Genomic DNA, 57671 nt, shown 5'->3' with positions numbered 1-57671 from the left:
GACGGTCCCGCCGTGCATCTCCACCAGCTTTTGAACCAGGGTGAGACCGATGCCGAGACCTCCCTGCGCACGGTCGATTTCCGTGTCCACCTGCACGAACATGTCGAATATTTTGGACAGCTTGTCACCAGGAATGCCTCTACCCGTATCCTTCATCCGCAGAACGCCCCATGACTCGCCCCCTACTGGTTCGTTGGACACGACGATGTCGACCTTGCCGCCGGTTTCAGTGTACTTGGCGGCATTGGTCAGCAAGTTGCTCAGCACCTGCTCCAGCCGGGTCGCGTCGCCCGTCATCCGGTAGCTGCCGGGATTGATGCTGGTGCTCACCGCCAATCCACGCTCGTCCAGAAAGCCGCGCACCGCGTGCAGGGCGCTGTCCAGGACGTCTCGCAGATCCAGAGGTTCCTTGCGCAAGGATACGGCGCCGCGGCTGACGCGCGATACATCCAGCAAATCATCGACCAGGCGAGTCAGGTTGTCGAGCTGTCGATAGCACACCTCGCGCAGCTCCTTGGCTTTCGACGAGTCGTTCGCGGCGATTCCAAGCAGTTCCAGGGCGGTCGAGATGCCGGCAAGAGGATTGCGCAGTTCGTGCGCGAGCATCGCGAGAAACTCATCCTTCATGCGTGCCTCTTCGCGTGCCGCCTGTGCATACTGCAGCAAGGTTTCATTGACCTGCCGCAGTTCCCTGTTCTTCGCGTCCAGGTCCAGACCACGTTGCAGGATCTCGGCTTCCATCTTCTCGTTCTGCGCGCTCAACTCGGCGCTTTTCTTCCGCCGGGCCTCGCTCTCCTCGCGAAGCCTCACGTAATCGGTGACGTTTTCGACGCGATGGATGATGTAGAGCAGCTCCCCGCTTTCTGACAGCACCGGAGTATTAACCGGGCTCCAATACCTTAGCTCGAAGCCCGTGCCATCGCGCCGGGGCACATCATAGCGCTGGATCGGCATGGTATCGCTGGCCTTTGTCGCGACCACCCGCCGCAGCGACGTGCCCAGGTTCTCCGTCGAATTCGCTTCGGGACTATTGGGATTGTCGGGGAAGGCATCGAATACGGCCTTTCCAAGAATATCTTCCCGCTGCGTGATGGTGTCACGCAGATAATCGTTTGTAACCCCGACGATCCTGAACTCTTCGTCGGGCAGCAGGACGAGAAACGAACCTGGAGATGTCTCGAACAGGAATTCGAAATGCTCGACTGGTATGTTTCTCGTGTGACGCATGGATGAACTTGAATCCGGAGGTGTGCAGACAGCAGGTTAACTGAAGAATTTCAGTTATGACATTAAGCGATGCAAGCCGTTCCGGACCGAGGAAAGAGATCGCCCCCCTGGTGCCGATCGACATCCGCTCAAGCCGACCTCGTGCGTAGCAGGATTACCTGGACGCCAGTTTCCATTCCTTCTTCCACGCCGCCATCTGATCGATTTCTTGCTTCTGTGTATCGATGACGTTCCGCGCCAGGTTTTTCAGTTCATCATGCTTCAGCTTGCCCATTGCATCCTGGGCCATCTTTACGGCACCGCGGTGATGGCGCGTCATCATGTCAATGAACATTGCATCAAAAGCCTTGCCATTCGCCGCTGAAAGCTTGTCCATCGACATATTCTTCATCGACTCGGCCATGCCCGGCATTTTCATGTTGACGGCGTCGCCCCTGCCGGCATACCACTGCTGCTTCCATTCCCGCAGCTGCTTGATTTCCGTTTGCTGGTCGTCGATGACCTTCTTTGCCATCTGCTTGAGTTCGGCGCGCCCGGAGCGCTTTTCTACCAATTGGGCCATCTCGACAGCGCTCTGATGATGTATTGCCATGGTGTCGATGAACTGGTGATCGAATTCCGCCTTGGCCGCCTCCGGCGAACTCTTCATCGAGCCGTGTTGCATGCCATGCATCTGGCCCTGACCTTGATCATGTGCCCCCGAGTGGGAAGCGTGCTGGCCCAGGGCGGGCGTCGTTAGCGCCAGGCAGCAGAGCAGGGCTGCAGCAGGTCGTGCTATTTGCATAAGTCCTCCTTCAAACATTATTCATGGATGGCAATACTACCAATAATGAATATTGGAAATTCGTTGGTCAAGCACGGACGGGAATCGCGCGGGTACTTCATCAAAAATGCCCGCAAAATACATGTAACAGCATGGCCTTACCGCGCTTTTCGCCTTGTCACTGCAAGAGTTCGCGAGATTTTCTTTCAAGATATCCAACTCATTTCAGTAGGAGTGCCGATGGCCCCATTTGTTTCGCGAACAAAAATGCCGCTGTATAATCGGCGCCAACTTAATCAGCGCCGACTCCTTCAGCCTATTTCCCGTGCGTCGCCTCGTCTGCCTCTTTCTGCTGGTACTGCTGCCGCTGCATAGCTTCGCCATGCAGGGCGGATGGTACTCGTCCGGAAAGGCGGCGTTCAGCATCGCGCATGAGCTAGACCACCTGGCAGGCACAAGCCATCACCACGACGACGAGCACGGCGGTATCCACTACGACGATTCGCAGGCGTCGGCCGAGCATCTGTCCGATCATTCGACCGCGCATGGCTGCGCAGCCATTCCGCCCAGCGCTGTGCCGCTGGCAGCCGCTCGTGCTGTCCGTACGACGGAAACGCAGCCTCAGCACTACCTGCCCGATCCCTATCCGCAACGCCTGCAGCGTCCGCCTTCAACCCTCGGCTAGTTCGCCGAGGGCTTATCCGCACTTGTTCCAGTTCTGACGTCTGATAGTGACGTGTGACGCGCTTTTGGCGTCCGCGCACCGTCTTGTCCCGTGCAATTGCCTTCGGCCAGCTTCTACTGGTTATCGAATGGAGATTGCATGCGTGCTTATATTTTGATTCACACTATTTTTGCGGCGGCGGCATTGTTTTTCCTGCGCTTGCCGGTTGCGCATGCCGGGGATTTTCCCGACAGCCTCAAAGCTGCCGTGGAGGCTGCGTGGCAACGATCGCCGCAAGCCCGCACCCTCGAAGCAAAGCGCGACGAGATACTGGCCGGCCATGAAGCCGCGCGCTCCTGGATCGCAGGGTCGCCGTCCATCGGCGTGTCCGAGCGCAGCGATCGCTGGAACAACCGCGCCGGCTCTCGCGAAAGAGAAATATCGCTGTCGGCCCCGGTGTGGATGCCCGGCCAGGTTTCCGCCCGCCGGATGCAGGCCGACGCTGAGGCCGCCGAACTCGAGGCACGGATTGCCAGCCTGCGCCTTACCTTGGCGGGCGAAGTGCGGGAGCGCATATGGGCCGTGGCGGCCGCCAAGGAAAGCCTGGCCGAGGCTACGCTTCGCCAAAATACTATCGAGGCTACCGCCGGCGATGTGATGCGGCGCGTCAAGGCCGGCGACCTGGCGCGTACGGACGGCATGCTTGCACAGCAGGAAGCGCTGGCGGCAAAGGCTGGCGTGGTCGACACCCAGCTCAAGCTACGCGAAGCACTGCTGCGTTTCACGACGCTGACCGGTATCACGGACATTCCGCCCATGGAGCCCGAACCGTTGGCCGCCGTTGCAGTGGAATCGCATCCCCGCCTGTACGCTTCGAAGGCCGCCGTTCGAAATGCGCAAGCCTTGCTGGATGTGGCCAGCAAGACCAGGAGCGAACCGCCGACCGTCGGCGTGGCCTTGCGCCGGGAGCGTGAAGCATTTGGCGGCGAAACCGCAAGCAGTGTCACGCTCGGCATCGAGATCCCCATCGGGACTGTCGCGCGCAGCCGCCCGCTGGAAACCGCGGCCCGGACCCGGCTGGCGACGGCGTCCGCCGAAGCGAGTCAATCCGAGGCAATGCTGCAAGCCGATATCGCGCTGGCCAGAGAACAAATGTCGGCCTCGGAACAAGCCTTGGATGTATCGGCATCACGCGTGGCCCTGGCCCGCGAGCATGCTCAGCTTATCGAAAAGGCATTCCGCATGGGCGAACGCGGTCTGGCCGACATGCTTCGCGCCCAAAGCCTTCTGCACGAGGCGGAAGCGGCCGAACGCCAGCAACGCGTCGCCCTGGGGCTCGCCCGAGCCCGCCTCAATCAAGCATTTGGAGTGTCCCCATGAAAGCAATCCGACTCTTGCTGTTATCCCTGATGGTCCCGGTGCTGGCGTTTGCGCACGGCGGAGAAGACCATAGCCATGACGAAGTCCCATCCGCTCAAACCGCGATTGCAGGCGAGCCGCGCATCGAAACAGCGACGGAAACATTTGAAATTGTCGGCCGGCTGCAGCACGGTGAACTGTCTCTTATGATCGATCGCTACGAGACCAACGAGCCTGTCTTGGACGGGCAAGTCGAAGTCGAAGTCAATGGCCAGAAAGCCAATGCCAGGTTTCATTCCGACCACGGCAACTACGCGGTCGACGACCAGGCTTTCCTCAAGGCGCTGGCAAAGCCCGGCATGCATGCGCTTGTCTTCACGGTCGCCGCCGGCAACGACACCGACCTCCTCGAAGCGACGCTGACTGTTGGCGATGAAGGGCATGCGGCGACTGCACCCGCCGCGCGGCGCTTTCCGCTTTCGACCGCCGCCGTTGGCGGTGTCGGCCTGGTCCTGGCTCTTCTCCTGTCTGCGATAGCGATTGCGCTCGCACGCCGCAAACCCTCCATCGGAAACTGAACATGAACAAGTTCTCCCATTTTGCTTTCGGTCTGATTGCGGCCGGGCTGATGTCGGCTGCCCTGGCCGGTCCCGGCGCGCATGGCCCGAACGGCGAGCACCTGGACGCTCCCGCTGCCGTCAACGCCACGGGCCTCGCGCGACTGCCCGACGGCAGCATCAACGTGCCCAAGCTGGCGCAGCGCCGGATGGGGCTGCGCACGGTGGTCGTTCATGCAGCCGAGCATCCGATGACCGCTGAATTGAACGGCCGGGTGGGCATCGATCCCAATGCCGGCGGCCGCGTGCAGGCGTCTTTCGCCGGCCGCGTCGAGCCGGGGCCAAAGGGACTGCCGGTCGCGGGCCAGCGTGTGGAAAAGGGCCAAGTGCTATTGCATGTCCGGCCGGTGGCGGCCGCCATCGAACGTGGCAATCAGCAGGCGCAGTTGGTGGAAATTCAGGTCAGCCGCCGTCTTGCCGAGCAAAAGGTCAAGCGCCTGGAATCGCTGGAAGGAAGCGTGCCCCGCAAGGAAATCGAGGCGGCACGCGCAGAGCTCGCCAGCCTTGCCGGCCGTGAAAAAGCCGTTGCAGGCACCATCGTCGGCAATGAAGCCATCACTGCCCCTGCGTCGGGAATCATTGCCGCGGCCAATGTGTTGAACGGGCAGATCGTCGACGCTCGGGATGTGCTGTTCGACATCGTCGATCCGAACCGGATGATGGTCGAGGCCGTGGCCAACGAACCATCGCTGGCGGTTCGGGTGGAGTCGGCCACCCTTGCGGACATTCCAGGCGTTGAACTGACTTTCATCGGCGGCGGCCGCAGCCTGCGCGACGGAGCGGTGCCCCTGAACTTCCGTGCGAGCGCCAAGGACGCTGCATTGGCGGTCGGCCAGCCGGTCACCGTCGTGGCGAAGCTCAAGGATACGGTCAAAGGGTTTGCCGTGCCTGCCCAGGCGGTCGTGCGCAATCCGTCCAACGAACACGTCGTCTGGATCAAGGCCGGGGCGGAACGCTTCATTGCCCAGCCGGTCGAGACGCGACCGCTGGATGCGGAGCGCGTCGTCGTGGTCAAGGGACTGGCCCCGGACAATCGCGTGGTGGTCTCGGGCGCGGCCCTCATCAACCAGATTCGATAGGACGTCTATGTTCAACTGGATAGTCCGTTCGAGTCTGTCAAACAGGCTGCTGGTGCTGGCGGCCGCTGCGATTCTCGTCGTGTACGGCTTATTCATGGCCGGGCGCACTCCGGTCGACGTCTTCCCGGATCTGAACAAGCCGCTGGTGACCGTGATGACCGAAGCCGGGGGCATGGCTCCGGAAGAAGTCGAGCAGCTTGTCTCCTTTCCTTTGGAGACCGCGCTGAACGGCATGCCCGGAGTTACGCGGGTCCGTTCGGTGTCCGGAGTCGGCTTGTCGATTGTGTACGCCGAGTTCGACTGGAATACGGACATTTACCGCAACCGCCAGCTGGTCGCGGAGCGGTTGACGCTGGTCAGGGAGCAGCTGCCGGCGAGCATTACCCCCGTCATGGGCCCGGTGTCGTCGATCATGGGCGAGATCATGCTCATCGCCCTGCCTATCGACGTATCGAAGGCAAGTCCGATGCAGGCACGCGAGTACGCCGACTTCGTGCTTCGTCCCCGGCTGCTGTCGATCCCGGGGGTATCTCAAGTCATTCCGATCGGTGGAGAGGTTCGCCAGCTTCGGGTCGAACCCGATACTGCCCGCATGGCGCAGTTCGACGTAACGCTGGACCAGATTTCGAATGCATTGCAAGGCTTCGCTGCCAATACCAGCGGCGGCTTCATCGACCTCAATGCCCGCGAGTACCTGATTCGCAACCTGGGGCGCACCACGCGCCTGGAAGATGTGAAGGGCATGGCGGTGGCCTTTCGCAATGGAACGCCGGTACTGCTGGAACAGGTCGCCTCGGTTCGCTATGCGCCGGCATTCAAGCGGGGTGACGCCGGCATGAATGGCAAGCCGGCCGTCATCGTCAGCGTGCAGAAACAGCCTGCCGCCGATACGGTCGAGCTTACCGGGGAAATCGGGAGGGCACTCGGCGAACTCAAGCAGGGCCTGCCCGCCGGTCTGTCCGCGCCGGAAATCCTGTTCCGCCAGGCCGACTTCATCGAGGCGTCCATTGGCAATGTGATCGAGGCGCTGCGCGATGGCGCCATCATGGTCGCCATCGTCCTGTTTGCCTTCCTGCTGAACTTCCGCACCACGGCCATTTCACTGCTGGCGATTCCACTCTCGCTGGCCGTTACCGCAGTGGTATTCCACCTGCTGGGCCAGTCGATCAATGTGATGACCCTCGGCGGCCTGGCCATTGCCATCGGCGAGCTGGTGGACGACGCCGTGGTGGACGTGGAAAACATCTTGCGCCGGCTGAAGCAGCGCCAGGGCGACGCGAACCCGGCCTCCCTGCTGCATACCATCTGGCATGCATCGGTGGAGGTCCGCTCGGGCATCGTCTATGCCACCATCATCGTGGTACTGGTGTTTGTCCCCTTGTTTGCCCTGCCCGGTATCGAGGGACGCCTGTTTGCGCCTCTTGGCGTTGCTTATATCGTTTCCATACTGGCATCGATGCTGGTCTCCATGACGGTCACCCCCGTACTGTCGTATTTCCTGTTGCCGAACATGAAGCAGCTGGGCCACGGCGACAGTCCGCTTGTCCGCAAGCTCAAGGCTTGGGACAGCAAGGCGCTGGAGTGGTCTTTCCCGCGCGCGAAACCCATCCTCGCGGCTGCCGCGCTGGGAGTTGCCGTCGCTGCGGCGACCGTGCCGTTCTTCCCGCGCGCCTTTCTGCCGTCGTTCAACGAAGGCTCGCTGGTAATGGGCATGACCTTCACCCCGGGCACTTCGCTTGCGGAGGCCAACCGCATGGGAGCGCTCGCCGAGACGCTCATCCGGGAAGTGCCGGAAGTGTCCCGGGTCGGGCGCCGCGCAGGCCGGGCCGAGCTGGATGAACATGCGGAAGGTGTCCATTCATCGGAGATCGACATCGACCTCAAGCGCTCCGGGCGCGATAGGGAACAAGTGATGGCCGACCTGCGCGCAAGGATGGCGGTCATCCCTGCCTCGGTCGCTATCGGCCAGCCGATTTCGCACCGTCTCGACCATCTGCTATCCGGCGTACGCGCGCAGATCGCCGTGAAAATCTATGGCGATGATCTCGACACCCTGCGTGGACTAGCCGAGGGACTGCGGGGCAAACTTGCAGGCGTTCCGGGACTCGTCGATCTCTCGGTGGAACGCCAGGTGCTCATTCCTCAGATCAAGGTGCGCATCGATTACCGCAAGGCGGCACAGGTTGGCCTTCCGCCGGGGCAGGTTCTCAAGACACTCGAGACCCTCTCCGAAGGAGAGCGCGTAGCGCAGGTCGTGGATGGACCGCGGCGGTTCGACCTGATGGTGCGCCTGCCGGACCAGGGCCGCTCGCCGCGGGACCTGTCACGCGTCATGCTCGACAGTCCGGCCGGCCGGATACCTCTCTCCGCCATCGCAACGGTCGAGGAAAGCGACGGCCCGAACCAGATTGGCCGGGAGAACGGCCGGCGGCGCATCATCGTCTATGCCAATACCGATGGTTCCGACATGTCCCGCGTCGTCGCCGACATCCGCGAGGCGGTCGCCGCGACCCGGCTGCCGGGGAGCTATTTCGTCAGCATCGAAGGCCAGTTCCAGGCGCAGGAGCAGGCGACCCGGCTGATGACCGGATTGTCGCTGGTCTCGCTGGCGATGATTTTCCTGGTGCTTTACTCGCGCTACAAGTCCTCTGTGCTTGCACTGGTCATCATGGGCAACATTCCGTTCGCCCTGATCGGCAGCGTGATCGCGATGTGGATTGCCGGCGTCTCGCTGTCGGTGGCGTCCATGGTCGGCTTCATCACCCTGACCGGCATTGCGACCCGTAACGGCATCCTGAAGATCAGCCACTACATCAACCTGTGCAAGTTCGAGGGCGAAGCCTTCGGCACGCAGATGATCATCCGCGGATCGCTCGAACGGCTCACGCCCGTGCTGATGACCGCCCTCGTTGCAGCCTTCGCGCTGGTGCCGCTCCTTCTCGCCGCCGATGCGCCGGGCAAGGAAATCCTGCACCCGGTGGCCGTCGTGATCTTTGGCGGCCTGATCAGCTCGACGCTGCTCGACACCTTGCTCACTCCGCTGATCTTCTGGCTGGTCGGCCGCGGGCCGCTCGAACGCATCGTCGCGGGCAAGACGCAGGAAGCGTATTGAAATTGAAGATGGGCTGATGCAGCGGCGCCCGATACACAGCCGCTGCCAAATATTGAATGGAGCAAGCAATGAAAAATTTGTTGGCCTTTTTCGCAATGCCGGTTGCCGTTGCAATGTCCGGCCAGGCATTGGCGCATGGCGAAGCAGCCAGGCATGGCGGTATCGTGCGGGAATCGAGCAACGGCGTCAGCCTCGAGCTGGTGAACAAGGATGGAACAGCGACGATATATGTGGATGACCACGGCAAGCCGGTGCCGACCGAAGGTGCGTCGGGCAAGCTGACCGTACTCAATGGCGCACAAAAGACGGAGCTTCCGCTCGAGTCGGCCGGTGACAATAAGCTCGTGGCCAGGGGCGATGCAAAGCTGGGTGCCGGTGCCAAGGCCATTGCTGCGGTAACGCTGGCTGACAAAAAGACGGTCTCCGTCCGGTTCGCAATCAAGTGAGCCGGGAGGAAGATGGCGAGCGGCGAGCTGAGCAAATGAAGGGCGTAAATGCAATGGGCCACGCCATGACTATTACGAAGCGGCCCCGGTGTATGTTCCTGTTTATCCGCCTGCAGGCAGGACTCCGGAATCACCATCAACGTAATGTTAAGAATTCCTTGAGCCGCTGGCCGCTCCCTCGATAATCGCTACCGGCTTCCACTTCCCGCTTCATCATTCCTTCCATGCACTGACTGCCGACGGGGATTAGGTAGTCGCTCTATTAACGGTTAATCCTATAACCGCGGGTCGGTTAAGCCCGCAAACCGGGAGTCGCGCCGGATGGCCCGGCATGCACCTGCATATGAAAATCGCGCCGCTTGGCGCGATTTTCATATACGCATCCTTATAGTGGATATCACGCAACATTGCAGATATCAAACTGAGCGCACGGTATACCTACAGCAATTGCTTGGGCAAGATATGTAAAGATTTCTTTACGCAAAATGTTGCTTGTCTGCTGACGGTTCTTTTTCAAATTGACCAAGTCAATCAAGTTCGCCAAGTCAATCAAGTCCACCAAGGGGTCCCTCGTGCGCTTCATAAGCCGTCTCTCGATCAAGCAGAAACTTTTGTTCAGCATGGCCCTGTGCCTGATGCTGTTTGCCCTGGTATCTTCCGTCCTGAGCATTACGCTGACCGGTAGCAATGCCAAGGACCGCGTCGTAAGCCAGGAGCTGCCAGCCGTGGTTGGCGAAATCCGCAACGACATCCTGCGCCATATCGCGCAACCCCTGGCGACTTCGCAAGCGATCGCCAACAACAGCTTTCTGCAGCAATGGGAACAGCAGGGCCTGGATGAAACAGGCCTGGAAGGCTGGAAGCGCTATGCCGCCCAGATGAAGGAAAAGAACAAGGCGGCTTCCATTTTCTGGGTATCGGGCGCGACCGGCAAATACTTCACCGACGCCGGCCTCAACCGCACGCTCGACAAGGCCGCCGCCGGCGACCAGTGGCTCTACGGTTTTCTGGCGAGCGGAAAAGCGTACACGCTCGATATCGACAAGGATGCCGGCGCGGACAAATACATGTTGTTCATCAATGTCCGCGCCGATGCCGCTCCGGACAAGCAGGTCGTGGCCGGGCTGGGCCTGTCGGTCGATGCGCTGGCCGATGCCATCCGCGCCTATCGCGTCGGGGAATCCGGATTCGTCTACCTGGTGCGCGCCGATGGCAGCTATCTCATCCATCGCGATTCCGCACTCGCCGACGGCAAGCACTTTCTCAAGGACAGCCCGGGCTTCACGGCCGAGCTGAGCCAGCAGCTCCTCGGCGGCAAGCAGTTCGCCCATGCCACCTATGAAGCCGACGGTACCCGTTTCGTCGCGTCGTCCTTTGTCCCCGAATTGAACCTCTATGTCGTTGCCGAAGTACCGGAAGCCGAAGTGCTCGGACATGTCGCCCGTTCGGCTACGATCTCGGCGGTAGTGGCAGCGGTGGTCGGCGGCGGACTTGGTTTGCTGATGATTTTCTTCATCAGCCGCGCCATCGCCGCGCCGGTCAGCCGCGCCGCCAGGATGCTCGGCGAAATCGCGGACGGCAACGGCGATCTCAGCCGCCGCATGGTCGTGGAATCAGAAGACGAGATCGGCGAGCTGGCAGGCGGATTCAACCGCTTCGTCTCGTCGCTCAACAGGACCGTGGGAGAAATACGCAGCAGCTCACAGACCATTGCGGCCGCGACGACCCAGATCGCGGCGGGCAACATGGACCTGTCATCGCGTACCGAAGCCCAGGCATCGAGCCTGGAGGAAACCGCGTCGGCGATGGAAGAATTGACCGCGACGGTGAAGCAGAATGCGGAAAGCGCGATACAGGCCAACCGGCTGGCGCTGGAAGCGTCCAGCCAGGCGACCAAGGGCGGACAGGTCGTCGGCCAGGTGGTGCAGACCATGGGGTCGATCAAGGACAGCTCGCGCAAGATCGTCGACATCATCGGCGTGATCGATGGCATCGCCTTCCAGACCAACATCCTCGCGCTCAATGCGGCGGTGGAGGCGGCGCGTGCCGGCGAGCAGGGCCGGGGTTTCGCGGTCGTGGCTTCCGAGGTGCGGACCCTTGCGCAGCGTTCGGCGCAGGCGGCCAGGGAAATCAAGGGCTTGATCGACGATTCGGTGGTAAAGGTGGAAGCCGGCAGCACGCTGGTCGATGAAGCCGGCCTGACCATGGAACAGATCGTCGCCTCCGTCAGGAACGTGACCGACATCATGAGCGAGATCAGCACGGCCAGCCATGAGCAAAGCGATGGCATCGGCCAGGTCAACCTGGCGATCACGCAGATGGACAGCGCGACGCAGAAAAATGCGGCGCTCGTGGAAGAGGCGGCCGCCGCAGCCCAGTCGCTGCAGGACCAGGCCGCCAATCTGGCCCGCGTGGTCAGCGTCTTCAAGCTGGATGAATCCCAGGCGGGCGCTGTACAGCGGTTGCGCTAGATAACGGTCCAGACCACCCGGCAAAACAATCAGCAAAAAAGTTAGCAACGCATGCTGCACCGGCTCCGTGGCCGGAGCAGCATGCGTTTTCGTTTCAGGCCCTGCAGTGAAGATGGCCTGGCGGCACGCTGGTGTCGCAAGCGGAGTTGGGGCGTCGGAAAAAGCGTACACAACCCCTTGACAGGATTCGGAAAGCAGGAGTTGTGCACATGGAAAAATGTCATGAACGATGCACGGATAATTTGCGCCTGCTCTAATGCCTGCTTCGGGAAGCGGTTTCTAAGTCATTGATTTTTATCACTTCCTTGTTTTGCTCAAGAAATAGGCAATCTATTCGGAACCGCATGAATGCGAGGTTTTTTCGCCGCTTTTCGGACTTACCCACAAAGTTTTCCACAGGGAATGTGGATTAAAGGAAAAACGCTTTTGCAACAAAGGTTTACAGGAAACCTTTACCCCCGTTCGGGTTTTTCCTACAGTCAATTCAGTACCCGCATGACACCCGTCCGGCGGTCGTTTTCAACCGGACTCCGCCACCCTGGCAAGTGGAGTCTGCACCCCGAGTTGCAGTGAACCCGGTAACGGCATCGGCAGGTCGAGATACGTCCGCATGTTCCCGGCATAGGCAAGATAGGAAAAGCGGTGCGGCGTCTTCTTCCGGCTGAACAGCGCATCCTCGGCATCGTTCCAGACGAGCAGCATGCCGTGCGGATGGTGGCGGCCGGAATGGTGGTCGTCCACCGCCACGGCGCCCATCCCCAGTTCGCGCAGGCCGAGCCGGCTAGATCCCACATTAAGCAGGTCGGGCATGTCGCCGACGGCCAGGGTCAGGGTGAGCGTGTTCCCCCGGGCATCGATGCGCGAATCGGCGAGCGCCGGATTGTCGCCGATGAAGCGCCTGATCCTGGCGGCAGCCGACTCCAGCGCGGCAGCATCGCCGAAGGCATAGCTGTATTGCGGCACCATCGCGGTCTTGCACTCGGCCGCCGCCGTCCCGGCAACCGCGGCGAGAAACCGCATCGGATTGTCGATGCGGTAGAAGCAGCGCTCGCTGCTCACCTGGCGCTGCTCGAGTTGTTCGTTCGCGCACTGTCCCATCGAGGAGACCAGAACGAGTATGCGATTCGTCCTTGCGCAAAACGCGCTGAGCCGGTTCAGGTACCGGTCCATCAGGGCGACTGCATCGAGGATCTCGTTGCGGTAACGCCGGCACCAGGCCTCATCGTAGAGGCGTTCGGCATAGTCGTTGGGGAACAGCGCATACCAGTAGCGGTGCTGCGCCGCCGCGATGTGATTGGTGAAAAATATTCCGATGTCTGGGTCGTGCGTGCGCATCAGCCGCAGGAACATGCTTGCCAGCGGCGGAAACTGCATGTTGCGCATGCGTTCCCGGGAGCGCATGAGCGCAGGCAGGGCGCGAAGAGATTCGCCCAGGCTGAATGCATCGACGCCATAGCGTCCCGGCATGGCCGCCGCGCGGGCCGCCATGTGCAGCAGGTCGGCTGCGCGCAGGCTGGCGACACGTCCGCTGCCGCGCGTTAACCGGAGGTTCGTCTCCTGGAAATGGCGGTAACCGGCAGGAAGGGTATCGCTGTCGGAGGCAAAGCAGTCGGGCACCAGGAATGCGTAGCGGGCTTCGGCGGCGAGCTCGGACAGCGGCGAGGAGTGCAGCACGTTGACCAGCCCGACGCGCTTGCCCCGGCATGCGGCCTGGTGCCACCAGAATTGCTGCCGGTCCGGTTTCGGATCGTTGTACCAGTGGATGCCATGCCGCTCGTACGGCAGGCCGGTGTTCAGCGAGGCCCAGGTCTGGGATGGATAAAGCTCGTCCTCGCCGACGTCGTCCGCCACCGTTTGAAAGAGTTTTCCCTGCATGAGAAGGCGGGCGATGGTCGATTCCGGATGCCGGTCCGCATAGGTTCGCCAGACCTTGAGCGGCACTTCGTTGGTCTCGATGACGCACAGCTTTCTAGTCGCGCGGCGTATCACGGTTCCACCTCCTGCACGAGTAGGGACGTGCCTGACGGTTGATCGGGTCTCGGACGGCTTGGTGTGAATGCGGATGCTGGTGTCCCGCCATCCGGCAACGGATGCGGCTGAGCGGCATGTCTATTCTTTTTCGTCGTTGCCGCTAGCTTCTTTTACCGTTTGCAATCGCAGGCGATTTGATTTCGATCAGCCTTGCCGCGACATCTTCGGAAATGAAGGGCTTTGGCCGACGACAAGCATGGCGGGACTGCACCATAAGTGCTCACAGATCGAGGCTGTCGATTAAATGCATCGGCATTAATCGACATGCCAGATATGTGAAATGCATGTATTTAGATACATCAAATAATGGTTGAAATTATCTTCGATTCCTTGTGCGATAGCCGTATAAACAGTGAGCCGCCCCCCACTCGCCGACTCACCGACTCACCGAAGGATCGCCATGGAAACCCAACACATCAGCAGAAGACGTTTCGTCAAGGGAGCCTTTTCCGCCATCGCCATCGCCGCGCTGCCCGCGCGTTCGGCGCTCGCCCAGAGTACGATCTGGACTCGCCTCGAATGGCAGCAGTTCAGGTCAAGTCCGCAGTACGCTTCCTTCCTCGATGCGATCAGGCTCATGCGAGCCAATAACAATGCCGCCGATCCGTCGAGCTGGCGTTACTGGACCGACCTCCACATGAATGCCGGCCTGCACGGCGTGCCGTATTTTCTCAGCTGGCACCGTGCCTACATTCACCACTTCGAGCAGCGCTTGCGCACCGTATCGGGCAACAGCCAGCTCACGCTGCCTTACTGGGATTATTACAAGAACCCCAATGTGCCCGCCGAATTCACCGATCCTTCCTCGAACAACCCGCTATACGTCAACCGCGTCAACACCAATGTCTACGATTCGCTGACGCTTGCGCCCTTCCAGGCCAGCATCGTTAACTTCCAGCGCGGCACCAGCAATGCATTCGAGGTGCTGCTCGAATGGGGTCCGCATAATCCGGTGCACAACATCATCGGCGGCTACATGGCCGGCATGGATGCATCGATGGATCCGATTTTCTGGCTGCATCATTGCAACATCGACCGGCTCTGGCATGCCTGGGCCCTGCCCGATGGCAAGAACATGCCCTGGTACACCGACCCCTACTGGAGCGGGTCGTTCAACTTCGGGTCCGGCATGTCCACGCAGCGCGACCGCACCTATCACATCAACTGGATGAATTATCACTATGACGATCTGACGCGGCCTTCGACCTTTCCGCCGCGGGCGGAGGCGGCACGCATGGTGCGCGTGCAGATGCAGACCGGGCGGGGCTCCCGCCGGCCGGCGGCAGGCGCCTTCACGCCGGCCGGACCGAGGGACCTGGGCGGCGGCCGGCGTTCGCTCGGTGGAGCGCGAAACATCTCGCTGGCCGACGTATCGACCACCGTGCAGGTGCCGATCGAAGCCGCGGGCCGGCAGCAGCTGCAGTCCGCCCTTGCGCGCGGCGCCGGTGCGGCGGCGTCCGGCGGCAACGGGCAATACAGGTCGGTGCGGGTTGCGCTCGAGAGCGTGAGAATGAACGGCCAGGCGCGCAACGGCGGCTTCTATTACAACGTCTATGCCAATCTGCCCGAAGACTATGATGCCGAGTCGGCTCAGCTTCGCAACCTGCTGGGCGTGATCGGGCCGTTCGAGATCGCGGCCGCGGAACACCACGGCGGCGGCAACATGAGCTTCCCGGCAACCGGCGTGCTCGCCGGTCCGGCGGCATCGGATGCGCGCGAGGTCAGCATTTCGCTGGTACGGGTGGGCGGCCGCGCGGTACAGCGCGGGCAATCGATTTCCATCGGCGAAATTCGTGTCGAGTTGTCCACGGAAGAGCCGAACCAGGACGGCAACTTCATCCGCAAGCCGGCGTCGGCCTGCTATTGCTGAGGCTTTCGCAGGACGGGCCGGAGCGCGAATGCATCCGGCCCGGCAGGAATCAGCGCATCTTCCAGGACAGGCAAAGCTATTGCCTTGGCCTCTTAGCGTCTTAGCCTCTCATCCGGCGTGTACTACGCATAAGCAACACCCGCGGCTTGGTGCCGGCATCCTTCCCCGTAATCCGTTTTCATCTTGGTCCTGCAAGCATGCCCGGTGTGCAAGCTGAGCCGCGCACTTGCCATCATGCCGCCTGCCGCCTGTCTCAATCTCTTCCATAGAGCAATAATCGCTGCACTGCAATGCATGCGGGCACGCGAATTGTTTTTCGCCGCGGGTGTCTACTCTGTTAATTCCGATTAATTTGTAGAGGAGAATGCATGTTCATCGAGATTGGCAACGGCTGGCATATCAACCTGGCTCACGTGGCGAAAGTCCACGTGGTGGACCAGGGCGGGATCGGCACCACGCTGAAACTGTATTCCCTGACCAACGACCACCTCGGCGATTTCAATCCGAGCAGCCCGGAAGAACTGATGCGGGTGCTGAATCTCATTCATTCCTATGGCAAGACCCCGACACCGGAAATCGGCACGCTCACCATTCTCGGTTAACGATGTTCCTGAAAGCATACGCAGCCATTGCATGACGCAGGTACCGGCTTCCGGCGAGATGACGCAGGGCGCCCCGGGCGGTAGCGGGCTTTATCATTTCAGATCGCCGGTCACGTTCTCGCTGACCGCCGCCGTCTTCTTCCTCGCGGTCTTCAACATGCGGTTCTGGCAGGAGATGGTCGCCGTCTTCTGGCAGGGCCGGATTGCAGATGCGCTCTTCCTGCTGTTGCTGGCGCTCGTGCTTGTCTTCGGCTATGCCGCCGCGCTGCTGCTGCTGCCCGGCCGCAGCCTGCTCAAGGGGACGGTCATTTTCCTGTTTCCTGTCTGCGCGATGGCTTCCTTCTGCGCCGACAGCTTCGGGTTGGCCATCGACCAGGAAATGATACGCAGCCTGATGGAGACCAATCGCAGGGAAGCGGTCGGTCTCGTCAGTCCGAGCCTGCTGCTCTATGCGGTCGGCCTTGGCGTGTTGCCCCTGTTCCTGGTAGGGCGGGCAAGCATGGCGGCAATGAACCTGCGCCGCCACCTGCTGCACCGTGCGGTATTCCTGATGTGCGGACTGGCCTTGATCGCGCTGGCCTGGACCGCGTTTCCATCGCGCCTGGAAACCATGCATCGCCATGCCCATCTTCGCTATCTGTCCGTGCCCGGCGCTGCGGTTGATGGCGCCGCCCGTTTTGCCGCCGCGGCGGTTGCAGGCCCGCCGATCGAGCAGGTGGCGGAGCCGGGCGGCATGCCTCACCGGGTGCATCTGGAAGGGCAAGCGAACGGTGCCAAGCCGCTCCTGATGTTCCTTGTGGTCGGCGAAACCGCGCGGCATGGGAACTTCCAGCTCGGAGGATATGCCCGGCCCACCAATCCCCGCCTGAGCCGGCTCGATCACCTCTACTATTTCAGCGACGTCACATCCTGCGGAACGACGACGGCGATTTCGCTGCCCTGCATGTTTTCCCATCTTGGCCGTGACGCCTTCAGCCTGACACAGGCAAGGCGCCATGCAAATGTACTGGATACGCTGGCGAAGGCCGGCGTCAGAATCGAGTGGCGTGACAACAATGCCGGCAGCAAGGGCGTTAGCGCCCGCATCAAGACCGTCCAATTCCGCCAGCGCAATTCGGCTTCGCTTTGCGATGTCGAATCCTGCCTGGACGAGATCCTGCTGTCCGGGCTGGAACCGCGGCTCCGCGAGTCCGCAGGCGACACGCTGATCGCTTTCCATCAGATGGGCAGCCATGGCCCCGCCTACCACAAGCGTTATCCGCAGTCGGCCGAAACCTTCGCGCCGGTGTGCCGCACCAATGAACTGACTCGCTGCAGCCAGGAAGAAGTCCGCAATGCCTATGACAACACCATTGTCTATACCGACCGGCTGCTGGCTGAAAAGATCGCGCTCCTGAAGAGCCTTTCAGATCGCTTCGACACTCTCCTTCTGTATGTATCCGACCATGGCGAATCGCTGGGCGAGAACGGCATTCACCTGCATGGCGCGCCCTACGAGCTTGCACCGGAAGAACAGAAAAGGATTCCTTTCATCATCTGGTTGTCGGATGGTTACCGGGACCGCTTCGGCATGGACACCTCCTGCATGCGGCGGCAGTCATCGAAATCCTACAGCCATGACAATCTGTACCACACGCTGCAAGGCGCAATGGCAACCAGGAACGCGCTCTACCGTTCCGAGCTCGACATGCTCGCTGCTTGCCGTGGCAAAGCTCCGCCGGCGCCCGTGGAGCAGATGGCTTCCATGGGCGCGGAGCGTGCCGGGCAAGGTCAGCCGCCTGAAGCTTCCGTGGCCGCAGGACGTGAGTGAACGCGCCGGCATGCATGCTCGGCCAGGTCGAACAGCCACTGCGTGAGCAGCGCAAGCACCGCGGCCGGAATGGCGCCGGCGAGCAGCATGGTGTTGTCGTTCAGGGCCAGGCCGGTGGCAATTCTTTCGCCGTAGCCGCCGGCGCCGATGAAGGCGGCGATGGTGGCCGTACCCACGTTGACCACCGCAGCCGTCTTCACGCCGGCGAGGATGACGGGCATGCACAGCGGCAGGTCGATATGCAGCAGGCGCTGGCGGCGCGACAGCCCCAGCGCCAGCGCCGCCTGCCGCAGACCGGCGGGGACCTGCTGCAGGCCGATGCAGGTGTTGCGCACGATGGGCAGCAGTGCATACAGGAAGAGTGCGATCAGCGCGGGCAGCATGCCGATCGTACCGAGCACCGGGATCAGCATGGCGAGCAGGGCTAGCGAGGGAATGGTCTGCAATACGCCGACGACGGCCATGATTGCATGCCGCAGCACAGGCACCGATGCGGCAGCGATGCCGAGCGGGATGCCGATCAGGACCGCCACGCCTACCGACGCGGCCACCAGGAACACGTGCTGGCGGGTCAGGCGCCAGAGATTGCCGTCGAACAGCCGGCCGTGCAGGCCGATGGAGGTTTCGGCTTTTATCCCGGCAGACATCGGCGCATCCGGGCTTGCATTCGCCGCTGCCTGTCCGCCGGCGAGAAAGTCGCCCGCAATGGCTGCGAAGCTCTTGCCCTGGAGTTCCGCGGCCGCGTTCATCCGTATCATGTCCTCGGCCCGGATGCGGTTTTGCAGCGCCTGAATCGCCCGCCACGCTTCGGGAAAGCGCCGCTCGACGTCGAGCCGGTAGAGGAGCACCGCATCGTAGCGGGGAAAATAGTCGAGGTCGTCGTCCAGCACCCGCAGGCCAAGCTGTTCGATCTTTGCATCCGTCGCATAGATGTCGATCACATCCACGTGGCCTTGCGACAGGGCATCGTAGGCGATTCCGTGATCCATGCCGCGCGTGGAATGGCCGAGCGCGTAGCGCCGCGACAAGCCTGGCCAGCCATCGGCGCGGCCAAGGAATTCATGCGACAGGCCCAGCCGCAGCTGCGGATGCTTTCCCAGATCGCTCAAGGCGCGGATGCCCAGCCGCTTCGCATCGTCGGCGCGCATGGCGAGCGCATAGCTGTTGTTGAAGCCGAGCGGCACGCCGATGCCGATGCCGAGTTCGGCCAGCCGCCCGCGGGCTTCCTCGGCGGGCACGGATGCATCCTGCTTCAGGATTTCGCGCTCGATGGTGCCTGTGTATTCGGGATAGATATCGATGCTCCCTGTACGCAATGCCTCGAACACGATGGCCGTGTTGCCCAGGCCTTGCCTGTGCTCGACGGGCGCATGGGATGCAGCGGCCCGCGCCACGATTTCACCAAGGATGTAGGATTCGGTAAAGCGCTTCGAACCTGATTTCAGCGTGTCGGCCGACCAGGCGCTGCAGCAGAGGAAAACAAGCGGCATGCCGGTGATGAGGAAGAGACGGAAAGCATGAAGGCAACGAGACCAGTGCGCACGGAACATGCTTGACTGGCTCGCGAAGGAAAGGCGTGAAGGGTTTTTTCCGGTTTGCATGCGGCGGTATCCTGCGACAGGGAAAGCTTCTTCATTATGGCGGAGATCGCGGGCATCGCCTTGTGCAATGCCCGTCCCCGGCGGACGGAGCAATGAAAACGGAAACAAGGAGCGGAAGAGCATGACGCTGCATGGCGTATATCCGGACTGGCTGGCCACAAGCGCGACGCTGGCAGAAAGCTTGCGGGCTGATGACATGGTGCGCTTCCGCGCCGTTCCCCGCACCGTGATGATCAACGCCTGGCCGGAAGACCTGGAATGGCTGCTGGTCGACCGCACCTATCCGGAGCAGATCCGATACCGATATCAGCTGCTGCGGAGCCGGCCGGAGCATGTCGTGGACCGCCTCGCCGGCGAGGCGGTGCGGCAGGCCGAACTGGAACTGCGCGATGACGTGGCGGCCTATCTGCTGCAGACCTATCCCGCATACTTCCAGCGCGACGGCGATCTCATCCTGTCGCCGCTGACCGGACTGGCCATCGATGTCGGCCCGCGCGGCGCCGACCCGATGACGGCCGTGGCGCTGCTGGCCAGCGAAGACATGCTGTTGCTGCTGCCGGCGCCGCGGGAAGGCGGTGCGGCATACGTCCTGCAGTCGGGTGCGCTGCTGTTTCCGAACGGATGGTCATTGCGCAGCCGGTTCGACGATGCGGTGCCGCCAGGCGATCTGGAGGCATGGCATGAGAAGCGGCGGCGCAGCGAGCGGGCGGCCCGGCTCGGCAAGACGCCCTATGAAATCCACGACGGCCACGTGCGGCATTACATCGAGCAATTCGCGGGCCGCGTCGACAGATTCTTCACGCAAATGCAGCCCGGCATGCGGACCTGGCGGCGTAACTGGGGCATGAAACCGGATGGCGAGCTATTCCTGCATCCGGACGTCATCCAGGAACCGCCCGCTGCATTCAGTGCGGATGACTGGGGGGAACACGGTTACCTGCGGTCCGAGCATGAAACCTTTGCGAAGCTGCCGCGTTCGGGCGCCGTCGTATTCGGCATCAAGACTTATCTGTGGAAGCTGAGCGAACTGGTAGGCAATCCCATGGCGCTGGAGGCCCTGCTCGCCGCAAGCGACAACCTGGCGCCGGCGATGGTCGAATACAGGGCGGAAAGCCTGCCTGCCTTCAGGGAATTCCTTGAACGTCATCGGCCGCAGCCGCCAACCTGAAATCCGGAATTCCGAACCGCGATTACGTGATGGCGCGATGCCTCTTCAGCGCGTGAAATGATCCCAGGCCTGCTTCAGCATCATGCCTCCGCCTGCGATCAACAGCGCGAAATACACAATGGACAGCACGTTGGCAGCATGTCCGAGCAGGATGCACAGTCCGTCGCGCTGCAGCAGGCCGACGGCCAGGCACAGCAGCGCCAGCGCCGGCAGGGTATTGCTGAACGGAATCATGCCGAACGGCGCCATCAGCAGGACCGCGCCGAGGATCAGTGCGGCATTGTTCAAGAGCTGCCATGACTTGCCCGAAGCCAGCCAGACCATGCGCTGCGAGCGGCTGACATGCTCCAGGCGATGCAGCCATTTCAACGCCCGCTGCAGCACCGGCCGCAGTTTTTCCGTGGAAATCTCGCGCTCGCGAAAGGATTGCGGCAGCCAGAGATTGCGTCCGAACAGGCGGCTGACGGCAATCAGCAGGATGGCGGCGCCGAATACGGTGCTGACGCCGGGAATCGAAACGGGAATGATGAAGACCAGCGACAGCAATGCGATCAGTATCATCAACCCGTCCTGGCCGACCAGATCCAGCAGATGACTCAAGGTCACCCCGGTTGGCGGCAGCTTTTCGATAATGGCACCCAGCCTCTGGCTGAGAGGTTCTCCCTGTTCTGACATACTGGCTCCTGAAACCATGAAAGGCAAGCCGCCTGCAACTGGAAATCCGTGTGGGATGCAGGCGGCTTGCGACCGGGCATATTGTATCCATCGCAGCCCCCGGGCCAAAGCCGTTGCATCAAATAAAATGCTGGTTGCTCATGCAGGACATTGCCAATTCCAGTCGACGACAGCTTCGTAAGGGGGTGGGACGTATCTGCAAAAAGCATCCCGCATCTCGCTAAACCGATTCAATATCCAGCAAGCATGAAAAGAAAGCTCATCGTTTCCGGCATCGCGATCCTGTCCATCTTCGCCGCAGCCAGCCTTTTTCTGCTTCCGGGTGGAAAGGCTCAAGCCTTTATTGATCCGTCGGATGCCTCGCTGGTCGCACGCGGGAGGAGCGTCTACGCCTCGCACTGCGCCGCCTGCCACGGCGCCAGGCTTGAAGGCCAGCCCGACTGGCGCACTCGCCTGTCCAACGGGCGGCTGCCGGCCCCGCCTCATGATGCATCGGGCCATACCTGGCACCATCCGGACAACGTGCTGGTCGACATCACCAGGAACGGCCTGGTGCCGGGGAAGACCGCGCCGGAAGGCTACCAGAGCGACATGCCGGCGTATGCGGGCCTGCTTTCGGACGAAGAGATCACGGCGGTGTTGGCCTATATCAAGAGCCACTGGCCTCCGGAATTGCTAGAGCTGCAAAGGAAGGTCACGCTCGAACCGGGTGGCGGATAACCGGATCGGCTGCATCTCGCGCCAACTTTTTCCGTGCCCGGCGTTCCAACTGGCGTATGGGTTTCAGATTGAAAAAGCAGGCAAGAGCGTAAGCGATTCCATAGGCAATGCCATGAACGAACCCCGGGGCGACCCCTACAAGCTGCAGCGCTTCGTCCAAGCGCAGGAAGATGTGTATGCCGATGTCCTCGAGGAACTGCGGCAGGGACGCAAGCGTACGCACTGGATGTGGTTCATCTTTCCGCAGATCGCGGGCCTCGGACACAGCGCCATGGCGCAAAAGTATGCGATCGGTTCGCTCGACGAAGCGCGCGCCTATCTGTCACATCCGCTGCTGGGCGCGCGGCTACGGGAGTGCTGCCGGCTGACGCTGGGCATCAAGGGCAGGTCGATCGAAGAGATTTTCGGCTACCCCGATCATTTGAAATTCCATTCCTCAGTCACCCTGTTCGCACATGCTGCGGGAGAGAACGATGTGTTCGATGCTTGCCTCTCTGAATTCTTCGGCGCTGCCGCTGACAGCAGCACGCTGGCCCTGTTTCCGCCTGGGTGAATGCAAGGCATTCGTCCTAAGCTGCATCATCGCCTGCCTGGCGCCAGGCGCCGCTGCCTCGTCTTCAAAAGCGGCGGAGATGGAAGTCGCCTGGCGGGATAGCGTAGCTGTGGCGGAAGGCGGCGGCGAGAAGGGCCCCTGGCAGCAGAACGATTCCCGATACAGCTATGTCGACGATGCGACGGTCAGTCTGGACCCGCAGGGCAATGCCGCGGTGGCCTGGGTCGACCAGGCACGCAAGGATGTGTTCTTCCGGCTCATCCCGGCCGCCGGTACAAAGGCGGAGGAGGGGGCTTCCGTGAACGTCTCGCGCAGCGCCTCGACCTTTTCCTGGCTGCCCCGCATCGAGCGCGCGCCGGATGCGCCGCACAGGATTTACGTGCTGTGGCAGGAAATCATCTTTTCCGGCGGCTCGCACGGCGGCGACATGCTGATCGCGCGCTCCGAAGACAACGGCGTTTCGTTCTCGCCGCCGCTCAACGTCTCGGAATCCATCGGCGGCGACGGCAAGGGGAGGATCAATTCCAAGGTCTGGCACAACGGCAGCCAGGACCTGGTGGCGGGGCCCGGCGGCCTGCTCTACTTCGCCTGGACCGAATACGACGGCATGCTCTGGTTCAGCCGCTCGAACGATGGGGGCCGCAGTTTCACCCGGCCGCAGCGCATCGCAGGCGGCGGCCAGGCGCGGCCGGTGCGCGCGCCGTCGCTGGCGCTTGCCGAAGATGGCGCAGTCTACTTGGCATGGACCACCGGCGAGGATGATGGCGCCGACATCCATGTCGCGAAGTCGGTCGACGGCGGCGAGTCGTTCGGCGCGCCGGTGATCGTTGCGCCGACCGATCGCTACGCCGACGCGCCGAAGCTGGCGGCGGGGCCCGGCGGCGTGCTGCATCTGGCCTATGCGCAGAGCGAGGGCGGTCCTTTCGCCCGACATGCGATCCGCTATACGCAATCCAGCGATGGCGGACGCAGCTTCCGTGCGCCGATGGAAGTCGCGGCGCCAGCGACAACCCCAACCTCAATGACAGGGCGAGGGAAGAGCCTGCATTTTCCCTCGCTCGCGCTGGACGGGCTGGGCCGCGTGATGATCGTGTACGAGCAGTTTCCCGATGTCCGCAGAGATCCGCGCGGGCTCGGATTCGTCCTGTCGTCGGACGGCGGCCGCAGTTTTTCCGCGCCAATGCCGGTGCCCCACAGCGCCGATCCCAAAGGCGGCACCAACGGCAGCCACCAGGGCAGGCTGATGGAAAAGCTTGCCCTGGATCGCGACGGCCGCATCGCCGTCGCCAATACCAGCCTGCTGCAAGGCAGGCAAAGCCGGGCATGGCTGATCCGGGGACAACTGGTGCCGGCGCGGCGGGAAAAATAAGCGCGCCGGAGTCGTGTTCCCGGGCTGCGGCTCTATACCGCGCCGTGCGCCTCCACGTAAAGCGCGTACAGAGAATGCGAGCTGGCCATGTACAGGCGGTTGCGCTTGGGACCGCCAAAGGCGAGATTGGCACAGCGCTCGGGCAGGCGGATGAAGCCAATCGGCTTGCCATCCTTGTTGAATACCTTCACGCCGTCGAATTCCTCGGATTTTCCGAGCGGCAGATGGGCGCGCAGGCCGCCGCCGACATCGGTCGCCTCCGGCTGGAACGCGCCGGTGAAACCCCAGCCGCACCACAGGTTGCCGTCGCGGTCCACGCGGAAGCCGTCCAGCGCGCCTGGGCCATCGGCGTCGATGAGCTTTGTCTTGTTTCCCACCGTGCCGTCGTCATTGACGTCAAAACTCCAGATGCTGCGGTTGGGCGTGCCCTTCCACTCCACCACGTACAGTTTCTTCTCGTCCGGTGAAAATGCGAGGCCATTGGGATTGACCAGGTCGCGGATCACGGCGCTGATCTTTCCGTCCTTGGCGATGCGATAGACATTGGTCGTTTCCTGTTCCGGCTTGGCCCGTTCGCCTTCCCATTCGCCATTGATGCCGAACAGCGGATCGGTGAACCAGACGGAATCGTCCGACTTGACCACCACATCGTTGGGCGCGTTGAGGCGCTTGCCTTCGAAGCGGTCCGCCAGCACGGTGATCTTTCCATCCTTTTCGTTGCGCACCACCCGGCGCGTCACCGAATGCTCGCAAGTGACGAGCCGGCCCTGGCGGTCGCGCGCATTGCCATTGGCGTAATTCACGTTTTCCTTGTGCACGGAGAACTTGCTGGTCGCTTCGTCGAACTTCATCAGGCGATTGTTCGGAATATCGCTCAGCAGCAGGTAGCCCGGCTTGCCCGGCGTGGCGTTCGGGAAGTACGCCGGCCCTTCCGCCCAGCGCATGCCGCTGCCGAGCTGTTCGACGGTGCTGCTGTAGATCCGGTATTTGGCGAAGCTCGGATCGAGGATGAGTACCGACGGATCGGGATAGCGCTGGTTCGGCTTGAATTCGAAGGATTGTCCAAATGCGTTGCCGCCGAGCGCCAGCAATCCGGTGCTGGAGGCGGCCTTGAGGAAACTGCGTCGTTTGCTGTTCAGACTGCTGGTCATGCCTTGTCTCCTGGTTGGACGAGCGAATGATCGGATGTTGTTGTGGCACATGGGATCGGCGATGTCATCGATATCATTGAATGCCGCCATGCTTGCATGCGGTGAACCTTGCTGATTAAGCTTTTCATGGGTGCCGCAAGGACGCGAGAAACGAGGCCAGCAATTTTCAAGGCAATGGTAGCGGTACCAACAAGATGTGTCAATGACAACTAAACCGGCTTTGTTCGTGGAGGTACCGTGCGCTGCAGGAGCGGCGCTCGAGAGGCACAATGACCAATGGACGGCATCATGAGAGTCATGCCGCATATTTCCCCCTCCTCAGCGACAAGGAACCGATATGAAAGCATTGGACGCATCCGCCAAAGGCGTGTACCTCATCGCCGTCACGCCGTTCAGGGACAACGGGGACCTCGACCTCGACAGCACCGACCGCATGGTCGACTTCTACCTGGAGAAGGGGGCCACAGGGCTGACCATACTGGGCATCATGGGCGAAGCCACCAAGCTGACCGCCGACGAATCCCGCATTTTCGTCAGTCGGGTACTGGCGCGCGTCGGCAGCCGGGTACCCGTGATTGTCGGCGCGTCCGCGCCGGGATTTGCACCGATGCGCGAGCTGACGGCCAGCGTAATGGACATGGGCGCCTCCGGCGTGATGGTGGCGCCACCCTCGACGGTGCGCACCGATGACCAGATCGCCGCTTATTTCGACATGGTCAATGAAACCCTTGGGCCGGATGTTCCCTGGTGCCTGCAGGACCATCCGGTATCGACCGGTGTACAGATGTCGGCTGGCGTCATTCTGCGCATCCTCAAGCATTCTCCGGCCTGCGTGATGCTCAAGCATGAAGACATGCCCGGCCTGGCCAAGCTTTCCGCAATCCGGGCGGCGGGCGACCGGGGCGAAACCCGGCGCATCTCCATCCTGACCGGCAACGGTGGAGGCCTGTTCCTGCCGGAGGAATTGACGCGCGGTGCCGACGGCGCAATGACCGGATTCGCCTATCCGGAAATGATGGTCGGGGTGGTGGATGCGCATGCGGCTGGTGACATCGAACGGGCGCACGACATCTTCGACGCTTATCTGCCGCTGGCGCGCTATGAGCAGCAGCCCAATATCGGCCTGGCGGTCCGCAAGCACATCATGGCCGAGCGCGGCGTGATCGCCTCGGCGGCTGTGCGCAAGCCGGGACCCAAGCTGTCGGCAGCCGACATTGCCGATATCGAGCGGCTGACAAGGCGGCAGGAAAGGCGGCTGCGCGAAATCCAGTGAGCTCTGCCGGGCCGGGAAAGCGCGGCATGGCGAAGGATTACATGCGCCGCAGCATCACAGCCTGCGGCTTTTGTGGTTCCGCCTGCGGCTTCAAGGCCTCCGCCCGCGAACGCAGCTGTCCGCAGCCGCCATCGACTTCCTGGGCCGCTGAATCGCGCAGCTTGGTCAGCACGCCGTGCTGGTGCAGCCAGCGCGCGATGCCGCGCGCCTTGTCCCAGGAGGGGCGCTTGTAGGGAAGGTCGGGATTGGTGTTGTAGGGAATCATGTTGAGGACCGCGAACTTACCCTTGAGCAGTGCCACGATGCCATGCAGTTCGTCCTCGCCGTCATTGACGCCTTCCAGCAGGGTCCACTGGTATTGCACCGGATAGGCAGTCAAGCGGGCGTATTCCTCGCTCAGGTCGACCAGCTCCCTCGGCGTCAGGCGCGGGGCGCGCGGCAGCAGATGCTGCCGCAGGTCGGGTCTGGTCGTGTGCAGCGACAGTGCGAGAGCCGGCTTGACCGCGCCTTGCGGCAGTCTTTCGAATACGCGCGGATCGCCCACTGTCGAAAACACCAGGTTCTTGTGCCCGAGATTGCCTTCGGTTCCAAGAAGATCGATGGCTTCCATCACGTTGTCCAGGTTGTGCGCGGGTTCGCCCATGCCCATGAACACGACTTTCTTCACCGCGCGCTGGCTGCGCCCGAGCGCCACCTGGGCAAGGATTTCACCGCTTGTCAGCTGGCGCAGCAGGCCGTCGCGTCCGGTCATGCAGAACCGGCAGCCGACTGCGCATCCCAGCTGACTGGACACGCACAGTCCGCCGCGCGGCAGGAGAACGCTTTCCGCAGTCTGGCCGTCGGCAAGGCCGACCAGCAGGCGAGCCGAACCGTCGTCCGCCGGATGCGTGGAAAGCAGGCGCGCCATGCCGCGCAACTCGGCATCGATCTCCGGTAGCGCGTCGCGTACCGGTTGCGGCAGGAAATCCTTGGGACGGCGGCGGCCATGATCATATGGCCGTGCCTGCAGCCAGTCGCGCAGCACGCGCTGTTCATGGGTGGGTTTGGCGCCAAGCGCGCGCAGGCGCTCGCGGATGCGTTCGATTTGCATGGTGAATGGTGAAGGCAGGCAGTCTTGAGCCGCGCCGAAAAGCGATCCGGCATTGTCCGCCCTTGGCGGTCATTTTCCAAGGCGAAAAAAAACCCGCAGGCTTTGCAGCTTGCGGGTTCAATCCAATTCAAGAAGAGTTGGAGGAGACAGGGGCTACTTTAATGCAGTGCATCATAGTTGTCTTCTTTATTTTCGTAATAAGTGGTATGTGATTTAGTTATATGGGTCAGAAATCGCCGCAGTACAAGGTATTTGCCGGACGTAATTGATTCATACGGTACTGACATTGAGCTTTTTCAATTTGTCGTACAGGGTTTTCTTCGGGATTCCAAGATGCTGAGCGGTGGCGGCGACGTTGCCCGCGTGATCAGCCAGCGCCTGTGATATCAGCAATCTTTCATAGGCATCAACCTGTTGTGGAAGGGTAAGACCACCCGCAGCGCTAATCTCCGGCGACTGAGGCGTGTGTTCGTTGCGCCCGATGACGCCAAGCACCAGCCGGTCGGCGAAATTGCGCAGCTCGCGCACATTGCCCGGCCAGTCCCGTGCCTGCCATTGCGCCATCTCCGCGCCCGTCCATGCCGGCACCGGCCGCTGAAAACGCATCGCCGCGCCTTCCAGGAAATGGGCCAGCAGCAGTGGAATGTCTTCGCGCCGTTCCGCCAGGCGCGGCAAATCGATGCTGACCACGCCGATGCGATAGTACAGATCTTCGCGGAATTTTCCTTCCGCGCCGAGCGCCAGCAGATCGGCCTTGCTGGCGGCGATGACGCGGCAGTCGATGTCGATCGGCACATTGGCGCCGAGACGTTCCAGCCTGCGCTCCTGCAGTACGCGAAGCAGCTTTACCTGCAGCGACAAGGGCATGGTCTCGATTTCGTCGAGAAATACGGTGCCGCCGTTGGCGTACTCGAGCTTGCCGATGCGGCGTTTCTGGGCACTGGTGAATGCCCCGGCCTCGTGGCCGAAGATCTCGCTTTCGAATACCGTTTCGGGAAGCGCGCCGCAATTGAGCGCGACGAACGGTCCCTTGCGCCCGCTGGCCGCATGCAGCTGCCGTGCGACGACTTCCTTGCCGGTGCCGGTCTGGCCATTGATCAGCACGTCGACCGACGTGGGGCCGATCGACCGGATCATCATGCGCACCCTTTCGATCGCGGCCGATTCGCCGATCAGCGCCGGCATGTCGGGATGCGATGACCAGGCCGCCTTCAGGCGCCGGTTTTCCAGGACCAGCCGCCGCTTTTCCTGCGCACGCCGCACGCTCTCCATCAGGCGTTCCGCCGCGAAGGGCTTTTCGATGAAATCGTAGGCCCCTGCCCGCATGGCATCCACCGCCATGTCGACGTCGCCGTGGCCGGTAATGACGATGACCGGAAGATCGGTATCCATGGCCGTCAGCCGGGCAAGCAGGTCGAGGCCGGACGAGCCGGGCAGCCTGACGTCCGTAATGACCACGCCGGGGAAGCCTGGATGGATCGCGGACAAGGCCTGCTCCGCATCTTCGAAGGCCTGCACCTGGAAGCCGCCGAGCTCCAGGGTTTGCGCGGTGGCGAGGCGCACCGCGTATTCATCCTCCACGAGAATCGCTTCAAGCGCTGACAAATTGGCTCCCGTCCTGTTGTGAAATGGTTGGTTGCAGCGGCAGCCGCACGATGAATTCCGCACCGCCCTCGCTTCCCTGGTGTCCGTCACTCCAGTTCTGCGCACTCAGCTGACCGTTCATCGCCTGCACGATGGAGGAGGAAATGGCGAGCCCCAGTCCAAGCCCCTTGCCGGACGGCTTGGTGGTGAAAAACGGTTCGAACAGATGTTCCGCCACCTCTGCGGGTATGCCTGGTCCGGAATCGCGAATGCGCACGACCGCGTCGCCGTCTTCCCGGCGCAAGCTTACGAATATTTCCCGCCGAGGCGTGCCGTCCACCGCATCGAGTGCGTTGCGCAGCAGGTTGATCAAAACCTGTTCGGTCCGCACCATGTCGCCGGCGACGATGATGTTTTCCGCGATGTCGGTGCTCAGGCTGGCGCCATGCCGCTTGAATTCATTATTGAGAAGCATGACCGATGCCGCAATGGCGCTGCCCAGGTCGACGCGCGAGACATGGTCGTGGGTCTTGCGGGCGAAGCCCTTGAGCTGGCCGATGATGGCGCCCATCCTGGCGCTCGCGGCGCTGATCTGCCCGAGATTGTCCTGTGCCCTGTCCGGCTGGCCGCGGCCGAGGAAAGTCACGGCATTGTCGGCGAAGGCGCGGATCGCCGCCAGCGGCTGGTTGAGTTCATGCGTGATGCCGGCGGCCATCTGTCCCAGCATGGCCAGCTTGCCGGCCTGAACCAGCTCGTCCTGCGTATTGCGCAACAGGTGTTCGGTTTCCTGCAGCTTCGTGAACTTGTGTTCGAGGTCCCGGTTCGCTTCCAGCAGTTCAGCGGTGCGCTGGCCGATCCTGCGTTCCAGCTCCTCCGCCGCCTGCTGCAATGCGCGGCGCGATTCGAGCCGCTCTTCGATGCGGCGCCGGCGCTGATGGATCGCCATCAGGGAAAGGGCCGCGATCCCGATCACCAGCGCGGCGGACAGTGCCGCATAGCTCGCGGCCCGGTGTACGCGCGCCATGGAAGGAAACAGCATGAGTTGCCAGCGAAGACGGCCGACCTGTTTTCCGACGTGCGGACCGAAGCCGGCGACAGCGGTCTTGGGCAGGGAGGAAATCGGGGCGATCGACTTTCCCGCGTATTGCCGAGTGCCTGCGAGATCGTCTTGCGCCGCCTTGTCCAGCGGCGCGATGCTGTGATAGCGCCAGGCTTCCCTGTTGCTGAGGAAGACGACGCCGCTGCGGTCCACCAGCGCTAGCGGGTCTTCGCTGCTGCGCCAGGTCTGCTCGAACTCCGACAGGCTGATCTTCACGGCGATGACGCCTATAGGCTCGCCGGAACGTACCGCAGGAGTGGCATAGACCGGCTGCGCGATGAAATAACCCGGTTCGCTGGTGGCATTGCCGATGCCGTAGAAATGGCCGGATTGACCCGCGAAAGCATCTTGAAAATACGGGCGGAAGGCAAAGTTGCGGCCGATGAAGGTGAGGGGTTCGTTCCAGTTGCTCGCGGCTAGCGTATCGCCGTCGCGGTTCATCAGGTAGATGGCGCTGACCTTGGCCTGCCGTTGTATCACTTCCAGCGTTCCATTCAGATCGGCCAGGGATTGCGCAGATCCCGGATGCTGCAAGGCCTTGACGACTTCCGGATGAAAGCTCAGCGTGAAAGGCAGCGTTTCGTAGCGTTCCAGCAGTGACTCGAGATCGACCGCGATGATGTGCAGCTGCCGCTCAGCCGCCGACCGGATATCGTCGCTTGCCCTGTCCCTTGCCACCAGGTACACGGTCCAGATCAGCAACCCGGCGGCGATGGCGGCGAAGACGGCAAGCGCAATCAGCACTTTCTGTTTAGCGAATCTCATGGTTTTTGCGATGCGTCGCTGTCGGCGGTTGGACGTGAAATGGATGGCCCGCGGGCACGGCACTTCCCGGCGAGCCAACCAATACTAGCCGATTTCCAGCCGCATTCGTATCGCGTGTTGGCTGTCTACGCGGTGAGAGGGGCAGCAAGCCTCCGGACATGCGGTTATTCAGACATCGGCCCGGCAGTCAGTCTGAAAAACCGCACGAGAACGCCGCCGCTTGTACGATGTCGCCGCTTAATGCCCATTGAAATCAATGGCTTAGGGAATTGTCTCGGCTGGCACGGAGCATGCAAAAGGAATCGTGCAATGTCGGGCACACGCAGTCAACCATTCATTAAACGCCCGCTGCACTTTCAACAGGAGAGAACATGAGACTGAAACATATTGCGCTGCTTCTTGCATCGAGCCTTGCAACCAGCCTTGTGGCGGCAAACGCCCATGCGCAGACCGACGGCTATCCGAAAAAGACCATCACGCTGATCGTTCCATTCGCCCCGGGCGGCACCACCGATATCGTCGCCCGCATCGTGGCCGACAGGATGAGCAAGGAACTGGGACAAGCCGTGGTCGTGGAAAACCGCGGCGGCGGCGGCGGCAGCATCGGCGCTACCGCCGTCTCGAGAGCCGAGCCGGACGGGTACACGCTGGGCATTTCCACGGTATCGACCCATGCGGTCAATCCGGCCTGCAACCCCAAGCTCAACTATGATCCGGTCGCCGGATTCACGCCGGTCACCAACCTGGCGCGCACGCCGAATGTGCTGACAGTGAATCAGAAGGCCGGCACGCAGGACGTCAAGCAACTGATCGAGCAACTCAAGCGCAATCCGGGCAAGCTGACCTATGCGACGTCGGGCACCTGCACCATCCAGCACATGATCGGCGAACAGTTCAAGGTTTCCACCGGCACCTTCATTCTGCATGTTCCCTATCGCGGCGCGGGCCCTGCGTTGAACGATCTCCTGGGAGGCCAGGTCGACATGATGTTCGACAATCTGCCGTCTTCGCTCTCGCACATCAATGGCGGCAAGCTGCGCCCGCTCGCGGTGTCATGGTCCAAGCGCGTGGATGCCTTGCCGAATGTGCCGACCTTTGCCGAACTTGGCCTCAAGGAAGTTAATGACCCTGCCTGGTACGGTCTGGTCGCGCCGCCGAAAACGCCGGACGAAATCGTCAAGAAGCTGCATGCAGCCGTGGTGAAAGTGCTTGCCATTCCCGATGTGCGCGAACGTATGAAGGCGAGCGGCGCGGACCCGGTCGGCAACACGCCGGCGGAACATGCCGCGGAGATCAAGACCGAGCTGGAAAAGATGAAATCCTTGGTGAAAAAGCAGGGCATCAAGCTCAATGAGAGCTAAAGCCTGGTGATAACGCGCCGGTGATCGGCACCGGCCCGCGCCGCCGCGGCCACGCATGGAGTCAATCCATCCCGGCCGCGGCGCGATACTGGGCAGCCTGGCCGGTCAGCCATTCGGCGAACGTGCGCAGGGCAGGCATGCCCGCCTTCTGTTCCGGAGCCATCAAGTAATAGGCATGGCTGCTGGCATAGGTATGCGCGCAGGCGATCATGAGACGGCCGTCGGCAAGCTCGTCTTCGATCATCATTGGCGGGATCAGTGCCACGCCGATGTCGTTCCTGGCGGCCTGCGCCAGCATTGAAAACAATTCATAACGCGGCCCGGCCAGGTCGTTCGCCGCCTTGACGCCGGCCGACTCGAACCAGTGGCGCCATGCATAGGGGCGGGTGCCTTGCTGCAGCAGCGGCAAACCGGCAATCGTTTCCGGCGATACCGGCTTGCCCGGCTTCGACAGCGACTTAATCATGCGCGGGCTGCATACCGGCACCACGTTTTCCCGCATCAGGTAGTGCGCTTCGGTGCCAGGCCAGTGCGCATCGCCGAAATAGATGGCGGCGTCGAACTGCGTGTCGGCGAACAGGAACGCCCGCGTGCGGGTGGTGAGGTTGACCGTGATATCGGCATGTGCGGCGATGAAACTCGCCAGGCGCGGCATCAGCCACTGGGAGGCGAAGGTTGGCACCACCGCGAGTTCCAGGGTCGCGCCGCGTCCCTGGTGCGCCATGATGCTCAGGGTATCCTGTTCGACCGTCTCGAGCGTCGCGGATACCTGGCGGCTGTAAGCCATGCCGGCTTCCGTCAGCCTGACGCCCCGTCTGGTGCGCTGGAACAGCGGAACGCCGAGATACGCCTCGAGCGAAGAAATCTGCCGGCATACCGCGCTCTGGGTCATGGCCAGGTCTTCCGCAGCCTTGGTGAAGCTTTCGTGTCGCGCCGCGGCTTCGAATGCAACCAGGGCGCCGGTATTGGGAATCTTGCGTCGCATAGCGGAACATCCGGTAATCTCGGAGTTCCATTTTCGCACAGGCTCGTACAAAATTATCGTTTGCGCCGCGCCAGCTCGACCGGTAGGATTCATGCCTATAGAGTGAGGTGCCGCAGGTTCAGTGCCTCGTTTCCGGAGTCCCGAAGTGCAATGGAGGAACGTCATGGCGTCGAACAAGCAAGTCTTCAACTGGGAAAGCCCGCTGCTGCTCGAGTCGCAGCTCAGCGAGGAAGAACGCATGGTGTGCGACAGCGCGCGGTCGTACTGCCAGGACAAACTGATGCCGCGGGTGCTGGAAGCCTTCCGGCATGAACGCACCGACCGCGCAATCTTCAATGAAATGGGCGAGCTCGGACTGCTCGGCCCCACCATTCCCGAGCAGTATGGCGGCGCCGGCCTCAACTACGTCTCCTATGGCCTGATCGCGCGTGAAGTCGAGCGCGTCGATTCCGGCTACCGCTCGATGATGAGCGTGCAGTCTTCGCTCGTCATGGTGCCGATCAATGAATTCGGCAGCGAAGAACAGAAGCGCAAGTACCTGCCGAAGCTGGCCAGCGGCGAATGGGTCGGCTGCTTCGGCCTGACCGAACCCAACCATGGTTCCGATCCAGGCTCGATGGTGACCCGGGCGCGCACGACCGATGGCGGCTACCTGCTGTCCGGCGCGAAGATGTGGATCACCAATAGTCCGATCGCTGATGTTTTCGTGGTCTGGGCCAAGACCGACGACGAGCAGATCCGCGGCTTCATCCTGGAGAAGGGATGGAAGGGCCTGAGTGCGCCGGCCATCCACGGCAAGATGGGTTTGCGGGCATCGATCACCGGCGAAATCGTCATGGACGGCGTTTTCGTGCCTGAGGAAAACATGCTGCCGCATGTATCGGGCCTCAAAGGCCCGTTCACCTGCCTCAACTCGGCGCGCTTCGGCATTGCCTGGGGGGCGCTGGGAGCAGCCGAGTTCTGCTACGAGACGGCGCGCCAGTACGTGCTCGACCGCAAGCAGTTCGGCCGGCCGCTGGCGGCCAATCAGCTGATCCAGAAAAAGCTGGCCGACATGATCACCGATATCACGCTGGGACTGCAGGGCTGCTTGCAGCTGGGTCGGATGAAGGATGCCGGAACGGCCGCGGTCGAGATCACCTCGATGATGAAGCGCAATTCCTGCGGCAAGGCGCTGGACGTGGCGCGCATGGCGCGCGACATGCTGGGCGGTAACGGCATTTCGGACGAGTTCGGCGTGATCCGCCACATGGTCAATCTCGAAGTCGTCAATACCTACGAGGGTACGCACGACGTGCATGCCCTGATCCTCGGCCGCGCCATCACGGGTATTCCCGCGTTCTCCAGCTGACAGGACAGCGCCACCCGCCGGTTTGTGGCGGCGCAATTCAAGACACTTCCTCCGCATGCGCGTGGTCGAACAGGAGAGCCGTTTATCCTGTTGGCCCGCTCGCATCGGAGGATCCTATGTTTGATATGCAACTGCCCTGGTGGGAATTCATTGTCAGGGGCGCCATCATTTACAGCGTGCTGCTGCTGATGGTCCGCATTTCAGGGCGAAGGACGGTGGGCCAGTTCCGCCCGTTCGATTTGCTGGTCGTCATGCTTCTCAGCGAATCGGTCTCCAATTCCCTCTCGGGATCCGACGAATCCGTGTCCGGCGGATTGATCGTCGCCGCCACGCTCATTGCGTTGAACACCCTGGTGGCCGCGGCAACGGCCCGCAGTCGCAAGCTGGCAACCCTGGTGGATGGAACGCCCATATTGCTCGGACGCGACGGGCAGATCTTTCACGATGCAAGGCGGTCAGCCCGAATTACCGAAGGCGACATTGAACAGGCGCTGCACGAAGCCGACTGCACTCTTGAAGACGTGCAGTATATCTTCCTCGAGTCCGACGGCGGCATCAGCATTCTTCAGAAAAAGTCGGCGGAACCCGGCAAGCCGTAGGTCAGCTGCGACTTGGCCGCAAGCTTAAATCGTTTGGTAGCGATTCTTATTCTGGACGTCACGCTATCGCTGCCGCATCAGGTTGAACGTTCATGACTACATCAGATTGATAAAAAGTTCGTAGTCGATAACACGATGTCCTCCACTTAGACGTAGATCAATCAACTCAAGAGAGTCTCCTGTACCTTGCGACGCCATTGAGTATGGTAACTGTCAGTTGCACGCGTTTTGTGATGCCAAGCCGTGAATGCCGACGCATTGTCTTCGGAAAGAACGACAGGCATTAGTCGTGACTGGAGGCGGATATGCTCGTGGACTACCTCGGCCGGGGAGACTGGCGCCGCGCGGCAGCCAGATGGCGGTCGTTACACAACGAGCATGCGCGTACCCTGGCCATGCTTGAACGCTGCGAGAGCCCGGATACAGCCCGCAGGCAGATTGCAGCCGCCCGCCGGACCCTCGCAATGGCACCGAAGTTGGCTGCCGAGACCGGTGCCGCCAAGGCGGTCCATCTGCGCGAATGGCTGGGCACACGCCGGCAGGAGCGCGTCATCGGGCGCCCGGACTTCGAACCTGGCGCGTTCCTCGAAATAGGCTTGGCCGTCGGCCGCGCGGTGTGCCTGATAGAGCTGAAAGACCGTGTCAGTCGCACGTCTCGCGGGACACCGGTTTTCTCGTGGCGCCTGGCGTAATGATGACGAATAACCACGTCCTGATGTCGAAGGAGGATGCGCGCGCGGCGACCATTACCTTCGACTACCGCAACGACCCTTATGGCATGGCCAGGCCGACAACCGTGTTCCGGTTGAATCCCGATGCCCTGTTCGAGACCGACCGTGACCACGACTGTACCGTCGTCAGCGTCGGAGACCGCGTTGCCGGTTCCGCAAACAGCACTGGCGCCGCAACGTGCTCCGCAGTCGATGGTATCCGCCTGTTCTCACTGATACGAACCGGAATCCGGCTGCTCGCGCAAGACGTACTCATCAGGAGGCCACATGATCAATCCCACTTACTTCACCGAGGAAGCCCGCGTCGTCGCCGCGGTGGCAGCCGCCCGGCGCTGCGCCGACCGCCAGTATTCCGATCTTATCGACGACGAGGGGCATCAGTATGTCGACCTGGTCATGGAAGGCGGCGGTGTGCTCGGCATTGCCCTGGTCGGATATACCTATGTGCTGGAGAAGGCCGGCATCCGGTTTCTGGGAATCGGCGGCACGTCCGCAGGATCGATCAATGCCGTCATGCTCGCCGCACTGGGAAAGCCGGCGGATGAAAAATGCGACGAGCTGGTGCGCAAGCTGGCCAATATGCCGATTGCCTCGTTCATCGACGGCGATTCGGATGCGCGCAACTTTACCGATGCCGCCCTGAAGAAAGCCGGCATGGCAAAGCTGCTATGGAAAGCCCTCCAGGTGATGGACAACCTGGACGATGATCTCGGCCTGCATCCAGGAGACGAATTCCTGAAATGGCTCACCGAAGCGCTCGAGAGTGCGGGCGTCCGCACCACCCGGGACCTGCAAAAGCGGCTTGCCGATGTGCCGGCATCGCTGCGCGCGCGCAGCGGAATACGCGGCGGCGCGGCGCTGTCCGCCGAGGACAGGCAGGGAAGGCTGGCCATGGTGGCTGCCGATGTCACTACGGAAACGAAGGTGGAATTTCCAAGGATGGCCCACCTGTACTGGGACTCGCCCGACGACATCAATCCTGCCTGCTATGCCCGCGCCTCCATGTCGATACCGTTTTTCTTTCATCCATACCGTGTGTCCGGATGCCCTCAAAACACGCAGGCACAATGGCGGAACGCGGGATATTGCGGGGCCTTGCCGCAGGAAGTTTTGTTCATGGATGGCGGAATCATGTCCAACTTTCCGATCAACCTGTTCCATGAACCTTACCGGGTACCGCTGGCACCGACATTCGGTGTCAAGATCGGGGCCGACCGCATGGTCCCGACCCGGATCGAAAAACCGGCGCAGTTGCTGAGCGCGATCTTCGATGCCGCGCGCCATACGCTGGATGAAGATTTCATTGCACAAAATCCGGACTACCGGCAGCTGGTGGAGATGATCGATACCGCAGACCACAACTGGCTGGACTTCACGATGAAAGACGTGGACAAGCAGGACCTGTTTGCCCGCGGCGCGCAGGCAGCCGCCAGGTTCCTGGACAAGTTCGACTGGACAGATTACAAGAAGACGCGCGAGGGCATTGCTGCCGCTTTCAGGATGAGTGACCATGCGAAAGCGCGTGCCGGTCACGCCGCGGCAGTTCCAGGCGAGTGAATTTCGCTCTTGATCAACGCGCAACGACGCGGGGAGCCATGACATTCGCCATGCTTTTCTCGGCAATGAAAAACCGGCATCAAATCAAAAATAAAAACTAAGGCACGTCCAGTTTGTGAAAGCACAGCGCCCGAGCGGCTGGCGAGTGTAGGATGTCGTCATTCCCATTAATTGCTACCTATCTAAGATGGCCGCCCATTCTCCAGCCTCCCTCCGCCACGTCGTACTATTTTCCTTCAAGAATGAAGCTACCGCCGAGCAGGTCAATGCGGTCGTGGCCGACTTCGGCAAGCTCAGGGATGCGATTCCCGGCATCGTTTCCTACGAATGGGGCACCAATGTCAGTCCGGAAGGATTGAACGATGGCTTTACCCATTGTTTCACGCTTACGTTCGAAAGCGCCGAGCACCGGGATGGCTACCTCGTTCATCCCGAGCACCAGCGGTTCGTGCAGACGCTGGGTGCCTGCCTCGCCAAGTCGCTGGTCGTGGATTACTGGGCACGATGAGAATGCAGTCGCATTGCATCAGGCGGCCGGCCGGCTCCGCCTGCAGTGTTTCAAGGTGAATTCGCGCACCGACGCCAGCGCCGGATTATGGCTGTCGCTGCGCCAGACGAGATAGATTTCCGCCTGGATCTCGCTCTTCCAGAGCGGCTTGAATACGATATTCTGAAATTGAAGGTGCTTGGCCGATGCGGGTACGATCGCAGCACCGAGTCCCTTGCGCACCAGGGACAATATCGTGTGGTTTTGTTCGAGGTATTGAACGTACGACGGGTGCACTCCCGCGGCACCCAGCAATGCGGTAATCAGGTTATAGAAGTACTTGCCTTCGTCAGGCGAGTGCATGATCAAGGGCTCGTCCTTCAAGTCCGCGGGACGGATCGTGCGCTTTCGCGCCAGCGGGTTCGACACGTGCACGGCCAGCATCAGCGGCTCGGCGATCAGCAGTTCCTTCGCAAACGAATGCCTTGCATCCAGCGGCCGCATGAACCCCAGATCGATGATGTTGGAAGACAGCGCGGCGATCTGGTCCAGCGTCACCATTTCCTTCAGCAGGATATCCACCTCGGGAAGCTCGGCCCTTGATGCGGAAAGCAGGTCCGGAATCAGGTCGTAGCCGGCCACCGCGGTGAAGCCGAGCGTGACGCGCCCGGCCCGGCCGGTATCGATGCGGCGCGCTTCAATCGCAGCCTGGTCCGCCTGCTTCAGCAGGTAGCGCGCATTCATGTAGAAGCTTTGTCCGGCGGCGGTCAGGGTCACTGCCCTGGTGGACCGCTCCAGCAGGCGCACGCCAAGCGCATGTTCAAGCAACTGTATCTGGCGGCTCAGCGGCGGCTGGGTCATGAAAAGGCGGGCAGCCGCCCTGCCGAAGTGGAGTTCCTCGGCAACGACGACAAAACAGCGCAGCTGGAATAGTTCGAACATTGATACAGGTTTTGAATTAATCGATACAGCATCTAGCTTAGACTAAATGCAAACCGGTTTCTACAATGGGCTCGTGAATTCGCGAACATTCAAGAAGCGGCGCCGACAAGCAGGCTGGACGCCATCCGCCTCGGACGCGCAGAACGGGAGGCTTGCCGCGATTCCGGCAGGCGGTTCGCAGTGAAGCCGCAAAAGTTGATTCACCTTGCCCATGATGAATAACCGGAGGAGACCAATGAAGCCATTGCAAGTAGTCGCGGCAGCCGCCCTGGGCTGCTTTATTGCCGTACAGACCCAAGCCCAGACCCAAGTACAAGCCCAGGCGCAGGCAGCAGCCTATCCCGTACGCACTGTTACCCTCGTCGTACCCTTCGCTCCCGGCGGCGGAACCGATACCGGTACCAGGATCCTCGCGCAGCAACTGTCGCAGAAGTGGCGTCAACCGGTCGTCGTTGAGAACAAGCCCGGCGCGGCGGGGATGATAGGCGCGGATACCGTTGCCAGGGCGACGCCCGACGGCTACACCTTGTTAATCGGCAATCTCGGCACGCAGTCGGTGAATCCCTCGCTCTACAAGAAGATGCCTTATAACGCGGACAAGGCCTTCACCGCGGTTTCCCTGATCGCCGAGCTGCCGCTTCTACTCGTGGTGAACCAGAATTCGCCGGCGAAATCGCTAAGCGAACTGGTCGCGCTGGCGAAGACCAAGCAGGGCGGCTTGTCCTACAGCTCTTCCGGCTCGGGAGGTTCGATGCATCTCGCGGCGGAACTGCTGGCCAGCGGCACCGCAACGAAGATGCTTCATGTGCCCTACAAGGGCGGAGGACCGGCCATCCAGGACCTGCTGGCGGGCCAGGTCGATATGTCGATCGCGACCATCCTCGAACTCAATTCGCATATCAAGTCCGGAAAGCTGCGCCCCCTGGCACAAATGGGCACGACGCGCGCGGCGGCCCTGCCCAACATACCGACCGCCGCCGAAGCCGGCGTTCCAGGATTCAATGCGACGTCATGGATGGGATTGCTCGCGCCGGCCGGCACGCCGAAGGAACTCATCGAACGTATTTCGGCGGATGTGCAGGAAGCGGTGAACACACCGGAAATCCGCGACAAATTCGCAAGCCTTGGCGCCGTTCCGGTGGGAAGCGATGCCGCCGGTTTCCAGAGACTGATCGATGCCGACAGAAGCAAGTATGCAAAGTTGATCAAGGAAAAAGGCATCGTCGTCGACTGACCGCGAGACCGGCGACACCGGGCAGGAATGCCCAGGCAGTAAACGCGGTGAACGCGGTGAACTAGGCAGATCGGCAGGTGCCGATCTGCTCCGCCCGAGCCCGATCAAATTCCATGAAGGATGAATGCAGGCCCAGCATGCCGCAAGCAGGCAAGGAGAGCGCTCGTCCATGCCACAGCAACGAAAGAATCAATGATGAAACCCGAAATTCTGCAGCTCAATCCCATTCTCGTACCTTCCATCAACCAGAAGCTGGATTCGCTCTATACGGTCAGGCGTTACTACGAGCAGGACAACAAGGAGGAATACATCCGTGAAATCGGCAAGACCATTCGCGGTGTCATCACCGGCGGCCATACCGGCATCGGCCGGGCATTGATGGAACAGTTGCCCGCGCTGGAAATCGTCGCGGTGAACGGGGTCGGCACCGACGCGGTCGATCTAGCCTATGCCCGTGGGCGCGGCATCCCCGTCACCGGCACCTTCGGCGCACTGACTGAAGACGTCGCGGACCTGGCGCTCGGGCTGCTGCTCGCGACCTGCCGCAACATCGGCGCGGTGGACCGTTTCGTGCGCAACGGCATGTGGCCCGCGCATCCGCAGCCAAGTGCAATCCCGCTGGCGCGCCGCTTCAGCGGCATGCGCGTCGGCATCGTCGGCATGGGCCGGGTCGGCCAGGCAGTCGCCAGGCGTGTCAGCGGATTCGGCTGCCCCATCGGCTATACCGACCTTCAGCCTATCGATGCCTTGCCCTATGAATTCGTGGACAGCCTGAAGACGCTCGCCGAGCGGAGCGACGCGCTGGTGCTGTGCGCGGCCGCGGACAAGGCCGAGGGCATCGTGAACGCCGAGATACTCGAGGCACTGGGCAAGGATGGCTACCTGGTCAACATTGCGCGGGGCAGGCTGGTCAGGGAAGATGACCTGGTCAATGCACTGAAGACAGGGCGTATCGCGGGTGCGGGGCTGGACGTGTTCGTCAACGAGCCCCATGTGCCCGAGGCGCTGTTCGGGATGGACAATGTGGTACTGCAGGCTCACCGCGCGAGCGCCACGATAGAAAGCAGGACCGCGATGGGCGAGATGGTGCTCGCCAGCCTGGCCGATGCGCTTGCCGGGAAAAGACCCGAAAATAGCCTGACGACATGACCCGCATGGAGCGCGGCCCTCGTATCCGGCGTTCCATCTCCGAGCCACGCGATGGCTCCGCGGCGGCGCATGTCTCAGGGAGCATGACCATGCCTGCCGAGGTCATGCCCGGATTGGTCCGGCGTTCCAATCTTGTCGATATGGTGCATGATGCGATCGAGGCAGCTGTCCGGTGCGGCGAACTCCAGGCCGGCGGATGCCAATTCACGGAAGCGGCGCTATGCAGGAAATTCAATGTATCGCGTCCGACCGTGCGTGAAGCGCTGATCAGGCTGCGCGCCAGGGGAACGCTTGCGCATCGCGGGAATGGAACCTCTGCTGCCGCCGCGCCGCCCGGACAGGCCATCGGCATACCGAGCTACCGGACCCTGACCAGTATTGCAGATATCGGCGTCTACTTCGACTTCAGGCGCACCATCGAAGTCGGCGCCGTCGGTCAATGCGCATTGCATCGTGATCATCGTGATGCGTGGGGATTGGCGAAGATGGAAACGGCCTTTCATGAACTGCGCGCAGCCACGGAATGCGGCGGGGCATCGGCCGAGGCGGATTTCCGGTTTCACCTGGCAATCGCGCGTGCAAGCGGGAATGCAATGTTCGTATCGGTGATGGAAGGGCTGCGCTCGCATGCCTTGTTCGCCATGAATCTGTCCCGCCAATTCAAGCATCAACACGAGCGGATGCAGCACTCCGCCGATATCGATACCGAGCACCGCATGATTGTGGAAGCCATTCTCGACGGCGATGAGCGAGGGGCGGGCGCTACAATGCAGGCCCATATCGGCAACGCGGCTGCGCGTGTTTTCGGAGAGGCCGACAAGGCATGACTGCCGAAAGAATGGCAGCCCAAAATGCAGCTGCCCCGGTAAACGTATCCGTCCTTACATCGGCGAGAACGACACCGACTTGAGGATCTTGTTCTCCTGGTGCTGGACGTTGCCGGCGGCGCCGCTCTTGGCGCGATAGGCAATCCATTCCGGGTCGGCATCCAGCGCCGCCCGCCGTTTTTCGCGGTCGCCCAGGCTTTCGTAACCCCACATGTGCACCACCTGGTTATTCGTGCCGATTTCGGTGACGAAGTAGCCGATTGGATCTCCCTGATGCTTGCGCTGCACTGGCAGGCCTTCGCGCTCATATAATTCCAGGAACGCCTTCAGACGTCCAGGCACCATCGTGTAGGTTCTTAAATCAATGATCATGTGCTTTGTTTCCGTTTTTCAGTTGTAATTAATCTACGCTTGCGCCGGATTTCTGGACAAGCGCGCGCCAGCGTTCGATGTCGCTGTTGACGAATGCCTGAAATTCCTCATGCCTGTTGCCGATGGGTTCGGCGCCCAAGTCCTTGAGCCGCTGCTGGACCGACGGATCGGCGACGGCGGCGGCGATATCGCGGCTGAGCTTGTCGACAATCGGCTGGGGAGTGTTCTTCGGCGCGAACATTCCGAACCATGACTTGAGATCGATTTCCTTGTAGCCGGATTCGGCGAAGGTCGGCACATCGGGAAGCTGGGGATTGCGCTGGTTGCCCGTGATGGCAAGCGCTTTCAGCTTGGCCGACTTGACCTGGGCCTGCGCCTCGGGAAGATTGGCGAACATGACCTGGATCTGGCCGCCGAGCAGGTCGTTCATGGCCAGCGCACCGCCCTTGTAGGCGACATGGACCATTTTTGCGCCGGATGCGGTATTGAACAGTTCGCCCGCCAGATGGGCCGCCGTGCCGACGCCGCCCGATCCGAAATTGAGCTTGCCGGGCTGGGCGCCTGCGTAAGTTGCAAGCTGCTTTACCGACGTGGCCGGAACTTCGGGGTGCGCCACCAGGATGAGGGGAACGGCCGCCAGATTGGACAGGGCCGCGAAGTCCTTGCCCAGGCTATAGTCAAGTTTCTTGTACAGGGACGCATTGATGGCGTGGCTGGATGTCGCCATCAGGATGCTGTAGCCGTCGGCGGGGGAGCGCGCCGCCTGCCCGGCGCCGATATTGCCATTCGCCCCGGCGCGGTTGTCGACGATGACCGGTTGTCCCCACTTTTCGGACAATTTCTGCGCAACCGTGCGGGCAATTGCATCGGTCGCACCTCCCGGCGCAAACGGCAGGATAACGCGCACCGCCTTGTTCGGGTAATCCTCGGCCTTGTTCTGCGCATGGGCCAGGGGCATCGTCAACATCGCAACGGCAAGGGCCGTGCACCGTAATGTGGTTTTCATCTTGTCTCCTGCCAGGGTTGTTCAAACCTGTCCGCGTTGTTGCGCTGTTATTGTGGACGCGGGCAGCTTGAGAACGAGATTAAACGACCGATGCGCAAAACGGTTAGGACGCAAGCGCGTTTTTCTTGGACTTTTCCGCAGCGCCAGTATTGCATTCAAGGCAACATCAGTACACCGGCCCGGAAAACGTCTTCTTGAATTCGAGCGGGCTCATGCCGGTATGCTTCTTGAAGAAGCGGGAGAAATAAGCCGGGTCCTCGACACGAAGGCGATACGAGACCTGCGATATGTCGAGATCGGATTGCGTGAGCAGCCGCTTGGCTTCGAGCAGCAGCCTTTCATGCATGAGCGCAGTCACCGTCTTTCCCGTCGTGCTCCTGACCGCTTCATTGAGCCGTCGTTCGGTCACGAGCAACGCGTTCGCATAGTCGTTCACCGAGCGGTAGTCGAGATAATGTTGCTCGACCAGCAGCTTGAAGCGCCTCGTGAGGCTGTAGTGCTTCGGCGCCGCGTGCTCTCCGGGCTGTTCTGGCAGCAGACGTCGCAAGCGCGTCAGCAGCATCAGTACGCTCGCGCGGATTGCGTCATGACTCCACGTGTCCCTGGCGGCGTATTCCTGTTCGATTCCTGTCAGCAGCGGCAGCAGCTCGTCATGCTGCTCCGCCGAGAGATAGAGGGCGGAGTGCGCATTGGCGATGCCGAAGAAGGGAATGTCTTCCTGGCGCGCATAGATCTGCAGGATGAACTCGGCGCTGAGATTGAGCACGAAACCCGAAGGAGGGCTGTCAGAACTCCAGGCATGCATCTGGCCCGGCGAGATGAAGAACACGGAACGCGGCTTGACTTCCAGCGTCTCGAAATCCAGCAGATGCTTGCCGCGCGCGTGGGATATCCACAGCAGATGATAGTAACTGTGCCGGTGCAGGAAGGGACGCGGCACATCCGTCCTGCCGTCGAGCTTGACTAGATCGAACAGGAAGGATTCGGCATTTGCTCCGAACTGGGAAACCTGGAAGTTGGGTAGGTGGTCGTTGGGACGCATGGATGCCGTTTTGATTTCCTGCCCATGATAATCAACTTTGATCCGGTTTGCCGATGCCGCGCTCCAGCCTTCGCAATCGATCACGCGGCCCGATTGATATGCTGACCCGATGTACGGCCGGCGCGCCGGAACAGCCAGCCCGATGCTCCGAACAGCGCAATGAAAAAGCCGTTCAATGCCAGAATCTCGGCCGGTCCGCTATACGGGAGACCCATGCCTGCAGCCAGCGCGATTGCGGTGACGAGGGCCTGAGCCAGCGCGGTAGCGAACATCGCGTGCGCCATGCCACGAGGCCGGAAGCGCGCGAGGGCGCCACCGAGGAAGCCGACGGCGAGCACACCGAAATACATCCGGTTGGCGGGGTCGCCGTCCTGCCCAATAATGCCGACGCCAAGGCTGAGCCACACGAGGAGGCATGCCGCCGCAAGGAAAATGCCCAGGGCGGAACAGTATAGCGTGCTGCTGGAGGAAATCGGCATCAGGTTCTCCGTGGATTGAGCACATCCATTCTATGCAAACTGGGGTAATTCACGCCAGGCCGCCGTTGGCGCGCAGCACCTGTCCGTTGATCCAGGCGGCGTCCGGCCCCAGTGCGACCGCATCGATAGTGATGTGTCTCCCGCGCAATTTCTTGGCGAATTCAATAAGACGCGGCTTCAAAGTATGCTGTGGCGAAATCGATAAAGACGCGCACTTTGGCAGGAACGTGACGGCCTGCCGGATAGACTGCGTAAATACCCAGCTCTTTGGTCTTGTACGATGGCAGCAGCGGTATCAGGCGCCCGGCCTCGATATCCCGGCCGGCAATGAAGCTTGGAACGTAAAGCACGCCGAAGCCCTCGGCCACCGCGGCATTGAGCATCGTGCCGTTATTGGCCCTGAGACGCGCGGCGACGTCGACGGTCTCGGACTTGCCCGACGGGCTGGTGAAATGCCACTCCTGCTGCCCCAATGCATATTCCACGCAGTCGTGCTTCAGAAGATCGACGGGCCGCCTGGGCACACCCCTGCGCTTCAGATAGCCGGGAGCCGCGCACAGCACGAAGCGGCTGCGTCCGATGCGCCGGGCGGCCAGGTTCGAATCGGGAAGATTGCCGATGCGAATGGCAAGGTCGAAGCCTTCCTCCACCAGATTGACCATTCTGTCGTTGAGCTCCATCTCGACGCTGATGTCCGGATACGCGTTGAGGAAACCTGCCAGCAGCCCGCCGAGATGCAATGTCGAGAAAGATACCGGGCTGCTGATCCGCAGATGGCCCTTTGGCTGGGCCTGAAGCGCGCCGGCCGCGCGCTGTGCCTCTTCCAGGTCTTCCAGGATGCGGATGCAGCGTTCGTGGAATGCCACGCCCGCCTCGGTCAGCCTGAGACGCCGGGTGGTGCGGTCGAACAGTCGGGTGCCCAGCCAGCCTTCGAGCAGTTGGATCTGCTTGCCAACCGCGGCGGACGACACGCGCAGTCTTCTGGCGGCAGCGGAAAAACTTCCGTCTGCAACGACCCGCACGAAGGTGGACATCCGGTTGAAGTGATCCATGATTGCGCCATTTGAAAATAGTTTTTTTAAATCCTGCAAATTTAAGCCAGATTATCAAAAACGGTTTGCGATGTCAGACTTTGTGGTGTGGACAGGGCAGTGTTTGCGGTATCGGCAAGGTGTTCCTCCTTGCACCCTCTCGTTCACCTTGCCCTTCCCATTACCTTTTGCAGGAGATGATCATGGAAAACACAATCCCGGGCGTTGCGCTTGTAGGCGTCGCGCTTGTTACTGGCGGCTCGCGCGGCATCGGAAGAGCACTTGCCAAACGGCTCGCCCGCGAAGGCATGCCGGTAGCCATCACTTATCGCGCGCGGGAAGAAGAAGCCGCAGCTGTCGTAAAGGAAATCGAGCGGGAAGGCGGCAAGGCCATTGCATTGCAGGCGGATCTTTCGACGCTCACCGACCTGTCGGGCCTGTTCGATACCGTAGAGCGCGAGCTGGGCAGTCTGCGCGTAGTGGTGGCCAACGCAGGCAATGTCGTTTTCAAGCCGATTACGGAAGTCACTCATGTCGATTTCGAACAGGCTTTCCATGCCAATACCCGCGGCACCCTGCTGATCTTCGCAGAAGCCGCGCGACGCCTCGGCGAGGATGGCCGCATCATCGGCGTATCGACTGTGCTGACCATTCAGCCGAAGCCGAATGCCGGCCTTTATGCGGCCAGCAAGGCTGCCGTCGAGCAGCTGGTGAAAGCGCTCGCGCGCGAACTGGGGCCAAGGCGCATTACCGTCAATGCGGTCGCACCGGGCCCTACCGATACGGAAATGGTTCCTCCGGCGCGGCGCGAGGAAGCGCCGAAGCTGACGCCGCTGGGCAGGCTTGGCAATCCGGAGGACATCGCCGATGTCATCGCATTCTTGGCATCCGAACAATCGCGCTGGGTTAACGGGCAAATCATTAACGTTAATGGCGGACTGGCGTAAGATCACGCGCCGGCTCTGATGACCGCGACGCGAATGTTGCATGCGGAAACCGGCCGGCAGCGGGATCCGGCAAAAAGAAAAACAAGGACTAGGGATATCTTGCGATGTCAACAAACCGGCGATCGGTCATCGACACCTTGCTTACCGCACTGGCTCCCGTCATCTGGGGCTCGACTTATATCGTGACGACTGAACTGCTGCCGCCAGACCGGCCGGCGACTGCGGCCATGATCCGCGCTTTGCCCGCAGGCGTGTTGCTGCTGATTTATTGCAGGCGGATTCCGTTTCGCGCGGATTGGGGCCGGCTCGCGGTGCTGGCTTTCCTGAACATCGGACTGTTCCAGGTGCTGCTCTTCCTTGCCGCGTACCGGCTGCCCGGCGGCGTGGCTGCGGTTGCAGGATCGATACAGCCAATACTCATGATGTTGCTGGTATGGGCAATGGAAAGGAGACGTCCGGCTGCACTGGGCGTCATTGCAGGCGTTACCGGTATTGCGGGTATGGCAGCACTGCTGTTGTCGCCGAGAGCGTCCTGGGACTGGATCGGGGTCGGCGCGGCATTGCTCGGCGCGGCATCCATGGCTGCCGGCACTTACCTGTCGCGGCGCTGGCGCCCGGACTTGCCGGTCATGGCATTCACCGGCTGGCAGCTCCTGCTCGGCGGCGCCATGCTGATGCCGCTGGCATGCTTCGTCGACCCTCCGCTGCCCCCGCTCAATGCTACCCACATCGCCGCCTATCTGTATCTTTCAATGGCGGGCGCCTTGCTGGCTTACAGCCTGTGGTTTCGCGGAATCGCCAGACTGTCGCCGGTGGCCGTGTCGTCGCTGGGCCTGCTGAGTCCCGTGACAGCCGTTGTGCTGGGATGGATCTTGCTCGGTCAATCGATGACGGGCATATCGCTCGCCGGCCTGATTCTGGTACTCGCCAGCGTGCTCGGCGTGCAATTCAACTCGCATTCTGCGCCGGTACGGCGCTGAAAGACAATGGACTTGGACAAGCTGCGGGTGCACGCCGATTTCGCTGGCGAAGGCAGTGCCGATGCAGCCGGTGCCAATCTCAGGAAGCGCTGCGCGGACTCCTGGCGTAGCGGCGTGTACGGCGGTCGCCTTCCACATGAATCTCGCCATTCTTGGCCATCACGCTCAACGCATTCGACATTCGCTGCGTGAGTTTTTTCCTGTCGTCGGCAGACGGGCGGATGCCGAGGGCATCGACGGCCGCCTTGAAGATTTCTGCCGCCGGTTGCGGAACATCCGTCAGCAGCGTGGGCCAGAACTCCTTTCCTGTCGGCGGCAAGCCCGACTTGCCTGAGGACCTGGACACCGCTTGCCGGGTTTTTCCCGTCAGTTTCGATTTTGTTCCGGGTGCCGGCCGACCCCGTCCTGTTGTCTTTTTCGCCGTCGTGGGCGGCTCGATCGCAGCCAGTGTCTCCAGCACATCCTCAAGGTTTTCGACGAGCTTCGTGTAATACATCATTCCTTCGCGTGCATGCTGTAATTCAAGCTCGACAGCCTTTGCCGCTGAAACGGTGGTACGCATGTGTAATCCTTATTTTAAAGATAAAGATGGAGCCGGCAATTTAACGAATGATGAGGTGGACAGCGGCAGGCTCGTGTTCGTTCGCTAATCCTGCCTGATAAAGATCAAGCCGAACTTTAATTAAACGCATCGATAGTCACAGGTTTTGATGCGATTTTCGTGGCGCACGCGTAATACTCGGTACATCGGTGATTGCAACCGTGCGATACCGCTTAGGTGCCTCCGGTCCAATTATTTGTTCCGGTCGAAAGAATAGAGGCATTCTTTCTCGACCGATCGTGCTATCCTTTTACTGTTCGCATGTTCCGCCGTCAATATTACGCATCGCTCTTTATCGAACGAGCCGGCGCCGACACAGCACGGGGCTTGCAAGCTTACAAGGCTCTGGCGTGCGGACTTTTTGGATGGAACTTAAGCAGAACTTGCGTGCCCATAGACAGATAGCATGAAACTTCTGTCCGACCCGGGCGAAATACGCACAGGAATAAAACAAGGCCATTCGGCCATTATCAAGACCAATTTTGTATTGAGAAGTTATGCCTCGTAAACCTGAAACGGCAGCGGCGCCCACCGTCATTAAGTGGACAGAAGAAGAGTGGGAGAAAATTGCTTCACGCCTTCTGGAAATGAAGGGCGGCCAGTTACTTAAATCTTCCCAGCTGGAAGAAATTAAGGCCAAGGATGTCTTCAATGCGCAGGAAGTGCTGTCGGAATCGCGGCATCGCAAGCTGATCTCGATCTCGCAGGGCTTCCAGGCCATCCGGCAGCGCTTGCACAGCATCTTGCAAAAGCTCGATGCGATGCCTCAGAACGACTTGTTCAATGCACCGAAGGCGGCGCACGAGGAGGTAGCCGATACCGCGCCCAGCCAGCAGGCGACGCCGGATGCCATCGAGGACCCAAACGGAGCGGATTTGATGGAAGATGGGAATCAAAGCGGCGCCGACCGGCCGCAGCAGGATTCTCCGGCAGCAGGAGCGATGGGCGGAGAGTCCGTTGAAGACGAGCCTGCCGAGGCGAGCGCTCCTGTCGAAGAAGCCATGCCACCTGCGGCAACCCTGCCTCGGCAAAAGCCGCCGGCCGGTGAGCGGGCGCATGCTCCTCGCCCGCAGCAGGCAGCGGACAACAGCAGAAGCAGGCATGCGGCTTCGCCTCAGTCTCAGGTCGCCGCGGGCAATTTCGCCGAGCTGGCGCGCCCCTTTGTTGCAATGGTGTGCGAAGAATTGGCCAGCGCCCTGGTCAAGTCACTGATGGAGAAGGGCGGGCCGCAGATGCTCTCGTCACTGTTCCAGGCCGCCATGACCGGCGCCGGACAGGCATTGCCGGCCGACCAGCGGCCCAAGCGAGGGCATCAGGTCAATCAGTCGCTTTCCAAGCAGGCCGCCTACAGCGCGTCCGCCATGGAGCAACAAGCGCCGCAGACAAGCTCCGCTGCCGAAGACGACGAGGCGCACCTTGCCGAAATGGACGTGCAGCCTTTGTTCGACCCGAAATTGCCGCCGTCACCGAACAGTACGTTCAAGCCGATGATTGCGCTGATTGGTATCAGCACGCGCGATTTCGAAGACCTGCAGCCGCGCTTTCCGCAGCTTGAACTGGCGTCGGTCTCGCTGGACGATCTGCGTACGGCGCCGTCGCTGCGCAATTGCCAGCGCATGATCGGCCTTCGTGAAGATATTCCGGCACCGGCCGACGAATTCCTGAGAAAGACATTCAGGAACCGGTATTTGCGCGTCACGGGCGGCATTGCCCAGATTTCCGAGCAATTGAGTGCATGGCTTGACAATCCAGGGTCGATGAATGCCGGGCCCAATTGGCCGCGCAAGCAGGGCGGCGGGAAAAGCCAGACCAATGGTTATCCCAAGAAAAGGCAGTTTCGCAGGCCGCGACCAAATCAGTGACATTCGGTAAATAAAAGCGCCGGCTCCGTAATGAAACGGAGCCGGCGCTTTTTTTCGCCATTCGGGTTGCATGCCCGGCCGGGGGAAGCCGGCGCCCGCGCTGAAGCGCGGGAACACTGTGATACGGCAGAATCAGCGCGTGGCTTTCTCGTTAAGCCCGCCACCCAATGACCGGTACAGGTCGACGGCATTGGTAAGCCGCAGCAAGCGTGCCTGCACCAGCGTCTGTTCGGCGGAGAACAGCTCGCGCTGCGCATCCAGCACATCCAGTGAGCTGGCCACGCCGTTCTGGTAACGCAATTCCGCCAGCTTCAGGCGCTCCGCCTGGGCTTCCAGCACCCTGCGTTGGGCATCGATCTGCTCATCGATGGCGCCGCGTGCCACCAGGGCGTCGGACACTTCCCGGAACGCGACCTGTATCGTTTTTTCGTAATTGGCCACTGCGATGTTGTTGCGCACCTGGGCCAGCGTCAGATTGGCACGGTTGCGTCCCGCATCGAAGATCGGCAGCACCAGCTGCGGCACGAATGACCAGGTCCGAGTGCCAGCCTCGAACAGATCTCCTAACTCAGTGCTGGCGCTGCCGATGCCGGCGGTAAGCGAAATGCGCGGAAAGAACGCTGCGCGGGCGGCACCGATACTGGCGTTGGAGGCGATCAGTTGCCGTTCGCTGGCGCGGATATCGGGACGCCGCGTCAGCAGATCGGATGGCAGGCCCGGCGGCAGGTCGGCCATCAGGTTCTGCTCAGACAGGCTGCGCGCCGGCGGCAGTTCGGCAAATGGCCGGCCGGTCAGTACCGTCAGCGCATTCTGCGCCTGGGCCCGCTGCCGCACCAGCGTGGCAAGCGAAGCCCGGGCGGTCTGCACGAGCACTTCGTTCTGGCGCAGATCGAGGGCTGACGATGCGCCCACCTCGAAGCGCTGCTGAGCCAGTCTATACCCCGTCTCGCGTGCCTTCAGCGTGTTTTGTGCCAACTCCTGCTGTTCGGCGAAAGCGCGTTCGGCGAGATAGGCCTTGGCGACTTCGGCAATCAGGCTGATCTGCGCTGCGCGCTGTGCTTCCTCGGTGGCCAGATACTGTGACAGCGCCGCTTCGTTGAGGCTGCGCACCCGGCCGAAGAAATCGAGTTCGAAGGCGGCAAGATTGAGACCGACCTGATAAACGTTCGTCACCCCGGAGACTCCGATCGGAGAGGTCGCTCCCGAACTACGGCCCCGTGATCCGCCGGCCGCCGCATTGAAGTTGGGCAGCAGGTCGGCGGCGACGATATTGTATTGCGCCCGTGCCTCTTCGATACGCAACGCGGCGACGCGCAGATCGCGGTTGTTGGCAAGGGCCGATTCGACCAGCACCTGCAAGCGCGGATCCTGAAAGAAATCGCGCCAGCCGGTTTCCGCGGTAACTCCCGACGGGTTCGACGCCGAAGTCATCGGTTCGGTCGGGAACGATGTAGCGACCGGCACGGACGGACGTTCATATTTTGGCGCGAGAGAGCAGGCGCTCAGTACGCCTGCCGAAAGCAATAGAAAGACGGATTTGCGCAAATTGAGCATGTTCAGATCCCCCCGACGTCGTCTGGAGCGGTTTTCGGTGAATGGGTGGCCCAGAACTCTTCCTGGCGCTTGCTTGCCTTGAACAGTCGGCGCACGACCACGAAGAACACGGGCACGAAGAATACCGCCAGCACGGTAGCAGTGATCATGCCGCTCATCACCCCCGTACCGATGGCGCGCTGGCTCGCCGAGCCGGCACCCGTGGCAAGGGTCAGCGGCAGCACGCCGAGAATGAAGGCGAGCGAAGTCATGATGATCGGGCGGAAGCGAAGCTTGGCTGCCTCCACCGTGGACTCGACCAGTCCCTTACCTTGCGCCTGCAAGTCCTTGGCGAATTCGATGATCAGAATCGCATTCTTCGCGGACAACCCGATGATCGTGATCAGGCCGACCTTGAAGTACACGTCGTTCGGCATGCCGCGCAGCGTTACGCCAAGCACCGCCCCGAGCACGCCGAGCGGCACCACCAGCATTACCGACAACGGGATCGAGGTGCTTTCATACAGCGCGGCCAATACCAGGAACACCGCAAGCAGGGACAGGGCCATCAGCATTGGCATCTGCGCGCCGGAAGTGCGCTCCTCGCGCGACTGGCCGGTCCATTCAAAGCCGAATCCGGCCGGCAGCTGGCCCGCCAGGCGTTCCATCTCGTCCATCGCTTCGCCTGAGCTCAAACCCGGCGCAGCCTGGCCGGCGATCTTCATCGACGGATAACCGTTGTAGCGAACGATCTGCACCGGGCCGTTGATCCACTTTGCGGAAATGAAGGTCGACAATGGCACCATGTTGCCGCTGGCATTGCGCACGTACAGCTTGCCCAAGTCTTCCGGCTGGACCCGCTTGGTCGATTCCGCCTGCAGGATGACGCGCTGCTGTCGGCCCTGGTTGGGGAAATCGTTGAGATAGGATGAACCGAGCGCCGTGGACAGCGTGTTGTTGATATCGGCGAACGATACGCCAAGCGCGCTGGCCTTGTCGCGGTCCACATCGACCTGTAGCTGGGGCGCATCCTCCAGTCCCTCCGGACGCACGCCGGCGAGGATCTTGCTCTTGCCCGCCATGCCCAGCAACTGGTTGCGCGCCGCCAGCAGCGCCTCGCGGCCCATGCCGCTGCGGTCCTGCAGGCGGAAATTGAAGCCTGTCGCATTGCCGAGTTCAGGAATCGGCGGCGGGTTCAGCGCGAACACGACGGCATCCTTGATGCCCATGAATACACCCATGGCTTTGCCGGCAATGGTGTCCGCCGTGTCCGAGCCGCGCTCGTTCCAGTCCTTGAGCGGAACGAAGGCGATACCCGCATTCTGACCGCTGCCGGAGAATGAAAAGCCGATCACGGCGATGATGTGTTCGACACCCGGCTGCTTGAGGAAATGACCTTCCACCTGTTTGGCCACATCCAGCGTGCGGTTCGCGCTCGCGCCCGGCGGCAGCTGGATATTGGTCAGGATATAACCCTGATCTTCGTTCGGCAGGAAGGACGACGGAAGCCGCATGAATAACAGTCCGACCACGGCCAGTATTAGTCCATACACGATCATGTAGCGGCCTGTCTTGCCGAGCATGCCCACCACCGCGCGCTGATAGCCGTTGGTTGCGGAATTGAACTTGCGGTTGAACCAGCCGAAGAAACCGCGCTTCTCGTGATGATGCCCCGCCTGTACCGGCTTGAGCAGGGTAGCGCAGAGGGCGGGTGTCAGCGTCAGCGCCATCAGCGCCGAGAACGCCATGGAAGCCACCATGGATAGCGAAAACTGACGGTAGATCGCGCCCACCGCGCCGCCGAAGAATGCCATCGGGATGAACACCGCGATCAGTACCAGCGTGATGCCGATGATCGCACCGGTGATCTGGCTCATCGCCTTGCGCGTGGCTTCCGCCGGCGGCAGGCCTTCCTCGCTCATGATCCTTTCGACGTTTTCCACCACGACGATCGCATCGTCGACCAGGATGCCGATCGCCAGCACCATGCCGAACATGGTCAGCACGTTGATGGAAAATCCGAACGCGAACATCGCGGCAAAGGTGCCCATGAGCGCGACCGGCACCACGATGGTCGGAATCAGCGTATAGCGTATGTTCTGCAGGAACAGGTACATCACCAGGAACACCAGCAACACCGCCTCAAGCAGTGTCTTGACCACTTCCTCGATCGAGATTTTCACGAACTTGGAAGTGTCGTAGGGAATTTCGTACTGAATGCCGGCCGGGAAGTACTTCTCCAGCTCCGCCATCTTTGCGCGCACTTCAGTCGCAGTGGCGAGCGCATTCGCCGTCGGCGACAATTGCAAGCCGATCGCCGACGACGGGTTGCCGTTGATCCGTGCGGATGTGGCATAAGCCTGCCCGCCGAGTTCGACACGGGCGACATCGCGCAGGCGTACGACGGAACCGTCGGTATTCGCCCGCAGCACGATGTTGCCGAATTGCTCTATGCTGTTGAGCTGGCCTGTGACCACGATGGGCGCGGTGACCTGCTGGCTGCCGGGCGCGGGGAGTTCACCCAGCGTGCCGGAAGCGACCTGCGCATTTTGCGCCCGGATCGCGTTGGCAACATCGGTCGGCGTCAGCTGCAGGCCAACCAGCTTGTCCGGATCGATCCAGATGCGCATCGCACGCTCGGTGCCGAAGAGAATCGCCTCCCCCACGCCGGGCACGCGCTTGACTTCATTGAGGATGTTGCGCGAGATGTAATCGCCGAGGGCGATCGGATCCATGCTGCCATCCTTGGACAACAGCGTGATGACCATCAGGAAGTTGCTGCGCGCCTTGGTTACCTGCACGCCTTGCTGAGTGACGGCCTGAGGTAACCGCGACTCGACGCGGCGCATGCGATTTTGCACCTCGACCGCAGCCAGGTCGATGTTTGTGCCGGGAACGAAAGTCGCGGTGATCTGCGCCTGTCCGTTGCCCTGGCTTTGCGATTCCATGTACTGCAGGCCCGGAGCGCCATTGAGTTCCTGCTCGATCAGGCTGGTGACACTGTTTTCAAGCGTCTGCGCCGTGGCGCCTGGATAGATGGCCGTGATGACCACGGAAGGCGGAGCGATCGTCGGATACTGCGCGACGGGCAGTCCTGTAATGGACAGCGCACCGCCGAGCAAAATAAAGACCGCGATCACCCAGGCAAAGACCGGGCGATCAATAAAGAATTTTCCCATTCGCTTGCTCTCTTATTTCGTTTGAGCCGACTGTTGCTGGCCACCCTGCGGGACTGCGGGTTGCGCCGTGGGCTGAGCGGGCGCCGGCGCGCCGGTTTGCTTCCAGGGCACGGCCTTCACCACCGTGCCAGGCTGTGCCTTCTGGAATCCTTCCACGATCACCCTTTCGCCGCCTTTGAGCCCTTCGCTGATTACCCACTTGTTTCCGAGTGCAGTGTCGGCCTTCACCGGCAGCGGCGTCACCTTGTTGTCCGCGCCGACGACCATGACCGATGCGCCCTTCGGCGTGCGCTGCACCGCCTGCTGCGGCAGGGTAATTGCATTTTCACGCACGGCTTGCTCCACCCGGGTGCGTACATACATGCCGGGCAACAGGAAGCGGTCGGGATTCGGCACGAGGGCCCGCAATGTGATGGCGCCCGTGCTCGGGTCCACCGTCTGGTCCGAGAACAGCAGTTTGCCCGCCTGCGGGTAAGCCTCGCCATCCTCCAACACGATCGTAACTTTTGCTTCATCCTTGCCGGCTTTCTGCAACTGGCCCGCGCTCATTGCGCGGCGCAGTTTCAAGGCCTCGGATGCAGATTGCGTGATGTTTACGTAAATGGGGTCGAGCTGCTGGATGGTGGCCAGCGGTGTCGCAGTTCCCTGGCCGACCAGTGCGCCCTCTGTCACCAATGCACGGCCGATACGACCGGAGATCGGGGCATTGACCGTCGCATAGCCGAGATTCAACCGGGCCGTTACCAATGCTGCCTTGGCCGCTTGTACATCGGCTGCGGCCTGCTTCTGCGTTGCGAGCGCAGTGTCATATTCCTGCTTGCTGATCGCATTGGTTTCCACCAAAGGCTTGTACCGCTGCGCGGTCGTGCTGGCTTGCGAGTAATTGGCTTCGGCTCGCGCAAGCGCGGCTTGGGCACTGCTTACCGCTGCTTCAAACGGAGCAGGGTCGATACGGAACAGAAGCTCACCAGCCTTGACTTCGCTGCCTTCGCGGAATGCTCGCTTGGTCACGATGCCGGCAGCCCGCGCCCGGACCTCTGCAACTCGGGTCGCTTCAAGCCGTCCCGGAAGTTCATCGGTGAGCGTCAGCCGTTCGGGAGCCGCAGTGACGATCGACACTTCCGGCGGAGGCATGCCCCCGGGAGCCTGTGCATGGGCGCTCGCGAGCTGTTCGCCGCAGCCCGACAAGTTCAACGCGGCGGCGAGTAAGCCCGCCAACGGGGTATATCGGTAAAGTGCTCTCATGTAGGTCTTCCGGGACAAAAATGAAATAAGTTACTGTAGATTGCAAGAATGTGCAGATATGACCGATCAGTGACATTCCGCTATCCGCCTCCGTGGTATCGGTGTATTATACATACGATCTTGAATGTATGTTGCTGGTTCAAGTCGGCAACCCAACCTACTCCCTACCCATATGGCAAGGAAAACCAAAGAAGAAGCGCTTGAAACCCGCAACCATTTGCTCGACGCTGCGGAAGATGTATTTCACCGCGCCGGCTATGCGCGTACCACGCTTGAGGCCGTGGCTGAAGCCGCAGGTCTGACACGCGGCGCTATCTATTGGCATTTCAAAAACAAAAGCGATCTGTTCAACGCAATGTGCGAACGCGTGCGATTGCCAATGGAGGAGCTGGCTTCCTCAGGCGTTAATTCGAACAATGAGGATCCGCTTGGGCACTTGCGCAGCGTCTGCATATTTTTCCTTACCCAGACCGCAAACGATGTCCATATGCGAAAGGTCTTCGATATCCTGTACTACAAGTGCGAGTTCGTCGACCGAGCCGATCCGGCCTACATCCGTCAGCAAGAAGCATTCCTGAACGGGCGCGAGCGACTGACCAAACTCTTGGAACTTGCCGTTGAAAAACGACAGCTTTCAAATGACGTCGATATACCTTTGGCGGCAGTCATGTTTCACGCAGGAATCGACGGTGCGATAAGGAACTGGTTGTTTGCAGACCAGGCCTTTGATCTCGTTGCATATGCGGAGCGCTTGGTGGACGCATGCCTCGATACAATCCGCTATTCGCAAAGCTTGAGGAAGAAACCCTAAGCCAGCTTCAGCTTGGTATGCGGCCGGGCTTGTTTATCCCGATAAATGCGGTAGTCATCATTGCTCCGCAGAGGTCGGCGCAATGACTTGCACATAAGTTTATTTGTAAGCAATAGTTCTAACGGGAACCTTCTGCCACTAAAAAAGTTTGGAGACGGTGTTGACGGGATTTAGGAATGCGTCCATAATCTCGTTTCTCTGCTGCTGACGAACAAAACGCTTCGACAGCACTGCGACGGAAAGAATAAGTTCTGTTGCGAG

49 protein-coding genes (1 of these 49 running past the window's edge) are annotated in these 57671 nt (G+C 61.3%); 28 read left to right on the top strand and 21 right to left on the bottom strand.

All coding sequences use genetic code 11. The features are described from left to right. Positions 1–1227, bottom strand: the 5' portion of a protein-coding gene (locus tag RY831_RS20975; RefSeq protein WP_326508323.1) for an ATP-binding protein. The gene continues 501 nt to the left of window position 1, outside the view; the window shows 1227 of its 1728 coding nt (coding positions 1–1227); the start codon lies at positions 1225–1227; the stop codon falls past the left edge of the window. Positions 1228–1381: 154 nt separating this feature from the next. Further along, positions 1382–2011, bottom strand: a complete 630-nt coding sequence (locus RY831_RS20970) for a DUF305 domain-containing protein (RefSeq protein WP_326508322.1) — start codon at positions 2009–2011, stop codon at positions 1382–1384. Positions 2012–2315: 304 nt separating this feature from the next. Between RY831_RS20970 and RY831_RS20965 the strand changes: the two genes are divergently transcribed. From RY831_RS20965 to RY831_RS20935, 7 genes are all read left to right on the top strand, one after another. Continuing rightward, positions 2316–2675, top strand: a complete 360-nt coding sequence (locus RY831_RS20965) for a hypothetical protein (RefSeq protein WP_326508321.1) — start codon at positions 2316–2318, stop codon at positions 2673–2675. A 138-nt stretch (positions 2676–2813) separates the two neighbouring features. Further along, entirely contained in the window at positions 2814–4034 is a 1221-nt protein-coding gene (locus RY831_RS20960; RefSeq protein ID WP_326508320.1) for a TolC family protein, read from the top strand. Beyond that, the gene (locus RY831_RS20955) at positions 4031–4591 is read left to right on the top strand and encodes a hypothetical protein (RefSeq protein WP_326508319.1); all 561 of its coding nucleotides are present in this window, start codon (positions 4031–4033) and stop codon (positions 4589–4591) included. The genes RY831_RS20960 and RY831_RS20955 overlap by 4 nt, the downstream gene beginning before the upstream one ends. Positions 4592–4593: 2 nt before the next feature. Beyond that, a complete protein-coding gene (locus tag RY831_RS20950; RefSeq protein WP_326508318.1) occupies positions 4594–5709 on the top strand; it encodes an efflux RND transporter periplasmic adaptor subunit in 1116 nt (371 codons plus the stop codon). A 7-nt stretch (positions 5710–5716) separates the two neighbouring features. Continuing rightward, positions 5717–8821, top strand: coding sequence for an efflux RND transporter permease subunit (locus RY831_RS20945; RefSeq protein WP_326508317.1), 3105 nt, complete (start codon positions 5717–5719; stop codon positions 8819–8821). Positions 8822–8889: 68 nt separating this feature from the next. Continuing rightward, positions 8890–9267 carry a hypothetical protein gene (locus RY831_RS20940; protein WP_326508316.1) on the top strand — a complete coding sequence of 126 codons (378 nt, stop codon included), beginning with the start codon at positions 8890–8892 and terminating at the stop codon, positions 9265–9267. Between the two features lie 572 nt (positions 9268–9839). After that, positions 9840–11738, top strand: coding sequence for a methyl-accepting chemotaxis protein (locus tag RY831_RS20935; RefSeq protein WP_326508315.1), 1899 nt, complete (start codon positions 9840–9842; stop codon positions 11736–11738). A 519-nt stretch (positions 11739–12257) separates the two neighbouring features. Here RY831_RS20935 and RY831_RS20930 read toward each other — a convergent pair. Further along, positions 12258–13727: a hypothetical protein gene (locus tag RY831_RS20930; protein ID WP_326508314.1), complete on the bottom strand. Its 1470-nt coding sequence runs from the start codon at positions 13725–13727 to the stop codon at positions 12258–12260. 442 nt (positions 13728–14169) lie between these two features. Between RY831_RS20930 and RY831_RS20925 the strand changes: the two genes are divergently transcribed. The 3 genes from RY831_RS20925 to RY831_RS20915 all read left to right on the top strand — a co-directional run bounded on the left by RY831_RS20925 (position 14170) and on the right by RY831_RS20915 (position 18051). Further along, complete coding sequence (locus tag RY831_RS20925) at positions 14170–15639, top strand: tyrosinase family protein (protein WP_326508313.1); 1470 nt, start codon at positions 14170–14172, stop codon at positions 15637–15639. A 368-nt stretch (positions 15640–16007) separates the two neighbouring features. Continuing rightward, entirely contained in the window at positions 16008–16241 is a 234-nt protein-coding gene (locus RY831_RS20920) for a hypothetical protein (RefSeq protein WP_326508312.1), read from the top strand. A 31-nt stretch (positions 16242–16272) separates the two neighbouring features. Beyond that, positions 16273–18051 (top strand): phosphoethanolamine transferase, encoded by a 1779-nt coding sequence (locus RY831_RS20915; protein WP_326508311.1) that lies wholly within the window; start codon positions 16273–16275, stop codon positions 18049–18051. On the opposite strand, the gene RY831_RS20910 is transcribed toward RY831_RS20915, so the two are convergent. Beyond that, complete coding sequence (locus RY831_RS20910; protein WP_326508377.1) at positions 18012–19541, bottom strand: ABC transporter permease/substrate-binding protein; 1530 nt, start codon at positions 19539–19541, stop codon at positions 18012–18014. The genes RY831_RS20915 and RY831_RS20910 overlap by 40 nt on opposite strands. Positions 19542–19773: 232 nt before the next feature. Between RY831_RS20910 and RY831_RS20905 the strand changes: the two genes are divergently transcribed. Then, on the top strand, positions 19774–20820 hold the full coding sequence (locus RY831_RS20905) for a heme-dependent oxidative N-demethylase family protein (protein ID WP_326508310.1): 1047 nt from the start codon (positions 19774–19776) through the stop codon (positions 20818–20820). Between the two features lie 45 nt (positions 20821–20865). Here the strand turns inward: RY831_RS20905 and RY831_RS20900 are convergent, their stop codons facing one another. Beyond that, positions 20866–21495 (bottom strand): exopolysaccharide biosynthesis protein, encoded by a 630-nt coding sequence (locus RY831_RS20900; protein ID WP_326508309.1) that lies wholly within the window; start codon positions 21493–21495, stop codon positions 20866–20868. Positions 21496–21741: 246 nt separating this feature from the next. Between RY831_RS20900 and RY831_RS20895 the strand changes: the two genes are divergently transcribed. From RY831_RS20895 to RY831_RS20885, 3 genes are all read left to right on the top strand, one after another. Next, positions 21742–22215 carry a c-type cytochrome gene (locus RY831_RS20895; RefSeq protein WP_326508308.1) on the top strand — a complete coding sequence of 158 codons (474 nt, stop codon included), beginning with the start codon at positions 21742–21744 and terminating at the stop codon, positions 22213–22215. A gap of 112 nt (positions 22216–22327) precedes the next feature. Then, on the top strand, positions 22328–22768 hold the full coding sequence (locus RY831_RS20890) for a DUF1810 domain-containing protein (protein WP_326508307.1): 441 nt from the start codon (positions 22328–22330) through the stop codon (positions 22766–22768). Then, positions 22698–24137, top strand: a complete 1440-nt coding sequence (locus RY831_RS20885; RefSeq protein ID WP_326508306.1) for a sialidase family protein — start codon at positions 22698–22700, stop codon at positions 24135–24137. Before RY831_RS20890 ends, RY831_RS20885 begins: the two co-directional genes overlap by 71 nt. A gap of 32 nt (positions 24138–24169) precedes the next feature. Here the strand turns inward: RY831_RS20885 and RY831_RS20880 are convergent, their stop codons facing one another. Next, positions 24170–25288, bottom strand: coding sequence for an SMP-30/gluconolactonase/LRE family protein (locus RY831_RS20880; protein ID WP_326508305.1), 1119 nt, complete (start codon positions 25286–25288; stop codon positions 24170–24172). 337 nt (positions 25289–25625) lie between these two features. On the opposite strand from RY831_RS20880, the gene RY831_RS20875 reads away from it, so the two are divergent. Next, a complete protein-coding gene (locus RY831_RS20875; protein WP_326508304.1) occupies positions 25626–26561 on the top strand; it encodes a dihydrodipicolinate synthase family protein in 936 nt (311 codons plus the stop codon). A gap of 37 nt (positions 26562–26598) precedes the next feature. On the opposite strand, the gene RY831_RS20870 is transcribed toward RY831_RS20875, so the two are convergent. The 3 genes from RY831_RS20870 to RY831_RS20860 all read right to left on the bottom strand — a co-directional run bounded on the left by RY831_RS20870 (position 26599) and on the right by RY831_RS20860 (position 31099). After that, positions 26599–27651, bottom strand: coding sequence for an RNA methyltransferase (locus RY831_RS20870; RefSeq protein WP_326508303.1), 1053 nt, complete (start codon positions 27649–27651; stop codon positions 26599–26601). A 270-nt stretch (positions 27652–27921) separates the two neighbouring features. Next, positions 27922–29256 (bottom strand): sigma-54-dependent transcriptional regulator, encoded by a 1335-nt coding sequence (locus tag RY831_RS20865; protein WP_326508302.1) that lies wholly within the window; start codon positions 29254–29256, stop codon positions 27922–27924. Next, positions 29243–31099 carry a sensor histidine kinase gene (locus RY831_RS20860; RefSeq protein WP_326508301.1) on the bottom strand — a complete coding sequence of 619 codons (1857 nt, stop codon included), beginning with the start codon at positions 31097–31099 and terminating at the stop codon, positions 29243–29245. Before RY831_RS20860 ends, RY831_RS20865 begins: the two co-directional genes overlap by 14 nt. Positions 31100–31470: 371 nt before the next feature. Here RY831_RS20860 and RY831_RS20855 point away from each other — a divergent pair, with 371 nt between their 5' ends. After that, positions 31471–32460 (top strand): tripartite tricarboxylate transporter substrate binding protein BugE, encoded by a 990-nt coding sequence (locus RY831_RS20855; RefSeq protein WP_326508300.1) that lies wholly within the window; start codon positions 31471–31473, stop codon positions 32458–32460. Between the two features lie 61 nt (positions 32461–32521). On the opposite strand, the gene RY831_RS20850 is transcribed toward RY831_RS20855, so the two are convergent. Next, entirely contained in the window at positions 32522–33445 is a 924-nt protein-coding gene (locus RY831_RS20850) for a LysR family transcriptional regulator (RefSeq protein WP_326508299.1), read from the bottom strand. A 163-nt stretch (positions 33446–33608) separates the two neighbouring features. Between RY831_RS20850 and RY831_RS20845 the strand changes: the two genes are divergently transcribed. The 5 genes from RY831_RS20845 (at position 33609) to RY831_RS20825 (ending at position 38191) form a co-directional block, all read left to right on the top strand. Beyond that, positions 33609–34796, top strand: coding sequence for an acyl-CoA dehydrogenase (locus tag RY831_RS20845; RefSeq protein WP_326508298.1), 1188 nt, complete (start codon positions 33609–33611; stop codon positions 34794–34796). A 116-nt stretch (positions 34797–34912) separates the two neighbouring features. Continuing rightward, positions 34913–35395, top strand: a complete 483-nt coding sequence (locus tag RY831_RS20840; protein ID WP_326508297.1) for a DUF421 domain-containing protein — start codon at positions 34913–34915, stop codon at positions 35393–35395. A 464-nt stretch (positions 35396–35859) separates the two neighbouring features. Then, complete coding sequence (locus RY831_RS20835; RefSeq protein WP_326508296.1) at positions 35860–36087, top strand: hypothetical protein; 228 nt, start codon at positions 35860–35862, stop codon at positions 36085–36087. Between the two features lie 306 nt (positions 36088–36393). Then, complete coding sequence (locus RY831_RS20830) at positions 36394–37683, top strand: patatin-like phospholipase family protein (RefSeq protein WP_326508295.1); 1290 nt, start codon at positions 36394–36396, stop codon at positions 37681–37683. Between the two features lie 187 nt (positions 37684–37870). After that, positions 37871–38191 carry a Dabb family protein gene (locus RY831_RS20825; RefSeq protein ID WP_326508294.1) on the top strand — a complete coding sequence of 107 codons (321 nt, stop codon included), beginning with the start codon at positions 37871–37873 and terminating at the stop codon, positions 38189–38191. A gap of 18 nt (positions 38192–38209) precedes the next feature. On the opposite strand, the gene RY831_RS20820 is transcribed toward RY831_RS20825, so the two are convergent. Continuing rightward, on the bottom strand, positions 38210–39112 hold the full coding sequence (locus RY831_RS20820; protein ID WP_326508293.1) for a LysR family transcriptional regulator: 903 nt from the start codon (positions 39110–39112) through the stop codon (positions 38210–38212). A 235-nt stretch (positions 39113–39347) separates the two neighbouring features. Between RY831_RS20820 and RY831_RS20815 the strand changes: the two genes are divergently transcribed. The 3 genes from RY831_RS20815 (at position 39348) to RY831_RS20805 (ending at position 42322) form a co-directional block, all read left to right on the top strand. Then, complete coding sequence (locus RY831_RS20815) at positions 39348–40346, top strand: Bug family tripartite tricarboxylate transporter substrate binding protein (protein ID WP_326508292.1); 999 nt, start codon at positions 39348–39350, stop codon at positions 40344–40346. A 195-nt stretch (positions 40347–40541) separates the two neighbouring features. Further along, entirely contained in the window at positions 40542–41495 is a 954-nt protein-coding gene (locus RY831_RS20810; RefSeq protein WP_326508376.1) for a 2-hydroxyacid dehydrogenase, read from the top strand. Positions 41496–41584: 89 nt separating this feature from the next. Next, the gene (locus RY831_RS20805) at positions 41585–42322 is read left to right on the top strand and encodes a FadR/GntR family transcriptional regulator (RefSeq protein ID WP_326508291.1); all 738 of its coding nucleotides are present in this window, start codon (positions 41585–41587) and stop codon (positions 42320–42322) included. A gap of 54 nt (positions 42323–42376) precedes the next feature. Here RY831_RS20805 and RY831_RS20800 read toward each other — a convergent pair whose 3' ends face one another. The 6 genes from RY831_RS20800 to RY831_RS20775 form a co-directional block, all read right to left on the bottom strand. Continuing rightward, positions 42377–42694 (bottom strand): NIPSNAP family protein, encoded by a 318-nt coding sequence (locus tag RY831_RS20800; RefSeq protein WP_326508290.1) that lies wholly within the window; start codon positions 42692–42694, stop codon positions 42377–42379. 28 nt (positions 42695–42722) lie between these two features. After that, entirely contained in the window at positions 42723–43700 is a 978-nt protein-coding gene (locus RY831_RS20795) for a Bug family tripartite tricarboxylate transporter substrate binding protein (RefSeq protein ID WP_326508289.1), read from the bottom strand. A 166-nt stretch (positions 43701–43866) separates the two neighbouring features. After that, positions 43867–44742, bottom strand: a complete 876-nt coding sequence (locus RY831_RS20790; protein ID WP_326508288.1) for a helix-turn-helix domain-containing protein — start codon at positions 44740–44742, stop codon at positions 43867–43869. 80 nt (positions 44743–44822) lie between these two features. Then, positions 44823–45221, bottom strand: coding sequence for a hypothetical protein (locus tag RY831_RS20785; protein WP_326508287.1), 399 nt, complete (start codon positions 45219–45221; stop codon positions 44823–44825). Between the two features lie 49 nt (positions 45222–45270). After that, positions 45271–45402 carry a hypothetical protein gene (locus RY831_RS20780; protein ID WP_326508379.1) on the bottom strand — a complete coding sequence of 44 codons (132 nt, stop codon included), beginning with the start codon at positions 45400–45402 and terminating at the stop codon, positions 45271–45273. Then, complete coding sequence (locus tag RY831_RS20775; RefSeq protein WP_326508286.1) at positions 45383–46273, bottom strand: LysR family transcriptional regulator; 891 nt, start codon at positions 46271–46273, stop codon at positions 45383–45385. Before RY831_RS20775 ends, RY831_RS20780 begins: the two co-directional genes overlap by 20 nt. A gap of 182 nt (positions 46274–46455) precedes the next feature. Here RY831_RS20775 and RY831_RS20770 point away from each other — a divergent pair, with 182 nt between their 5' ends. Together RY831_RS20770 and RY831_RS20765 are read left to right on the top strand one after the other, a co-directional pair. Beyond that, a complete protein-coding gene (locus RY831_RS20770; protein ID WP_326508285.1) occupies positions 46456–47199 on the top strand; it encodes an SDR family oxidoreductase in 744 nt (247 codons plus the stop codon). 104 nt (positions 47200–47303) lie between these two features. Then, positions 47304–48179, top strand: coding sequence for a DMT family transporter (locus RY831_RS20765; RefSeq protein WP_326508284.1), 876 nt, complete (start codon positions 47304–47306; stop codon positions 48177–48179). A 79-nt stretch (positions 48180–48258) separates the two neighbouring features. On the opposite strand, the gene RY831_RS20760 is transcribed toward RY831_RS20765, so the two are convergent. After that, complete coding sequence (locus RY831_RS20760) at positions 48259–48741, bottom strand: hypothetical protein (RefSeq protein ID WP_326508283.1); 483 nt, start codon at positions 48739–48741, stop codon at positions 48259–48261. 536 nt (positions 48742–49277) lie between these two features. Between RY831_RS20760 and RY831_RS20755 the strand changes: the two genes are divergently transcribed. Further along, positions 49278–50642 (top strand): hypothetical protein, encoded by a 1365-nt coding sequence (locus tag RY831_RS20755; RefSeq protein ID WP_326508282.1) that lies wholly within the window; start codon positions 49278–49280, stop codon positions 50640–50642. Positions 50643–50774: 132 nt separating this feature from the next. Here RY831_RS20755 and RY831_RS20750 read toward each other — a convergent pair whose 3' ends face one another. The 3 genes from RY831_RS20750 to RY831_RS20740 are packed head-to-tail and all read right to left on the bottom strand — an operon-like array spanning position 50775 to position 56599. Further along, on the bottom strand, positions 50775–52196 hold the full coding sequence (locus tag RY831_RS20750; RefSeq protein WP_437126307.1) for an efflux transporter outer membrane subunit: 1422 nt from the start codon (positions 52194–52196) through the stop codon (positions 50775–50777). Between the two features lie 2 nt (positions 52197–52198). After that, positions 52199–55354 carry an efflux RND transporter permease subunit gene (locus RY831_RS20745; RefSeq protein WP_326508281.1) on the bottom strand — a complete coding sequence of 1052 codons (3156 nt, stop codon included), beginning with the start codon at positions 55352–55354 and terminating at the stop codon, positions 52199–52201. Positions 55355–55366: 12 nt separating this feature from the next. Then, a complete protein-coding gene (locus RY831_RS20740) occupies positions 55367–56599 on the bottom strand; it encodes an efflux RND transporter periplasmic adaptor subunit (RefSeq protein WP_326508280.1) in 1233 nt (410 codons plus the stop codon). A 172-nt stretch (positions 56600–56771) separates the two neighbouring features. Between RY831_RS20740 and RY831_RS20735 the strand changes: the two genes are divergently transcribed. Next, positions 56772–57410, top strand: a complete 639-nt coding sequence (locus tag RY831_RS20735; RefSeq protein ID WP_326508279.1) for a TetR family transcriptional regulator — start codon at positions 56772–56774, stop codon at positions 57408–57410. Positions 57411–57671: the final 261 nt, after the last annotated feature.

The sequence above is a fragment of the Noviherbaspirillum album genome, assembly GCF_035916955.1.
Classification (GTDB): Bacteria; Pseudomonadota; Gammaproteobacteria; order Burkholderiales; family Burkholderiaceae_D; genus Noviherbaspirillum; species Noviherbaspirillum album.
The sequence above is the reverse complement of the archived record's forward strand: the minus strand, read 5'-3'. Positions and strand labels throughout refer to the sequence as shown.

Excerpts from the sequence above, each read along its gene's own strand:
- RY831_RS20970 (WP_326508322.1), bottom strand. The coding sequence starts at position 2,011 with ATGCAAATAGCACGACCTGCTGCAGCCCTGCTCTGCTGCCTGGCGCTA.
- RY831_RS20960 (WP_326508320.1), top strand. The coding sequence starts at position 2,814 with ATGCGTGCTTATATTTTGATTCACACTATTTTTGCGGCGGCGGCATTG.
- RY831_RS20955 (WP_326508319.1), top strand. The coding sequence starts at position 4,031 with ATGAAAGCAATCCGACTCTTGCTGTTATCCCTGATGGTCCCGGTGCTG.
- RY831_RS20950 (WP_326508318.1), top strand. The coding sequence starts at position 4,594 with ATGAACAAGTTCTCCCATTTTGCTTTCGGTCTGATTGCGGCCGGGCTG.
- RY831_RS20945 (WP_326508317.1), top strand. The coding sequence starts at position 5,717 with ATGTTCAACTGGATAGTCCGTTCGAGTCTGTCAAACAGGCTGCTGGTG.
- RY831_RS20940 (WP_326508316.1), top strand. The coding sequence starts at position 8,890 with ATGAAAAATTTGTTGGCCTTTTTCGCAATGCCGGTTGCCGTTGCAATG.
- RY831_RS20925 (WP_326508313.1), top strand. The coding sequence starts at position 14,170 with ATGGAAACCCAACACATCAGCAGAAGACGTTTCGTCAAGGGAGCCTTT.
- RY831_RS20920 (WP_326508312.1), top strand. The coding sequence starts at position 16,008 with ATGTTCATCGAGATTGGCAACGGCTGGCATATCAACCTGGCTCACGTG.
- RY831_RS20915 (WP_326508311.1), top strand. The coding sequence starts at position 16,273 with ATGACGCAGGTACCGGCTTCCGGCGAGATGACGCAGGGCGCCCCGGGC.
- RY831_RS20910 (WP_326508377.1), bottom strand. The coding sequence starts at position 19,541 with ATGCCGCTTGTTTTCCTCTGCTGCAGCGCCTGGTCGGCCGACACGCTG.
- RY831_RS20905 (WP_326508310.1), top strand. The coding sequence starts at position 19,774 with ATGACGCTGCATGGCGTATATCCGGACTGGCTGGCCACAAGCGCGACG.
- RY831_RS20900 (WP_326508309.1), bottom strand. The coding sequence starts at position 21,495 with ATGTCAGAACAGGGAGAACCTCTCAGCCAGAGGCTGGGTGCCATTATC.
- RY831_RS20895 (WP_326508308.1), top strand. The coding sequence starts at position 21,742 with ATGAAAAGAAAGCTCATCGTTTCCGGCATCGCGATCCTGTCCATCTTC.
- RY831_RS20890 (WP_326508307.1), top strand. The coding sequence starts at position 22,328 with ATGAACGAACCCCGGGGCGACCCCTACAAGCTGCAGCGCTTCGTCCAA.
- RY831_RS20885 (WP_326508306.1), top strand. The coding sequence starts at position 22,698 with ATGCTTGCCTCTCTGAATTCTTCGGCGCTGCCGCTGACAGCAGCACGC.
- RY831_RS20880 (WP_326508305.1), bottom strand. The coding sequence starts at position 25,288 with ATGACCAGCAGTCTGAACAGCAAACGACGCAGTTTCCTCAAGGCCGCC.
- RY831_RS20875 (WP_326508304.1), top strand. The coding sequence starts at position 25,626 with ATGAAAGCATTGGACGCATCCGCCAAAGGCGTGTACCTCATCGCCGTC.
- RY831_RS20870 (WP_326508303.1), bottom strand. The coding sequence starts at position 27,651 with ATGCAAATCGAACGCATCCGCGAGCGCCTGCGCGCGCTTGGCGCCAAA.
- RY831_RS20860 (WP_326508301.1), bottom strand. The coding sequence starts at position 31,099 with ATGAGATTCGCTAAACAGAAAGTGCTGATTGCGCTTGCCGTCTTCGCC.
- RY831_RS20855 (WP_326508300.1), top strand. The coding sequence starts at position 31,471 with ATGAGACTGAAACATATTGCGCTGCTTCTTGCATCGAGCCTTGCAACC.
- RY831_RS20850 (WP_326508299.1), bottom strand. The coding sequence starts at position 33,445 with ATGCGACGCAAGATTCCCAATACCGGCGCCCTGGTTGCATTCGAAGCC.
- RY831_RS20845 (WP_326508298.1), top strand. The coding sequence starts at position 33,609 with ATGGCGTCGAACAAGCAAGTCTTCAACTGGGAAAGCCCGCTGCTGCTC.
- RY831_RS20840 (WP_326508297.1), top strand. The coding sequence starts at position 34,913 with ATGTTTGATATGCAACTGCCCTGGTGGGAATTCATTGTCAGGGGCGCC.
- RY831_RS20835 (WP_326508296.1), top strand. The coding sequence starts at position 35,860 with ATGGCACCGAAGTTGGCTGCCGAGACCGGTGCCGCCAAGGCGGTCCAT.
- RY831_RS20830 (WP_326508295.1), top strand. The coding sequence starts at position 36,394 with ATGATCAATCCCACTTACTTCACCGAGGAAGCCCGCGTCGTCGCCGCG.
- RY831_RS20825 (WP_326508294.1), top strand. The coding sequence starts at position 37,871 with ATGGCCGCCCATTCTCCAGCCTCCCTCCGCCACGTCGTACTATTTTCC.
- RY831_RS20820 (WP_326508293.1), bottom strand. The coding sequence starts at position 39,112 with ATGTTCGAACTATTCCAGCTGCGCTGTTTTGTCGTCGTTGCCGAGGAA.
- RY831_RS20815 (WP_326508292.1), top strand. The coding sequence starts at position 39,348 with ATGAAGCCATTGCAAGTAGTCGCGGCAGCCGCCCTGGGCTGCTTTATT.
- RY831_RS20810 (WP_326508376.1), top strand. The coding sequence starts at position 40,542 with ATGAAACCCGAAATTCTGCAGCTCAATCCCATTCTCGTACCTTCCATC.
- RY831_RS20805 (WP_326508291.1), top strand. The coding sequence starts at position 41,585 with ATGCCTGCCGAGGTCATGCCCGGATTGGTCCGGCGTTCCAATCTTGTC.
- RY831_RS20800 (WP_326508290.1), bottom strand. The coding sequence starts at position 42,694 with ATGATCATTGATTTAAGAACCTACACGATGGTGCCTGGACGTCTGAAG.
- RY831_RS20795 (WP_326508289.1), bottom strand. The coding sequence starts at position 43,700 with ATGAAAACCACATTACGGTGCACGGCCCTTGCCGTTGCGATGTTGACG.
- RY831_RS20790 (WP_326508288.1), bottom strand. The coding sequence starts at position 44,742 with ATGCGTCCCAACGACCACCTACCCAACTTCCAGGTTTCCCAGTTCGGA.
- RY831_RS20785 (WP_326508287.1), bottom strand. The coding sequence starts at position 45,221 with ATGCCGATTTCCTCCAGCAGCACGCTATACTGTTCCGCCCTGGGCATT.
- RY831_RS20775 (WP_326508286.1), bottom strand. The coding sequence starts at position 46,273 with ATGGATCACTTCAACCGGATGTCCACCTTCGTGCGGGTCGTTGCAGAC.
- RY831_RS20770 (WP_326508285.1), top strand. The coding sequence starts at position 46,456 with ATGGAAAACACAATCCCGGGCGTTGCGCTTGTAGGCGTCGCGCTTGTT.
- RY831_RS20765 (WP_326508284.1), top strand. The coding sequence starts at position 47,304 with ATGTCAACAAACCGGCGATCGGTCATCGACACCTTGCTTACCGCACTG.
- RY831_RS20760 (WP_326508283.1), bottom strand. The coding sequence starts at position 48,741 with ATGCGTACCACCGTTTCAGCGGCAAAGGCTGTCGAGCTTGAATTACAG.
- RY831_RS20755 (WP_326508282.1), top strand. The coding sequence starts at position 49,278 with ATGCCTCGTAAACCTGAAACGGCAGCGGCGCCCACCGTCATTAAGTGG.
- RY831_RS20750 (WP_437126307.1), bottom strand. The coding sequence starts at position 52,196 with ATGCTCAATTTGCGCAAATCCGTCTTTCTATTGCTTTCGGCAGGCGTA.
- RY831_RS20745 (WP_326508281.1), bottom strand. The coding sequence starts at position 55,354 with ATGGGAAAATTCTTTATTGATCGCCCGGTCTTTGCCTGGGTGATCGCG.
- RY831_RS20740 (WP_326508280.1), bottom strand. The coding sequence starts at position 56,599 with ATGAGAGCACTTTACCGATATACCCCGTTGGCGGGCTTACTCGCCGCC.
- RY831_RS20735 (WP_326508279.1), top strand. The coding sequence starts at position 56,772 with ATGGCAAGGAAAACCAAAGAAGAAGCGCTTGAAACCCGCAACCATTTG.